Source organism: Haloactinospora alba (assembly GCF_006717075.1).
GTDB lineage: Bacteria > Actinomycetota > Actinomycetes > Streptosporangiales > Streptosporangiaceae > Haloactinospora > Haloactinospora alba.
Window position 1 is genome coordinate 3,297,289 of the sequence record NZ_VFQC01000001.1, and the last position, 56,934, is coordinate 3,354,222.

At 68.7% G+C, this 56,934-nt stretch carries 57 protein-coding genes and 4 tRNA genes; 12 read left to right on the plus strand and 49 right to left on the minus strand.

Features of this window, described 5'->3' with window-relative positions; all coding sequences use genetic code 11:
• Nucleotides 1–126 precede the first annotated feature (126 nt).
• The 30 genes from FHX37_RS14805 to FHX37_RS14950 form a co-directional block, all read right to left on the minus strand.
• Entirely contained in the window at nt 127–312 is a 186-nt protein-coding gene (locus tag FHX37_RS14805; protein WP_141924454.1) for a type Z 30S ribosomal protein S14, read from the minus strand.
• A 13-nt stretch (nt 313–325) separates the two neighbouring features.
• The gene (gene rplE, locus FHX37_RS14810) at nt 326–907 is read right to left on the minus strand and encodes a 50S ribosomal protein L5 (protein ID WP_141924455.1); all 582 of its coding nucleotides are present in this window, start codon (nt 905–907) and stop codon (nt 326–328) included.
• Nucleotides 907–1,212, minus strand: coding sequence for a 50S ribosomal protein L24 (gene rplX, locus FHX37_RS14815; RefSeq protein ID WP_141924456.1), 306 nt, complete (start codon nt 1,210–1,212; stop codon nt 907–909). Before rplX ends, rplE begins: the two co-directional genes overlap by 1 nt.
• 3 nt (nt 1,213–1,215) lie before the next feature.
• Complete coding sequence (gene rplN, locus FHX37_RS14820) at nt 1,216–1,584, minus strand: 50S ribosomal protein L14 (RefSeq protein WP_141924457.1); 369 nt, start codon at nt 1,582–1,584, stop codon at nt 1,216–1,218.
• Nucleotides 1,585–1,686: 102 nt separating this feature from the next.
• Nucleotides 1,687–1,965: a 30S ribosomal protein S17 gene (gene rpsQ / locus FHX37_RS14825; RefSeq protein WP_141924458.1), complete on the minus strand. Its 279-nt coding sequence runs from the start codon at nt 1,963–1,965 to the stop codon at nt 1,687–1,689.
• Nucleotides 1,962–2,216, minus strand: coding sequence for a 50S ribosomal protein L29 (gene rpmC, locus FHX37_RS14830; protein ID WP_141925276.1), 255 nt, complete (start codon nt 2,214–2,216; stop codon nt 1,962–1,964). The genes rpsQ and rpmC overlap by 4 nt, the downstream gene beginning before the upstream one ends.
• Nucleotides 2,216–2,632: a 50S ribosomal protein L16 gene (gene rplP / locus FHX37_RS14835; RefSeq protein WP_141924459.1), complete on the minus strand. Its 417-nt coding sequence runs from the start codon at nt 2,630–2,632 to the stop codon at nt 2,216–2,218. The genes rpmC and rplP overlap by 1 nt, the downstream gene beginning before the upstream one ends.
• Nucleotides 2,633–2,635: 3 nt before the next feature.
• Entirely contained in the window at nt 2,636–3,484 is an 849-nt protein-coding gene (gene rpsC / locus FHX37_RS14840) for a 30S ribosomal protein S3 (protein WP_141924460.1), read from the minus strand.
• The gene (gene rplV, locus FHX37_RS14845) at nt 3,484–3,861 is read right to left on the minus strand and encodes a 50S ribosomal protein L22 (RefSeq protein WP_141924461.1); all 378 of its coding nucleotides are present in this window, start codon (nt 3,859–3,861) and stop codon (nt 3,484–3,486) included. Before rplV ends, rpsC begins: the two co-directional genes overlap by 1 nt.
• A 71-nt stretch (nt 3,862–3,932) precedes the next feature.
• A complete protein-coding gene (rpsS, locus tag FHX37_RS14850) occupies nt 3,933–4,211 on the minus strand; it encodes a 30S ribosomal protein S19 (RefSeq protein ID WP_141924462.1) in 279 nt (92 codons plus the stop codon).
• 12 nt (nt 4,212–4,223) lie between these two features.
• Nucleotides 4,224–5,057: a 50S ribosomal protein L2 gene (rplB, locus tag FHX37_RS14855; RefSeq protein WP_141924463.1), complete on the minus strand. Its 834-nt coding sequence runs from the start codon at nt 5,055–5,057 to the stop codon at nt 4,224–4,226.
• Between the two features lie 56 nt (nt 5,058–5,113).
• Complete coding sequence (gene rplW, locus FHX37_RS14860; protein ID WP_141924464.1) at nt 5,114–5,404, minus strand: 50S ribosomal protein L23; 291 nt, start codon at nt 5,402–5,404, stop codon at nt 5,114–5,116.
• Nucleotides 5,401–6,072, minus strand: a complete 672-nt coding sequence (gene rplD / locus FHX37_RS14865; protein WP_141924465.1) for a 50S ribosomal protein L4 — start codon at nt 6,070–6,072, stop codon at nt 5,401–5,403. Before rplD ends, rplW begins: the two co-directional genes overlap by 4 nt.
• 3 nt (nt 6,073–6,075) lie before the next feature.
• Entirely contained in the window at nt 6,076–6,729 is a 654-nt protein-coding gene (rplC, locus tag FHX37_RS14870; protein WP_141924466.1) for a 50S ribosomal protein L3, read from the minus strand.
• 13 nt (nt 6,730–6,742) lie between these two features.
• Nucleotides 6,743–7,051 (minus strand): 30S ribosomal protein S10, encoded by a 309-nt coding sequence (gene rpsJ / locus FHX37_RS14875; protein ID WP_141925277.1) that lies wholly within the window; start codon nt 7,049–7,051, stop codon nt 6,743–6,745.
• 250 nt (nt 7,052–7,301) lie between these two features.
• Nucleotides 7,302–8,495, minus strand: coding sequence for an elongation factor Tu (gene tuf, locus FHX37_RS14880; RefSeq protein ID WP_141924467.1), 1,194 nt, complete (start codon nt 8,493–8,495; stop codon nt 7,302–7,304).
• 51 nt (nt 8,496–8,546) lie between these two features.
• Nucleotides 8,547–10,655 carry an elongation factor G gene (fusA, locus tag FHX37_RS14885; RefSeq protein ID WP_141924468.1) on the minus strand — a complete coding sequence of 703 codons (2,109 nt, stop codon included), beginning with the start codon at nt 10,653–10,655 and terminating at the stop codon, nt 8,547–8,549.
• 46 nt (nt 10,656–10,701) lie between these two features.
• The gene (gene rpsG, locus FHX37_RS14890) at nt 10,702–11,172 is read right to left on the minus strand and encodes a 30S ribosomal protein S7 (protein WP_141924469.1); all 471 of its coding nucleotides are present in this window, start codon (nt 11,170–11,172) and stop codon (nt 10,702–10,704) included.
• Between the two features lie 2 nt (nt 11,173–11,174).
• The gene (gene rpsL / locus FHX37_RS14895; RefSeq protein WP_141924470.1) at nt 11,175–11,549 is read right to left on the minus strand and encodes a 30S ribosomal protein S12; all 375 of its coding nucleotides are present in this window, start codon (nt 11,547–11,549) and stop codon (nt 11,175–11,177) included.
• A gap of 482 nt (nt 11,550–12,031) precedes the next feature.
• Nucleotides 12,032–14,305 carry a hypothetical protein gene (locus FHX37_RS14900; RefSeq protein WP_141924471.1) on the minus strand — a complete coding sequence of 758 codons (2,274 nt, stop codon included), beginning with the start codon at nt 14,303–14,305 and terminating at the stop codon, nt 12,032–12,034.
• Between the two features lie 158 nt (nt 14,306–14,463).
• Nucleotides 14,464–18,339, minus strand: coding sequence for a DNA-directed RNA polymerase subunit beta' (locus FHX37_RS14905; protein ID WP_141924472.1), 3,876 nt, complete (start codon nt 18,337–18,339; stop codon nt 14,464–14,466).
• A gap of 34 nt (nt 18,340–18,373) precedes the next feature.
• A complete protein-coding gene (rpoB, locus tag FHX37_RS14910) occupies nt 18,374–21,841 on the minus strand; it encodes a DNA-directed RNA polymerase subunit beta (RefSeq protein ID WP_141924473.1) in 3,468 nt (1,155 codons plus the stop codon).
• Nucleotides 21,842–22,388: 547 nt separating this feature from the next.
• Nucleotides 22,389–22,778, minus strand: a complete 390-nt coding sequence (gene rplL / locus FHX37_RS14915; protein WP_141924474.1) for a 50S ribosomal protein L7/L12 — start codon at nt 22,776–22,778, stop codon at nt 22,389–22,391.
• 96 nt (nt 22,779–22,874) lie between these two features.
• Entirely contained in the window at nt 22,875–23,405 is a 531-nt protein-coding gene (gene rplJ / locus FHX37_RS14920; protein ID WP_141924475.1) for a 50S ribosomal protein L10, read from the minus strand.
• 458 nt (nt 23,406–23,863) lie between these two features.
• Nucleotides 23,864–24,637: a hypothetical protein gene (locus FHX37_RS14925; protein WP_141924476.1), complete on the minus strand. Its 774-nt coding sequence runs from the start codon at nt 24,635–24,637 to the stop codon at nt 23,864–23,866.
• 255 nt (nt 24,638–24,892) lie between these two features.
• On the minus strand, nt 24,893–25,600 hold the full coding sequence (gene rplA, locus FHX37_RS14930) for a 50S ribosomal protein L1 (protein WP_141924477.1): 708 nt from the start codon (nt 25,598–25,600) through the stop codon (nt 24,893–24,895).
• A 78-nt stretch (nt 25,601–25,678) separates the two neighbouring features.
• Nucleotides 25,679–26,107, minus strand: coding sequence for a 50S ribosomal protein L11 (rplK, locus tag FHX37_RS14935; RefSeq protein WP_141924478.1), 429 nt, complete (start codon nt 26,105–26,107; stop codon nt 25,679–25,681).
• A 329-nt stretch (nt 26,108–26,436) separates the two neighbouring features.
• Nucleotides 26,437–27,222, minus strand: coding sequence for a transcription termination/antitermination protein NusG (gene nusG, locus FHX37_RS14940; protein WP_141924479.1), 786 nt, complete (start codon nt 27,220–27,222; stop codon nt 26,437–26,439).
• A gap of 134 nt (nt 27,223–27,356) precedes the next feature.
• Nucleotides 27,357–27,638, minus strand: coding sequence for a preprotein translocase subunit SecE (gene secE / locus FHX37_RS14945; RefSeq protein WP_141924480.1), 282 nt, complete (start codon nt 27,636–27,638; stop codon nt 27,357–27,359).
• A gap of 112 nt (nt 27,639–27,750) precedes the next feature.
• Nucleotides 27,751–27,823, minus strand: a tRNA-Trp gene (locus FHX37_RS14950).
• A 193-nt stretch (nt 27,824–28,016) separates the two neighbouring features.
• Between FHX37_RS14950 and FHX37_RS14955 the strand changes: the two genes are divergently transcribed.
• The gene (locus FHX37_RS14955) at nt 28,017–29,225 is read left to right on the plus strand and encodes a pyridoxal phosphate-dependent aminotransferase (RefSeq protein ID WP_141924481.1); all 1,209 of its coding nucleotides are present in this window, start codon (nt 28,017–28,019) and stop codon (nt 29,223–29,225) included.
• A 168-nt stretch (nt 29,226–29,393) separates the two neighbouring features.
• Nucleotides 29,394–30,419: an adenosine deaminase gene (locus FHX37_RS14960; RefSeq protein WP_141924482.1), complete on the plus strand. Its 1,026-nt coding sequence runs from the start codon at nt 29,394–29,396 to the stop codon at nt 30,417–30,419.
• Between the two features lie 90 nt (nt 30,420–30,509).
• On the opposite strand, the gene FHX37_RS14965 is transcribed toward FHX37_RS14960, so the two are convergent.
• The 16 genes from FHX37_RS14965 to FHX37_RS15035 form a co-directional block, all read right to left on the minus strand.
• Nucleotides 30,510–31,100: a TMEM165/GDT1 family protein gene (locus FHX37_RS14965; RefSeq protein WP_141924483.1), complete on the minus strand. Its 591-nt coding sequence runs from the start codon at nt 31,098–31,100 to the stop codon at nt 30,510–30,512.
• A gap of 328 nt (nt 31,101–31,428) precedes the next feature.
• Complete coding sequence (locus FHX37_RS14970) at nt 31,429–32,451, minus strand: UDP-N-acetylmuramate dehydrogenase (RefSeq protein ID WP_246062407.1); 1,023 nt, start codon at nt 32,449–32,451, stop codon at nt 31,429–31,431.
• A gap of 151 nt (nt 32,452–32,602) precedes the next feature.
• A complete protein-coding gene (locus FHX37_RS14975; protein WP_141924485.1) occupies nt 32,603–33,031 on the minus strand; it encodes a MaoC family dehydratase in 429 nt (142 codons plus the stop codon).
• Complete coding sequence (locus tag FHX37_RS14980; protein ID WP_141924486.1) at nt 33,028–33,504, minus strand: MaoC family dehydratase N-terminal domain-containing protein; 477 nt, start codon at nt 33,502–33,504, stop codon at nt 33,028–33,030. The genes FHX37_RS14975 and FHX37_RS14980 overlap by 4 nt, the downstream gene beginning before the upstream one ends.
• 143 nt (nt 33,505–33,647) lie before the next feature.
• Nucleotides 33,648–33,812, minus strand: a complete 165-nt coding sequence (gene rpmG, locus FHX37_RS14985; RefSeq protein ID WP_141924487.1) for a 50S ribosomal protein L33 — start codon at nt 33,810–33,812, stop codon at nt 33,648–33,650.
• An 86-nt stretch (nt 33,813–33,898) separates the two neighbouring features.
• A tRNA-Met gene (locus tag FHX37_RS14990) sits at nt 33,899–33,970 on the minus strand.
• Nucleotides 33,971–34,080: 110 nt separating this feature from the next.
• Nucleotides 34,081–34,152, minus strand: a tRNA-Thr gene (locus FHX37_RS14995).
• A 110-nt stretch (nt 34,153–34,262) separates the two neighbouring features.
• A complete protein-coding gene (locus FHX37_RS15000; RefSeq protein WP_394344499.1) occupies nt 34,263–36,371 on the minus strand; it encodes an AAA family ATPase in 2,109 nt (702 codons plus the stop codon).
• Between the two features lie 263 nt (nt 36,372–36,634).
• Nucleotides 36,635–41,227 (minus strand): TIGR02680 family protein, encoded by a 4,593-nt coding sequence (locus FHX37_RS15005; RefSeq protein WP_141924489.1) that lies wholly within the window; start codon nt 41,225–41,227, stop codon nt 36,635–36,637.
• The gene (locus tag FHX37_RS22920) at nt 41,224–41,391 is read right to left on the minus strand and encodes a hypothetical protein (protein WP_170181593.1); all 168 of its coding nucleotides are present in this window, start codon (nt 41,389–41,391) and stop codon (nt 41,224–41,226) included. The genes FHX37_RS15005 and FHX37_RS22920 overlap by 4 nt, the downstream gene beginning before the upstream one ends.
• Nucleotides 41,388–42,596 (minus strand): TIGR02678 family protein, encoded by a 1,209-nt coding sequence (locus FHX37_RS15010; protein WP_170181594.1) that lies wholly within the window; start codon nt 42,594–42,596, stop codon nt 41,388–41,390. Before FHX37_RS15010 ends, FHX37_RS22920 begins: the two co-directional genes overlap by 4 nt.
• A gap of 81 nt (nt 42,597–42,677) precedes the next feature.
• Nucleotides 42,678–43,397 (minus strand): DUF2397 family protein, encoded by a 720-nt coding sequence (locus FHX37_RS15015; protein WP_246062299.1) that lies wholly within the window; start codon nt 43,395–43,397, stop codon nt 42,678–42,680.
• Between the two features lie 236 nt (nt 43,398–43,633).
• Entirely contained in the window at nt 43,634–43,906 is a 273-nt protein-coding gene (locus FHX37_RS15020) for a hypothetical protein (RefSeq protein ID WP_141924492.1), read from the minus strand.
• Between the two features lie 14 nt (nt 43,907–43,920).
• The gene (locus tag FHX37_RS15025; protein WP_141924493.1) at nt 43,921–44,172 is read right to left on the minus strand and encodes a hypothetical protein; all 252 of its coding nucleotides are present in this window, start codon (nt 44,170–44,172) and stop codon (nt 43,921–43,923) included.
• A 51-nt stretch (nt 44,173–44,223) separates the two neighbouring features.
• Nucleotides 44,224–44,472 carry a hypothetical protein gene (locus tag FHX37_RS15030; RefSeq protein ID WP_141924494.1) on the minus strand — a complete coding sequence of 83 codons (249 nt, stop codon included), beginning with the start codon at nt 44,470–44,472 and terminating at the stop codon, nt 44,224–44,226.
• Nucleotides 44,473–44,523: 51 nt separating this feature from the next.
• Nucleotides 44,524–44,772: a hypothetical protein gene (locus FHX37_RS15035; protein ID WP_141924495.1), complete on the minus strand. Its 249-nt coding sequence runs from the start codon at nt 44,770–44,772 to the stop codon at nt 44,524–44,526.
• Nucleotides 44,773–45,258: 486 nt separating this feature from the next.
• Between FHX37_RS15035 and FHX37_RS23650 the strand changes: the two genes are divergently transcribed.
• The 3 genes from FHX37_RS23650 (at nt 45,259) to FHX37_RS23655 (ending at nt 47,869) form a co-directional block, all read left to right on the plus strand.
• Complete coding sequence (locus FHX37_RS23650) at nt 45,259–45,861, plus strand: restriction endonuclease (RefSeq protein WP_246062300.1); 603 nt, start codon at nt 45,259–45,261, stop codon at nt 45,859–45,861.
• Nucleotides 45,862–45,894: 33 nt separating this feature from the next.
• Nucleotides 45,895–46,482 carry a TIGR03086 family metal-binding protein gene (locus tag FHX37_RS15045; protein WP_141924496.1) on the plus strand — a complete coding sequence of 196 codons (588 nt, stop codon included), beginning with the start codon at nt 45,895–45,897 and terminating at the stop codon, nt 46,480–46,482.
• 103 nt (nt 46,483–46,585) lie between these two features.
• On the plus strand, nt 46,586–47,869 hold the full coding sequence (locus FHX37_RS23655) for a pentapeptide repeat-containing protein (protein WP_141924497.1): 1,284 nt from the start codon (nt 46,586–46,588) through the stop codon (nt 47,867–47,869).
• A gap of 48 nt (nt 47,870–47,917) precedes the next feature.
• Here FHX37_RS23655 and FHX37_RS15055 read toward each other — a convergent pair whose 3' ends face one another.
• On the minus strand, nt 47,918–49,000 hold the full coding sequence (locus tag FHX37_RS15055; protein WP_141924498.1) for an FAD-dependent oxidoreductase: 1,083 nt from the start codon (nt 48,998–49,000) through the stop codon (nt 47,918–47,920).
• A gap of 98 nt (nt 49,001–49,098) precedes the next feature.
• On the opposite strand from FHX37_RS15055, the gene FHX37_RS15060 reads away from it, so the two are divergent.
• A complete protein-coding gene (locus FHX37_RS15060; protein WP_211351840.1) occupies nt 49,099–49,557 on the plus strand; it encodes a MarR family winged helix-turn-helix transcriptional regulator in 459 nt (152 codons plus the stop codon).
• 242 nt (nt 49,558–49,799) lie between these two features.
• Here the strand turns inward: FHX37_RS15060 and FHX37_RS15065 are convergent.
• Nucleotides 49,800–49,881: transfer RNA gene (locus tag FHX37_RS15065), tRNA-Tyr, on the minus strand.
• Nucleotides 49,882–50,132: 251 nt separating this feature from the next.
• On the opposite strand from FHX37_RS15065, the gene FHX37_RS15070 reads away from it, so the two are divergent.
• Nucleotides 50,133–50,630, plus strand: a complete 498-nt coding sequence (locus tag FHX37_RS15070; protein WP_141924500.1) for a YajQ family cyclic di-GMP-binding protein — start codon at nt 50,133–50,135, stop codon at nt 50,628–50,630.
• A gap of 33 nt (nt 50,631–50,663) precedes the next feature.
• On the opposite strand, the gene FHX37_RS15075 is transcribed toward FHX37_RS15070, so the two are convergent.
• Nucleotides 50,664–51,527 (minus strand): M48 family metalloprotease, encoded by an 864-nt coding sequence (locus tag FHX37_RS15075; RefSeq protein ID WP_141924501.1) that lies wholly within the window; start codon nt 51,525–51,527, stop codon nt 50,664–50,666.
• Nucleotides 51,528–51,755: 228 nt separating this feature from the next.
• Here FHX37_RS15075 and FHX37_RS24120 point away from each other — a divergent pair, with 228 nt between their 5' ends.
• From FHX37_RS24120 to FHX37_RS15095, 5 genes are all read left to right on the plus strand, one after another.
• Nucleotides 51,756–51,893, plus strand: coding sequence for a putative leader peptide (locus FHX37_RS24120; RefSeq protein ID WP_394344500.1), 138 nt, complete (start codon nt 51,756–51,758; stop codon nt 51,891–51,893).
• Between the two features lie 213 nt (nt 51,894–52,106).
• The gene (locus FHX37_RS15080; RefSeq protein ID WP_141924502.1) at nt 52,107–53,960 is read left to right on the plus strand and encodes a 2-oxoacid:acceptor oxidoreductase subunit alpha; all 1,854 of its coding nucleotides are present in this window, start codon (nt 52,107–52,109) and stop codon (nt 53,958–53,960) included.
• Nucleotides 53,961–54,027: 67 nt separating this feature from the next.
• The gene (locus FHX37_RS15085; RefSeq protein WP_141925279.1) at nt 54,028–55,014 is read left to right on the plus strand and encodes a 2-oxoacid:ferredoxin oxidoreductase subunit beta; all 987 of its coding nucleotides are present in this window, start codon (nt 54,028–54,030) and stop codon (nt 55,012–55,014) included.
• Between the two features lie 132 nt (nt 55,015–55,146).
• Nucleotides 55,147–55,875 (plus strand): phosphatase PAP2 family protein, encoded by a 729-nt coding sequence (locus FHX37_RS15090; protein WP_141924503.1) that lies wholly within the window; start codon nt 55,147–55,149, stop codon nt 55,873–55,875.
• 68 nt (nt 55,876–55,943) lie between these two features.
• Complete coding sequence (locus FHX37_RS15095; RefSeq protein ID WP_141924504.1) at nt 55,944–56,606, plus strand: NAD(P)H-binding protein; 663 nt, start codon at nt 55,944–55,946, stop codon at nt 56,604–56,606.
• Nucleotides 56,607–56,934: the final 328 nt, after the last annotated feature.

Here is a 56,934-nt window from a genome sequence, read left to right on the forward strand (position 1 = left end):
AGCGTGGTCATGGGCACTGGCCACAGGCACAGTGCCCGGTTGGTTCATTTGTCCTCTGCGACGGTGCCCTACCGCCCCGCGAGACGCCGACCTGACTCAACGAGGTCGCTCTCGCCCGGCCGGTGGTTACCAGCTCGACTTGGTAATCCCCGGAAGCTCGCCGCGGTGCGCCATGTCGCGGAAGCAGATCCTGCACAGACCGAACTTCCGGAACACGGCACGCGAACGCCCGCACCGCGAGCACCGAGTATACGCGCGAACGGAGAACTTCTGTTTCCGGTTCGCCTTGGCGATCAGTGCTTTCTTAGCCATCCCTCGTCGTCCCTCAAGCTTCCTTGAACGGGAAACCGAGCCGCCTGAGCAGACTCCGGCCCTCATCGTCAGTGGCCGCCGTGGTCACGACCGTGATGTCCATCCCACGCTGCCGGTCGATGTTGTCCGGATTGATCTCGTGGAACATCACCTGCTCGGTCAACCCGAAGGTGTAATTGCCGTTCCCGTCGAACTGCTTGGGCGACAGTCCGCGGAAGTCACGAATCCGCGGCAGCGCCAGGGAAAGCAGGCGGTCCAGGAACTCCCACATCCGGTCCCCGCGCAGCGTGGCACTCACACCGATCGGCATGCCCTCGCGCACCTTGAACTGGGCGACGGACTTCTTCGCCCGGTTCACCTTGGGCTTCTGCCCGGTGATGGCGGCGAGGTCGGCGGAGGCTCCCTGGACCAGTTTCGCGTCCCGGGCGGCCTCACCGATCCCCATGTTGACCACGATCTTCGTCAGACCGGGCACCTGCATGATATTGCCGATCTCGAACTCCTCGCGGAGCCCGGGGACAATCTCGGAACGGTACTTCTCTTTCAGGCGCGGCATTGCCGGCGCTTCGGTCCCAGTGTCAGCAGTAACCGTCATCAGATGTCCTTACCGGTGTGGCGGGAGATCCGAACCTTGGTTCCGTCCTCCTCGAAGCGGTAACCGACACGAACCGGCTTGCCGCCCTCCATCAGGGCGACGTTGCTGACGTGGATCGGCGCCTCCTTCGTGATGACCTCACCCTGCTGGCCGCCCGCCGGATTCGCCTTCTTGTGCTTCTTGATGAGGTTGACGCCCTCGACGACGACACGCTGCTCCTTAGGAAGGGCCCGCAGAACCTTCCCGGTAGCACCCTTGTCCTTGCCGGCGATGACGACGACCTCGTCCTCCTTTTTGACCTTCATCGCCTACAGCACCTCCGGCGCTAGCGAGATAATGCGCATGTACCTCTTGTCCCGCAGCTCGCGGCCGACCGGGCCGAAGATGCGAGTGCCCCGCGGGTCCCCACCGTCCTTGATGAGTACGGCGGCGTTCTCATCGAAGCGGATGTAGGAGCCGTCGGGCCGGCGGCGCTCCTTTTTGGTGCGCACGACAACGGCCTTGACGACATCGCCCCTCTTCACGCCGGCAGCGGGAAGGGCGTCCTTCACCGTCGCCACGATCCTGTCGCCGATGCCCGCGTAGCGCCGACCCGAACCGCCGAGGACACGAACGGCCAGGATCTCCTTGGCCCCCGTGTTGTCGGCGACCTTGAGTCGCGACTCCTGCTGAATCACGTCTGCTCCTGATGTGTGTGCGCGAGATCCCTCCCGCGCTGCTAGGTGGTCACACCCCCACGGGCGGCCGATCGATACCGCGACCGACCGCCGACCAGGGGTCTACTTAGCCTTCTCCAGGATCTCCACGACGCGCCAGCGCTTGGTCGCCGACATCGGGCGGGTCTCCATCAGGCGAACCCGGTCGCCGATGTTGCAGACCTCCGCCTCGTCGTGGGCCTTGTACTTCGTGGTGCGGCGAATGACCTTGCCATACAGCGGGTGCTTGGCGCGGTCCTCCACCTCGACAACGACAGTCTTCTGCATCTTGTCGCTGACAACTATGCCCTCGCGCACCTTGCGGTAGTTACGCGTGGCACTCTGCACGTTGGTCTCGCTCATTCAGCCGCTTCCTTCGTCTTCTCAGCCGACTCACCGGTCAGCGGCATGATGCCGAGCTCGTGCTCCCGCATAACCGTGTAGATCCGTGCGATCTCACGCTTAACGGTGCGCAGCCGACTGTGATTGTCCAACTGCCCGGTAGCGGCCTGGAAGCGGAGGTTGAACAGCTCTTCCTTCGCCTCTTTGAGCTTGGAGATCAGGTCCTCTTGGGACTGTGCCCGAAGCTCACTGGCGGTCAGGGACTTCGCCATCACGCCTCCACTTCGCGCTTCACGAACTTGCACTTCATCGGGAGCTTGTGCATCGCAAGCCGCATGGCCTCCTTGGCCACCGGTTCCTGTACACCCGACAGCTCGAACATCACGCGTCCAGGCTTGACCGGGGCGACCCACCACTCCGGGGAGCCCTTACCGGAGCCCATACGGGTCTCGGCGGGCTTCTTGGTCATGGGGCGGTCCGGGAAGATGTTGATCCAGACCTTGCCGCCACGGCGGATGTGCCGCGTCATAGCGATACGCGCGGACTCGATCTGCCGGTTGGTGACATATCCGGCTTCCAGCGCCTGGATGCCGAACTCACCGAAGTTAACCTTCGTACCGCCTTTGGCGCGACCACTGATATCCGGGTGGTGCTGCTTACGGTACTTCACCTTACGGGGAATCAGCATTGGTCAGCTCCCCTCGTTCCCGGACTTCTCAGTGTCGTTCGACGCCTCTGCCGAGGCGCCGGACTTGGTTCCGGCCTGCTGGTTCTGGCCGCCCTGCTGGCCGCCGCCACCACCGCCGCCGCGACGCCGACGCTGGCCCCGCTCCCGACGCTGCTGCTGGCCACCGCCGTTACCGGAGCCGCCCGGAGCGCGCTGCGCGGCCTGCTGGGCCTCACGCTCCTCCCGGGTCGCCGGGGCGTCGCCCTTGTAGACCCAGACCTTCACACCGATACGGCCGAACGTCGTACGGGCCTCGAAGAAGCCGTAGTCGATGTCGGCGCGCAGGGTGTGCAGCGGCACACGGCCTTCGCGGTAGAACTCGGAGCGCGACATCTCGGCGCCGCCGAGGCGTCCGCTGCACTGGATGCGGACTCCCTTGGCGCCGCTCTTCGACGCACTCTGCATTGCCTTACGCATCGCCCGGCGGAACGCGACCCGGCTCGCAAGCTGTTCCGCGACCCCCTGAGCGACGAGCTGAGCGTCGGTCTCCGGGTTCTTGACCTCGAGGATGTTGAGCTGCACCTGCTTCTGGGTCAGCTTCTCCAGGTCACCACGGATGCGGTCGGCCTCAGAGCCGCGACGACCGATGACGATGCCCGGCCGGGCGGTGTGGATGTCGACCCGAACGCGCTCACGGGTGCGCTCGATCTCCACCTTGGAGATACCGGCGCGCTCCATGCCGCGGTTCAGCATCCGGCGGATGGCGACGTCTTCCTTGACGTAATCCTTGTACAGCTTGTCGGCGTACCAACGGCTCTTGAAGTCCGTGGTGACACCGAGCCGGAACCCGTGCGGGTTGATCTTCTGCCCCACTATCGGGTCCTTTCCTTCGTCTTGGCTGACGAGGCGCCCGCGGCCGCGCGCGGCTCGACGACCACCGTGATGTGGCTCGTCCGCTTGGTGACCCGGAAAGCGCGGCCGAAGCCCCGCGGCCGGATCCGCTTCAGAGTGGGCCCCTCGTCCACCCAAGCGCGGCCGACCACCAGCGTCTCGCGGTCCAACTTGTCGTTGTGCTCGGCATTGGCGATGGCGCTCGCGAGCACCTTGCCCACCGGCTCGCTCGCTGCCTGGGGCGCGAACCGGAGCACCGCCTGTGCCTCGTCAGCGGGCAACCCGCGAATAAGGTCCACCACCCGGCGGGCCTTTCGGGGCGTAACACGGATGAACCGTGCCTGTGCCCTCGTTCCCATCGCTTTTCCCTCGCTCACGGAAATCACCCCCACCACCGTGGGGAGAACGGTTCTTTACTGCGGTGCAACCGCTAACGGCGGCTACGGCGGTCTTCCTTGACGTGGCTCCGGAAGGTGCGCGGCGGCGCGAACTCCCCGAGCTTGTGGCCGACCATCGCCTCGGAGATGAAGACCGGGATGTGCTTACGGCCGTCGTGGACGGCGATCGTGTGCCCGATCATCTCCGGAGTCACCATGGAACGCCGCGACCACGTCTTGATGACGTTCTTGGTGCCCTTCTCGTTCTGTGCCTCCACCTTCTTCACCAGGTGGTGGTCCACGAACGGGCCCTTCTTCAGGCTACGTGGCATCGGACGTGCTCCTTACCGCTTCTTCTTGCCGCGCCGACGCACGATGAGCCGGTCACTGTCCTTGTTCGGCTTGCGGGTGCGCCCCTCGGGCTTACCCCAGGGACTGACCGGATGCCGGCCACCGGAGCTGCGGCCCTCACCACCACCGAGCGGGTGGTCGATCGGGTTCATGGCCACACCGCGCACCTCGGGACGCTTGCCCTTCCAGCGCTTACGGCCGGCCTTGCCCCAGGAGATGTTGGACTGCTCGGCGTTGCCGACCTGCCCAACGGTCGCCCGGCAGGTGACCTCGACCTGACGCATCTCCCCGGAGGGCATGCGCAGCGTGGCGTAGGCGCCTTCCTTGGCCAGCAGCTGGATCTGGGAACCGGCGGACCGGCCCAGCTTCGCTCCGCCGCCCGGCTTGAGCTCCACGGCGTGGACGAACGTACCCGTGGGGATGTTCCGCAGCGGCAGGCAGTTGCCCGCCTTGATGTCCGAGCCGGGACCGTTCTCCACGTGGTTGCCCTGCTTCAGGCCGGCCGGGGCGAGGATGTAGCGCTTCTCCCCGTCCACGTAGTGCAGCAGCGCGATCCGGGCCGTACGGTTCGGGTCGTACTCGATGTGGGCGACCTTGGCCGGAATCCCGTCCTTGTCGTGCCGGCGGAAGTCGATCACGCGGTAGGCGCGCTTGTGACCGCCGCCCTGGTGGCGGGTCGTGATCCGGCCGTGGCCGTTACGCCCGCCCTTCTTCTTCAGCGGACGCACCAGGGACTTTTCCGGCTGCGAGCGGGTGATCTCAGCGAAGTCGCTCCCGCTGGAGCCGCGACGACCCGGTGTCGTCGGCTTGTGTCTACGAATGCCCATCTTCTTCGCGCATTCCTTTACGTGTCGCTTGCGTTGCAGCGGTCAGCGGAACCCGATCAGAAACCGAAGATGTCGATCTGGTCCCCGTCACGCACACTCACGATCGCCCGCTTGGTGTCGGGACGCTTCCCGTAACCGGAGCGGGTGCGCTTGCGCTTGCCCTGACGGTTGATCGTGTTCACACGATCGACCTTCACGTCGAAAATCTTCTCGATCGCGATCTTGATCTGCGTCTTGTTGACATGCGGCCGGACCAGGAACGTGTACTCGTTCCGGTCCATCAGCCCATAGCTCTTCTCGGAAATCACCGGTTCGATGATGATGTCCCGAGGGTCGGGGATCTTCACTGGTCCTCCTCCTGAGACGTCGCACTCCGGGAGGCGCCGGCCACGTTGGCCAGGAACTCCTCGTAGCCGCGCTCGGTGAAGACCACGTCGTCGGAGTACAGGACGTCGTAGGTGTTCACCTGTCCCCCGGTGATGATGTGGACCTCGGGCAGGTTGCGCAGTGCGAGGCGGTTGTGCCCGTCCGCCTGGCCGAGGACGACCAGCACCTTGTTCGACTCCGTGACGCTCCGCAGGGTCCGCTGCGCGGTCTGGGTGCGCTTGCTCGCCGTGTCCTCGGGGAGGAACTCGCTCAGGACGTGCACCCGTCCCTTGCGGGCCCGGTCCGAGAGGGCACCGCGCAGCGCGGCGGCCTTCATCTTCTTCGGAGTCCGCTGGCTGTAGTCACGCGGCTGCGGCCCGTGCACCGTGCCGCCGCCGACGAACTGCGGGGCCCGGGTGGAGCCCTGCCGCGCGCGCCCCGTCCCCTTCTGGCGGTAGGGCTTCTTCCCACCGCCGCGGACGTCGCCGCGGGTCTTGGTCGCGTGCGTTCCCTGCCGGGACGCGGCCTGCTGCGCGGTGACGACCTGGTGCATCAGCGGGATGTTCACCTGCTGATCGAAGACCGCCTCCGGAAGCTCAACGTTGCGTCCCGTGCTCCCGTCGGGATTCTTGACCTCGATCGTGGCCATGGCTTACTTGCCCTCCCCCTTCACAGCGGTACGGACGAGCACCAGCCCGCCGTTGGGGCCCGGCACCGCACCCTTGACCAGGACGAGGCCCTTGTCCGCATCCACGGACTGCACCGTCAGGTTCTGCACGGTCTTGCGTTTGTTGCCCATCCGGCCCGGCATCTTGCGGCCCTTGAACACGTGCCCGGGCGTGGCGGCGCCGCCGATGGCACCCGGCGTGCGGTGCGTGCGGTGCGTGCCGTGCGTGGCACCCATGCCGCCGAAACCGTGCCGCTTCATCCCACCGGCGAAGCCCTTGCCCTTGGTCTTGCCGCTGACGTCCACCTTCTCGCCGGCCTCAAAGGCGGCGGCGGTGAGTTCGTCACCGAGCTGGTACTCAGTGGCGTCGGAGGTACGTACCTCGACGTAGTTCCGACGCGGGGTGAGCCCGTGCTTGCGCAGGTAGTCACCCAGCGGTTTGTTCACCTTGCGCGGGTTGATGTTCCCGTAGCCGAGTTGGACGGCGGAGTAGCCGTCGGTCTCCGGAGTCCGGACGCGAGTTACGACGCACGGACCGGCCTTCAGGACGGTAACGGGCACGATCCTGCCCGACTCGTCGAAGACCTGGGTCATGCCGAGCTTCTCGCCCAGTACTCCCGTGATCTGTTTGGTGGCCATGTCTGTGCGTCCCTTAAAGCTTGATCTCGATGTCGACGCCGGCCGGAAGATCGAGCCGCATAAGCGAATCGACGGTCTTCGGCGTCGGGTCGATGATGTCGATCAGCCGCTTGTGCGTGCGCATCTCGAAGTGCTCCCGCGAGTCCTTGTCCTTGTGCGGGGAGCGGATTACGCAGTAAACGTTCTTCTCCGTCGGCAACGGCACCGGGCCAGCGATCTGTGCGCCGGTCCGCGTCACGGTCTCGACGATCTTTCGAGCCGAGCTGTCGATGACCTCGTGGTCATAGGCCTTGAGCCGAATGCGGATCTTTTGTCCCGCCATGGTGGCCTTTTCGTCCTTCGCTTCAGTGTCCGTAGAGGCGCGGTACCAGTTGACCGGCCCTGCTGCCCCGCAGGGGCGCCCTCGTCGTTCTGCGGCTCTATTCACCTGAGAAATTGCTGCAGGGGGCGTCCCCTGAAGTGCATCACCGCTACAGAGCCCGATGACGTCGTTCATGGTGCGGCGGCCGAGCCGACCAGTGGCCCGGCCGCCGCATACGAGGGGCGGCCCGGTACACGCACCGCCCCGACTGCTACTTGATGATCTTGGTGACGCGACCGGCGCCCACGGTCCGGCCACCCTCGCGGATGGCGAACTTGAGGCCCTCCTCCATGGCGACCGGCTGGATCAGCTGGACGCTCATCTCGGTGTTGTCGCCGGGCATGACCATCTCGGTGCCTTCCGGCAGCGTGACCACGCCGGTGACGTCCGTGGTGCGGAAGTAGAACTGGGGCCGGTAGTTGTTGAAGAACGGCGTGTGCCGTCCGCCCTCGTCCTTGGACAGGATGACGACCTGGGCCTGGAACTCCGTGTGCGGAGTGGTGCTGCCCGGCTTGGTGACAACCTGGCCGCGCTCCACGTCCTCACGCTTGACGCCACGGAGCAGCAGGCCGACGTTGTCGCCGGCCTCGCCGTAGTCGAGGATCTTGCGGAACATCTCGACGCCGGTGACCGTGGTGGACTGCTTGTCCTCCTTGATCCCGACGATCTCGACCGGGTCCTGGGTCTTGACCTGGCCCCGCTCCACGCGGCCGGTGACCACGGTCCCGCGGCCGGTGATCGAGAAGACGTCCTCGATCGGCATCAGGAAGGGCTGGTCGACGGGCCGCTGCGGCTCCGGGATCTTCTCGTCCGCGGACTTCATGAGGTCCAGGACGGCCTGGGTCCACTGCTCCTCGCCCTCCAGCGCCTTGAGCGCGGAGACGCGGGTGATCGGGACGTCGTCGCCCGGGAACTCGTACTCGGTGAGCAGCTCCCGGATCTCCAGCTCGACCAGGTCGAAGATCTCGTCGTCGTCCACCATGTCGGCCTTGTTCAGCGCGACAACGATGTAGGGGACGCCGACCTGGCGGGCGAGGAGGACGTGCTCCTTGGTCTGCGGCATGGGGCCGTCAGTGGCGGCGACCACCAGAATGGCGCCGTCCATCTGGGCCGCGCCGGTGATCATGTTCTTCACGTAGTCGGCGTGCCCGGGGCAGTCCACGTGCGCGTAGTGGCGCTCCTGGGTCTCGTACTCGACGTGCGCGACGGAGATCGTGATGCCACGTTCCTTCTCCTCCGGCGCGTTGTCGATGTCCTCGAACGGCGTGAACGGATTGAGCTCCGGGTACGCCTCGTGCAGAACCTTGGTGATCGCCGCGGTAAGCGTGGTCTTCCCGTGGTCAATGTGACCGATGGTGCCTACGTTGACGTGCGGCTTGGTCCGCTCGAACTTGGCCTTCGCCACTGGATTACTCCTAGACGTACGAGTTGCTAGCTGGTTGGTTACGTGTCGCGGTTATTCGCCGCGGGCCTTCGCCACAATCTCTTGGGCGACAGCGGACGGGACCTCCGCGTAGGAGTCGAACACCATCGTGTACTGGGCTCGACCCTGCGTACGGCTGCGCAGGTCTCCCACGTAGCCGAACATCTCCGATAGGGGCACCTGGGCCTTGATGACCCGGCTGCCGGCGCGTTCCTCCATCGACTGGACCTGGCCCCGCCGGGCGTTGAGGTCGCCGATCACGTCGCCCATGTAGTCCTCGGGCGTGGTGACCTCGACCGCCATGACCGGCTCCAGCAGGACCGGCTTCGCCTGGGGCACCGCCTCCTTGAAGGCCATGGAACCGGCGACCTTGAACGCCATCTCCGAGGAGTCGACGCTGTGGTACTGGCCGTCCTGCAGCGACACCTTGATGCCGACAAGCGGATACCCGGCGAGGATACCGAATTCCGCGGCCTCCTGGCAGCCCGCGTCCACCGAGGGGATGTACTCCTTGGGGATGCGGCCGCCAGTGATGTTGTTGACGAACTCGTAACCGGCGCTGTCATCCTCGCCCGCGAGCGGCTCCACATCGATGATGACGCGCCCGAACTGTCCGGAGCCACCCGTCTGCTTCTTGTGGGTGTACTCGACATTCTGGACCTTCTTGCGAATGGTCTCCCGGTAAGCCACCTGCGGCTTGCCGATGTTCGCCTCAACCTTGAACTCGTCCCGCATGCGGTTGACGAGTACCTCCAGGTGCAGCTCGCCCATGCCCGAGACCACGGTCTGACCGGTCTCCTCGTCGCTGGAGACCTGGAAGGTCGGGTCCTCGTCGGCGAGCCGCTGGATCGCCTGGGAGAGCTTGTCCTGGTCACTCTTCGTCTTCGGCTCGATCGCCACCTGGATCACGGGCGCCGGGAAGGAGAGCGACTCCAGCATGATGGGGTTGGTCGCGTCCGACAGGGTCTCCCCCGTCGTGGTGTCCTTCAGCCCCATCACGCCGACGATGTCGCCGGCTCCGACCCGTTGGATCTCCTCGCGCTTGTTGGAGTGGATCCGGTAGATCTTACCGATGCGCTCCTTGCGCCCCTTGGCGCTGTTGAGCACCTGTGTTCCGGTCTCCAGCACGCCGGAGTAGACCCGGATGTAGGTCAGCTTGCCAAGGTGCTGGTCGGTCTCGATCTTGTACACCAGGGCGGAGAAGGGCTCCTCCTCGCTCGGCTTGCGGCTGAGCTCGGTCGCCTTCTCGCTGTCCTTGGGGTCGAACCCGTTGACCGCGTCGATGTCCAGCGGCGAGGGCAGGTAGGCGGTCACCGCGTCGAGCAGGGGCTGCACGCCCTTGTTCTTGAACGCCGTGCCGCACAGCACCGGAACAGCGGTACCGGCGATGGTCGCCCGCCGGATGGCCGGGACGAGTTGCTCCACCGTGGGCACTTCGCCCTCCAGGTAGAGCTCCATGATCTCCTCGTCGGCCTCGGCCAGGATCTCGATGAGCTTGTCGTGCCCCTCGCGCGCCGCCTCGGCGTGCGACTCCGGGATGGGGATCGTGTCGTACATCTCGCCCTTGGCGGCCTCGTCGCTCCAGACGTAGGCCTGCATGCGGACGAGGTCGATCACGCCCTTGAAGTCGGACTCGGCGCCGATGGGCAACTGGATCGGCAGAGGGTTCGCGTCCAGCTGCTCCGAGAACATGTCCACGCAGCGCTGGAACTCGGCCCCCACCTTGTCCATCTTGTTGATGAAACAGATACGCGGAACGCCGTAGCGGTCCGCCTGACGCCACACCTGCTCGGACTGCGGCTCGACCCCTTCCTTGGCGTCGAACACCGCGATCGCGCCATCGAGCACCCGGAGAGCGCGCTCCACCTCGACCGTGAAGTCCACGTGGCCGGGCGTGTCGATGATGTTGAGGGTGTAGTCATCCCAGTGCGTCGTGGTCGCAGCGGACGTGATGGTGATCCCGCGCGACTGCTCCTCCTTCATCCAGTCCATGGTGGCCGCGCCGTCATGGACCTCACCGAGTTTGTAGTTCACCCCGGTGTAGAAAAGGATCCGCTCAGTCGTCGTGGTCTTACCCGCGTCGATGTGCGCCATGATCCCGATGTTGCGGACCTTGGCAAGGTCAAGAGCAGTGGTAGCCATGTGGCTCGTCTTCTCTCGGTCTCTCGTATCGATTCGGCCGCGGGGGTTACCAGCGGTAGTGGGCGAACGCCCGGTTCGACTCCGCCATCTTGTGCGTGTCCTCACGGCGCTTCACGCTGGCGCCGAGGCCGTTGCTGGCGTCGACCAGCTCGTTCATGAGGCGCTCGGTCATCGACTTCTCCCGGCGCTTCCGGGAGTAGGTGACCAGCCACCGCAGAGCCAGCGTGGTACTGCGCGAGGAGCGGACCTCGACCGGCACCTGGTACGTGGCACCGCCCACGCGCCGGCTACGCACCTCGAGGGAGGGCTTCACGTTGTCCAGGCCGCGCTTGAGCACCACGAGCGGCTCCTGGCCGGTCTTCTCCCGGGCGCCCTCGAGCGCACCGTAGACGATGCTCTGTGCCTTGGAACGCTTCCCGTCCAACAGCACCTTGTTGATCAGCGCGGTAACGAGCGGCGATCCGTAGACCGGATCGGTGATGAGCTGGCGCTTCGGCGCCGGACCCTTGCGCGGCATGGTTACTTCTTCTCCTTCTTAGCGCCGTAACGGCTACGCGCCTGCTTGCGGTTACGGACGCCCTGAGTGTCGAGTGAACCGCGGACGATCCGGTAACGGACACCCGGCAGGTCCTTCACACGGCCTCCCCGCACGAGCACGATGGAGTGCTCCTGCAGGTTGTGCCCGATGCCGGGAATGTAGGCCGTGATCTCGGTGCCACTGCTCAGCTTCACACGGGCGACCTTGCGCAGCGCGGAGTTCGGCTTCTTCGGCGTCGTGGTGTAGACACGCGTGCACACCCCACGACGCTGCGGACTCCCCTTGAGCGCCGGAGTCCTGTTCTTCGCGACCTTGTCCTGTCGGCCCTTGCGGACCAGCTGCTGGATAGTGGGCACCGCGTCTCCGTCTTCCTCGTGACCTACGCCGGTTCTGTTCGCCTGTCGCTATTGACCTGCTGGCTTTCCCTCCCCGACCCGCCCCCGAACCCGGGCGTGTCGCGGCCTACCTCACGCTTGGTGCGTTCGTGGACGCCGCGACATGGCGGCTAATTGTCATGGGAGGAAGCACCACGCGCTGCTCTGTGATCCGCCGCCAGCGGTCCGTCTTCGAGCGCGCGTGCGACCCGTCGACTCACGGGCACGAAGTTCGAGCGTACCGAACGGACAACACGCCGTCAAAACGGCGGTCATCGTTCCCGTCCGCCGGCTTCGTAGCCTCGTACTGCCGTAGGTCATTCCCAGTATATGACCTACTGGGAATGCTCGCGCCGTTTCCGGTACAGAGTTCGGGCCGGGGTGCGACGGGCGCCCCGTTCGCTCCCCGGCCCGGTGGTAGTGGGACCCGCGCGGCGGGTCGGCGACGGCGTCCGGCCGGTAGGTCACCCCGTGAGGAGCACACCGAGCACGGCGACGACCTCCACCACGAACAGGGCGATCCCCGCCCACGCCATGGCGACCCCCGCCGTGACCAGCTTCACTCCCTCGAGCTCACCGCCGGACTCGGCGATACTGGTCCGGGCCTTCGGGGCGGTGAGCAACAGCACCACCGCCGCGGACGCCACCCCGATGACCGGGACGAGGGAAAGCACACCGAGCCACACCGTACTCAGCGCTCCCGGATCCGTCTCCGGCCAGTAGTCGATGTTGTCGTAGCCGGGATAGGGGTCCACGTCGGCGGCGGCGTCGGCCGACCTCTCGTCGAAGTCCGGGAACTCCCCCTCCGGGATCGGCGCGGAACGGCTCGGCTCGACCGACGGCTCCTGTTCGCCGGCACCGGCTTCCCCCTCCGGCGGAGGGGTCTCCCGGAAGGCACCGCCGTTCCACTCCTCCTCCGGAGGACCGGAGCGGGCACCAGCCGGGCCGTAGGCAACGTCCTCGGGGTACGGCCGCGGCCACGCCCCGGAGCGGGCGTCCTCGGGAGGCCCCCCTCCGGCGAGCGGGTCCGTGCCCTCGTCCTGGGGCACCGCCGGCATCGCCTGGGTTCCCGTACCCGAATCGGAGGCCGTACCGCTGTCCGGCTCGGGCTCCGGGGGCTGGCCGGTACCCGCGCCGTACCACGTGTCCGTCCCGGCTCCGGCGCTGGCCCCTATGTCGTACCACCCGCCGGAGCCGAGCGGATCCGCGTCGTAGGAGGGAGCCTGGGGACCGCCGGCCCGGCCGTGGCCGTCAGCGAGCGGGTCCGCGCCCCCGTCCTGCGGCACCGCTCCTTCCGCCGGGGCCGTCCCGGCGGCGAACCCGGAGTCGAATCCGGTCGTGCCGCCCTCCGCCGACCAGCCGCCGGTCTCGTGGCCCGCCGGCGCGTCCGGCGCGGCACCGCGCCGCTCCTCGGCGCGGATACCCGCCTGTCGGACGCTGTCGGGAAGCTGCGGGTCCTCCCGGCTGAAGGCCCAGGTGTTTCCGCTGCCCGTTCCGAGCTGTCCACCCGGGTCGACGCCGCTGGTGCCGGCGCCCGTGTGCGGTCCGGCGGCGCTCTCCTCACCCGCCGCGGAACCGCTCCACTGCTCCCAACGCGCCGCGGCCTGGTCGTCCTCGGCGAAGGCTCCCGGGTACGACGGGCGGGAGAGCTCGTCGTCGTAGCCGTCGGCGGAACGCGCCGCGTCGTTGACGGGGCCCGCCCAACCGGAGCTCGTGTTCTCCCCGGTGGGGAACCCCTGGGATGAGGCGGTTGAACGGTGGTCACCGTGGGACGTGGCCCACGGTTGGGCAGGAGCGGCGCCCCAGCCGTACCCGGCGTCGTACCCGGAACCCCCGCCGTGGGAGAGGTCCTCCGGTGGCCCGGCCGCCGACGTGTCGTACCACTGCCCGGTCGGATACGTCCGAGGGGCTTGGGTGGGGGGAACGGTGTACTCCCCGCCCCAACCGCCGCCTGGGGGATCGCCTTCCGGGCTCCTCTCCCCACCGGTGTGGTCGCTCGGCCCCGGGTGGGAGCTCGGGTCCCCGGCGGCCCTCCCCTCACTGACCGGCGACAGCGGGTCGCTGTACCACTCGCCGCTCCGGGCGGATCCGCCGAAGGGAGCCGACTGCTGCGGCTCGGGCTCCGGGACGCGGTAGACGCTCTCGGCGCCCCCGCTCTCCGCTGGCGGTGTGGCGTCGCCGCCGAGAGGGGGCGCCGTCTCGTAACCGGCTCCGGGGCCGGAAGCGGAGGGGTCCTCCTGTCCGCCAGGGGCCGCCCCGACGTCGTGGGAAACCGTGGGGATCTCTCCCGTGGCCGGATCCGCCGGCGGTGTGTAGGGACGGCTCACCGCAGGGGACGGGAATCCCGCGTACGGTGCCGACGGGGACGCGCCGGGCTGCTCCCCCCCAGAGTCCGCCCCCGCGCCGGGACCGGAGGGTGCGGTTCCCAGGCCGTCCAGAGCCGAGGGGTAGGGTTCGGCCATGCCCGGCCGCGTACCGCTCATCCCCGGGTACCCCCCCGTGTCCGGGAAGCCGGCATGGAAACCTCCTGTCGCCCCCGTCTCGTAGGGCTCGTCCCCCGCAGCGGGAGTCGCTTCTGTCGCAGGCGCCCCATCCACCCCGGCCTCGTAGGAGTCCTGGTACTGCGACTGCGAGCGGTGCCGATCGCCGCTCGGTGTGAACCATGAACCCTGCTCCTGCTGGCTGGGTTCGTACTCATCGTGCGGCGACACGTGCCGCTCTCCCCCGTTGTCTGTCACTGCCTTACATCTCCCGACCGCGTGTGGGCGCTAACGTCCCCATTCGAATCCCAGTATGCCGAGTGGCAACGACGAACGGCGGCAGCCCCGCCCCGGAACCGGGGTGGAGCTGCCGCCGCCGCCAACTAATCGGCCGGTTCCACCGGTTGACTCTCAGCTCACCTGCTGTAGGGGCCGAAGTCGTACTCCTCCAGCGGAACGGCTTCGCCCGAGCCCTGGCCGAAGGTGTACTCACTGGGCTCCTCGTAGCCCGACAGGGAGTACATCGATGCCTTCGCCTCCTCGGTCGGCTCCACCTTGACGTTGCGGTACTGCGGAATCCCAGTACCCGCCGGGATGAGCTTACCGATGATGACGTTCTCCTTGAGACCCAGCAGCGGGTCGCTCTTGCCGTGGATGGCGTTCTCCGTGAGAACCCGCGTGGTCTCCTGGAAGGAGGCGGCGGACAGCCACGACTCGGTGGCCAGCGACGCCTTGGTGATCCCCAGCAGCACGGGACGTCCGGACGCGGGCTGACCGCCCTCGGCCACGACCTGGCGGTTGATCGCCTCGAACTTGGGACGCTCGACCATCTCGCCGGGCAGCAGCTCGGTGTCCCCGGACTCGAGGATGTTCACCCGCTTGAGCATCTGCCGCACCACGATCTCGATGTGCTTGTCGTGGATCGAGACACCCTGCGACTTGTAGACCTCCTGCACCCCGGAGACCAGGTACTGCTGGACGGCGCGCGGGCCCTGGATCCGCAGGATCTCGTGCGGGTTGATCGCACCCTGGATCAGCTGCTGGCCGACCGCGACGTGGTCGCCGTCGTTCACCATCAGCTGGGCGCGCATCGGGACCGGGTACGAGATCTCGTCGGAGCCGTCGCTGGGAACCAGGATGATCTTCCGGCTCTTCTCGGTGTCCTCGATGCGGACCTGGCCCTCCAGCTCGCTGATCGGAGCCACACCCTTGGGGATGCGGGCCTCGAACAGCTCCTGGACACGCGGCAGACCGTGCGTGATGTCCTGCCCGGCGGAACCACCCATGTGGAAGGTACGCATGGTGAGCTGCGTACCGGGCTCACCGATGGACTGCGCCGCGATGATCCCGATCGCCTCACCCACGTCCACGGGCTTGCCGCTGGCCATGGAGCGGCCGTAGCACGTGGAGCACACGCCGATCCTGGCCTCGCAGGTGAGCGAGCTCCGCACCCGCACCTGCGTGACCCCGTGGGAGACCAGCCGGTCGATGAGCTCCTCCGAGAGGTCGCTCAGCGCCGGGGCGACCATCGTGCCGTCCACCACGACGTCCTCGGCGATGTTCCGGCCGAAGCCGGTGTTCTCGACGTTGTGCTTGCGCACGACGGTGCCGTTGGGAGTCTCCTCCCCGATCTCGTGCACGAGGGACCGGTCGGTTCCGCAGTCGGACTCGCGCACGATGACGTCCTGGGAGACGTCAACCAGCCGCCGGGTGAGGTAGCCGGAGTCGGCGGTCCGCAGGGCGGTGTCGGCCAGACCCTTGCGCTGACCGTGCGTGGAGATGAAGTACTCCAGCACGGAGAGGCCCTCCCGGTAGGAGGACTTGATCGGGCGCGGGATGGTGTCGCCCTTGGTGTTGGACACCAGGCCGCGGATCCCGGCGATCTGGCGGATCTGCATCATGTTCCCGCGGGCGCCGGAGTCGACCATCATCCACACCGGGTTGTCGGCGGGGAACTGGTCCTCCACCTCCTCGGAGACCTCGTTCGTGGCCTTCGTCCAGATCTCGGTGAGTTCCTGGCGCCGCTCGTCGTCGGTGATCAGACCGCGGTCGAACTCCCGCTGGATCTTGTCGGCCTGCCTCTCGTAGGCGTCCAGCTTCTCCTGCTTCTGCGGCGGCGGCACCACGTCGTCGATGCCCACCGTCAGCCCGGAGCGGGTCGCCCAGTGGTAACCGGCGTCCTTCAGCGCGTCCAGCGTCGTGGCGACGTGCACCTTGGGGTACCCCTCGGCCAGCTCGTTCACCAGAGCGGACATCTGCTTCTTGCCCACCTGGTAGTTGACGAAGGGGTAGTCCGCCGGCATGGACTCGTTGAACAGGTAACGCCCGAGCGTGGTCTCCAGCACGTAGGGACCGCCCGGCTCGTGGCCCTCCGGCGGGGTCCAGTCGCGCGGCGGCTGAACGTCGCCCTCGACCCGTATCCGGATACGCGCCTGGAGGTCGAGCTTCCCGAGGTCGTAGGCCATGATGGCCTCGGCCGGCGAACGGTACAGCTTGCCCTCGCCGAGCGCGTTCTCCTGCTCGGTCGTCAGGTAGTACAGACCGATGATCATGTCCTGGGTCGGAATGGTCACCGGCTTGCCGTCCGACGGCTTGAGGATGTTGTTGGTGGCCAGCATCAGCAGCCGCGCCTCGGCCTGGGCCTCGGCGGACAGCGGCAGGTGCACCGCCATCTGGTCACCGTCGAAGTCCGCGTTGAACGCGGTACACACCAGCGGGTGGATCTGGATGGCCTTGCCCTCGACCAGCTGCGGCTCGAAGGCCTGGATTCCCAGCCGGTGCAGGGTGGGAGCGCGGTTCAGCATCACCGGGTGCTCGGTGATGACCTCCTCGAGGACGTCCCACACCACCGGGCGGGAGCGTTCCACCATCCGCTTGGCGCTCTTGATGTTCTGCGCGTGGTTCAGGTCCACCAGGCGCTTCATCACGAACGGCTTGAACAGCTCCAGGGCCATCTGCTTCGGCAGACCGCACTGGTGCAGTTTCAGCTGCGGACCGACGACGATCACCGAACGGCCCGAGTAGTCCACACGCTTGCCCAGCAGGTTCTGCCGGAACCGGCCCTGCTTACCCTTGAGCATGTCCGACAGCGACTTCAGCGGACGGTTCCCCGGCCCGGTGACCGGGCGCCCGCGACGGCCGTTGTCGAACAGCGCGTCGACCGCCTCCTGCAGCATCCGCTTCTCGTTGTTCACGATGATCTCGGGAGCGCCGAGGTCCAGCAGACGCTTGAGGCGATTGTTCCGGTTGATGACCCGGCGGTACAGGTCGTTCAGGTCGGACGTGGCGAAACGCCCCCCGTCCAGCTGCACCATGGGCCGCAGGTCCGGCGGGATCACCGGGATGCAGTCCAGCACCATGCCCATGGGGCTGTTGCGGGTGTTCAGGAACGCGGAGACCACCTTGAGCCGCTTGAGCGCGCGGGCCTTCTTCTGGCCCTTGCCGCTGCGGATGATCTCGCGCAGCCGCTCGGCCTCGGCGTGCAGGTCGAAGTTGGACAGCCGCTCCTGGATCGCCTGGGCGCCCATGCCGCCCCGGAAGTACTTCCCGAACCGGTCCCGCATCTCGCGGTAGAGCATCTCGTCGCCCTCGAGGTCCTGCACCTTGAGGGTCTTGAACCGGTTCCAGACCTCTTCCAGGCGGTCGATCTCGCGCTGGGTGCGCTCCCGGATCTGGCGCATCTCGCGCTCCGCGGTCTCCCGCACCTTGCGGCGGGCGTCGCCCTTGGAGCCCTGCTCCTCCATCTCGGCGAGATCGTTCTCCAGCTTGCGGTGCCGCTCCTCGATCGAGGAGTCGCGCCGCTGCTCGAGGTGCTGACGCTCCACGGAGATGTGCGCCTCGAGGGACTGCATGTCGCGGTCCCGGGCCTCGGTGTCCACCCAGGTGACCATGTACGCCGCGAAGTAGATGATCTTTTCCAGATCCTTCGGGGCGAGGTCGAGCAGGTAGCCCAGCCGACTCGGCACTCCCTTGAAGTACCAGATGTGGGTTACCGGCGCGGCGAGCTCGAGGTGGCCCATGCGTTCCCGTCGCACCTTGGCCCGCGTGACCTCGACCCCGCAGCGCTCGCAGATGATGCCCTTGAAACGGACCCGCTTGTACTTACCGCAGTAGCACTCCCAGTCCCGGGTGGGGCCGAAGATCTTCTCGCAGAAGAGCCCGTCCTTTTCCGGCTTGAGGGTGCGGTAGTTGATTGTCTCCGGCTTCTTGACCTCACCGTGCGACCACTGACGGACCTCGTCGGCAGTCGCGAGGCCAATACGCAGCTCGTCGAAGAAGTTGACGTCGAGCACTTAATTCGTCCCCTGCTCTTGAAGATCGCGGAAGTTAGACCTCTTCGACACTGCTCGGCTCCCGCCGACCAAGGTCGATTCCCAGTTCCTCCGCTGCACGGAAGACGTCCTCATCCGTGTCGCGCATTTCGATGGACATACCGTCGCTGGACAGCACCTCCACGTTCAGACAAAGCGACTGCATCTCCTTGATGAGCACCTTGAAGGACTCGGGGATACCCGGCTCGGGGATGTTCTCGCCCTTGACGATCGCCTCGTAGACCTTGACCCGGCCCAGCACGTCGTCGGACTTGATCGTCAACAGCTCCTGCAGCGCGTAGGCGGCGCCGTAGGCCTCGAGCGCCCAGACCTCCATCTCACCGAAGCGCTGGCCACCGAACTGCGCCTTACCACCCAGCGGCTGCTGGGTGATCATCGAGTACGGGCCGGTGGAACGCGCGTGGATCTTGTCGTCCACCAGGTGGTGCAGTTTCAGGAAGTAGGTGTAGCCCACCGCGATCGGCTCGTCGAACGGCTCACCGGTGCGGCCGTCGTAGAGCGTCGCCTTGCCGTTGTGGTCGATGATCGTGTCGCCGTCCTCGTTGGGACGGACCGCCGACATCAGACCGCCGACTTCCTTCTCCCGCGTCCCGTCGAAGACAGGGGTGGAGACGTTCGTTCCGGGCGAGGCCTCCTCCGCGCCGATGGCGCGCAGGGCCTCCTTCCACCCGGCGTCGTCGCCCTCGACCTTCCAACCACTCTTGGCGACCCAGCCGAGGTGGCTCTCCAACACCTGGCCCACGTTCATCCGGCTGGGCACACCCAGCGGGTTGAGCACGATGTCGATGGGAGTGCCGTCCTCCATGAACGGCATGTCCTCCTGCGGCAGGATCTTGGCGATGACGCCCTTGTTCCCGTGCCGACCGGCGAGCTTGTCCCCGTCGGTGATCTTGCGCTTCTGGGCCACGTAGACGCGGACCAGCTCGTTCACACCGGGCGGGAGCTCGTCGCCGTCCTCGCGGTTGAACACGCGGACGCCGATCACCTTGCCGGTCTCGCCGTGCGGCACCTTCAGCGAGGTGTCCCGGACCTCCCGGGCCTTCTCCCCGAAGATGGCGCGCAGCAGCCGCTCCTCCGGCGTGAGCTCGGTCTCGCCCTTGGGCGTGACCTTGCCGACGAGGATGTCCCCGTCGATGACCTCGGCACCGATCCGGACGATACCGCGGTCGTCGAGGTCGGAGAGAACCTCCTCGCTGACGTTGGGGATCTCCCGTGTGATCTCCTCCGGGCCCAGCTTGGTGTCGCGGGCGTCGACCTCGTGCTCCTCGATGTGGATCGAGGAGAGGACGTCGTCCTGGACCATGCGCTGGGAGAGGACGATGGCGTCCTCGTAGTTGTGCCCCTCCCAGGACATGTAGGCGACCAGCAGGTTCTTGCCCAGCGCCATCTCACCGGCGTCGGTGGAGGGTCCGTCCGCGAGCACCGAGCCTTCCTCGACCCGCTGTCCCTCGTCCACGAGGGCGCGGTGGTTGAAGCACGTGCCCTGGTTGCTGCGGATGAACTTGCCCAGACGCTGGGTCTGGCGCGTGCCGTCGTCGTGCAGGATCGTGATGTAGTCGGCGGTGACCTCCTCCACGACGCCGGGCCCCTCGGCCAGTACCACCTCGCCCGCGTCGGTGGCGGCGCGGTACTCGATGCCGGTGCCGACGTACGGCGCCTCGGCCTGCAGCAGCGGCACCGCCTGGCGCTGCATGTTGGAGCCCATGAGCGCGCGGTTGGCGTCGTCGTGCTCCAGGAAGGGGATCATCGAGGTCGCGACCGAGACCATCTGGCGCGGCGAGACGTCCATGTACTCGACCTCGTCCGCGGACACGGCCTCGAACTCGTCACCCTTGTGGCGGACCAGCACGCGCTCCTCGGCGAAGACCCCGTTCTCGTCGAGGGGTGTGTTCGCCTGAGCGATGACGTAGCGGTCCTCCTCGTCGGCCGTGAGGTAGACGACCTCGTCGGTCGGTGTCCTGTCCCGGACCCTGCGGTAGGGCGTCTCGACGAACCCGAAGGAGTTGATCCGGCCGTAGCCGGCGAGCGAACCGATCAGGCCGATGTTGGGCCCTTCCGGTGTCTCGATCGGACACATCCGGCCGTAGTGCGAGGGGTGGACGTCGCGTACCTCGAAGCCGGCGCGCTCCCGGGAGAGACCGCCCGGGCCCAGGGCCGAGAGACGCCGCTTGTGCGTCAGCCCCGCCAGCGGGTTGGTCTGGTCCATGAACTGGGAGAGCTGGCTGGTGCCGAAGAACTCCTTGATGGAGGCGACCACCGGCCGGATGTTGATCAGGGTCTGGGGCGTGATCGCCTCGACGTCCTGGGTGGTCATCCGCTCCCGTACGACGCGCTCCATCCGGGCCAGACCGAGCCGGACCTGGTTCTGGATGAGCTCGCCCACGGTACGCAGCCGGCGGTTACCGAAGTGGTCGATGTCGTCGACCTCGATCGGGAGCTTGCCCTCGGAGGTCTCCAGCTCCTCCTCTCCGGAGTGCAGCCGGACGAGGTACTCGACGGTCGCGACGATGTCCTCTTCGGTGAGCGTGCCCTGGGAGAACTCGGTCTCCAGGCCCAGTTTCTTGTTGACCTTGTAGCGGCCGACCTTGGCGAGGTCGTAGCGCTTGGGGTTGAAGTAGAGGTTCTCCAGCAGCGCCTGGGCCGACTCCTTTGTGGGGGGCTCCCCCGGACGCAGCTTGCGGTAGATGTCCAGCAGTGCGTCGTCCGTGCCCGCGGTGGGGTCCTTCTCCAGGGTGTTGCGGATGGACTCGTACTGGCCGAAGCGCTCCAGGATCTGGTCCGTGGTCCACCCCAGCGCCTTCAGCAGTACGGTGACACCCTGCTTGCGTTTGCGGTCGATACGGACACCGACGAAATCGCGTTTGTCGATCTCGAACTCGAGCCAGGCACCGCGGGACGGGATGACCTTGCAGCCGTAGAGGTCCTTGTCCGAGCTCTTGTCGACCTGACGGTCGAAGTAGACACCCGGGGAACGGACCAGCTGCGAGACGACGACACGCTCGGTGCCGTTGATGATGAAGGTGCCCTTCGAGGTCATGAGCGGGAAGTCGCCCATGAACACGGTCTGGCTCTTGATCTCGCCAGTGTCGTTGTTGATGAACTCCGCTGTGACAAACATCGGCGCGGAGTACGTCATGTCCTTGTCCCGGCACTCCACTTCGGAGTACTTGGGAGGCTCGAACCGATGGTCGCGGAACGAGAGCGACATCGTGCCCGAGAAGTCCTCGATGGGACTGATCTCCTCGAAGATCTCTTCGAGGCCGGACTGCTCCGGGACGTCCTTGCGACCCGCGTTGCGAGATGTCTCTACCCGGGCTCCCCACTTCTCGTTGCCCAGCAGCCAGTCGAACGACTCGGTCTGCAGGGCGAGGAGGTCGGGAACCTCGAGTGGTTCGGGAATGCGAGCGAAAGAAACGCGGTTCGGACCAAGGGCGTTAGCGGAGGCGTTGCGCGAGGCTGCCAACAGGGGTCCTTCCGAAGGCTTGTGGCGGTTAATGCGCGCGCACGCCGGACGATCCCGTGAATCTATAAAAGAGACCTACCGGCAACGTGGAATTTCAACTGGAGTACTGGGGCACGTGCGGTGACCACCAGCCTCTGCGAGCTAGGCACAACGCACGGCAACCGGTACAAGGATCGTCAAAGGGCAGCGCAAAAGGGCAGTGTAGCCGAATACTACACCGCTGTCCAACACGCATTCCCACAGCCCGTCACAACACCCTGCAGCATCGCCCCCACACGCGAATCCGTCAAGCCCAGGTCCCATCGATCGCGCCCCCGGGCAACCGTGAGAGGAAACACAGCACACCGGGAGTGTGAGGCCCTGTTACCCCGGGAAGAACAACCCATTCCGCTCCGATGCCAGTCGACTCCCAGCCGGGCCGGGTGTGTGACGAACGCCCTACGCACCGCCGTTCGGGCACCGCCCTCACGCGCGGGCGCGTCCACGTGAAACACGACCGGGCGGCCGCTCCGCGGGGCGGCCGCCCGGTAGAGAACCCCCGACGGAGCTACTTGAGCTCGACGGTGGCGCCAGCGCCCTCGAGCGTGGTCTTCGCCTTCTCGGCGTTCTCCTTGGAGGCGCCCTCGAGCAGCGGCTTCGGAGCGTTGTCCACCAGCTCCTTGGCCTCCTTCAGGCCGAGGTCCGCGATGCCCCGGACCTCCTTGATGACCTGGATCTTCTTGTCGCCGGCGGAGGAGAGGATGACGTCGAACTCGTCCTTCTCCTCCTCTTCCTCGGCGGCACCGCCGCCAGCGGCGGGCGCGGCGGCCATCACCGGCGCCGGGGCGGAGGCCTCGACGTCGAACTTCTCCTCGAACAGCTTCACGAACTCGGACAGCTCAAGGAGGGTCATCTCCTCGAACGCGCTGAGCAGCTCTTCGTTGCTGAGCTTCGCCATGGTTGCGGTCTCTCCTTCTGTCACAGCACGCGCGTGCGGCCACGCCGTGCCGAGCGGGATACCGGCGCAGGCGCGCCGGCGAGGGTCGTCGGTGTCTTAGGCGGCTTCCGCCTCCGACCGCTTGTCCTGCAGCGCCTGAGCGAGACGTGCGGTCTTGGTCGGTAGCGCCTGGAACAGCCGGGCGGTCTCGCCTTGTTTGGCCTTGAACGCGCCGGCCAGCTTCCCCAGTAGAACTTCGCGGGACTCGAGATCGGCCATCTTGGTGACGTCCTCGGGCGACATCGCCTTACCGTCGATGACACCGCCCTTGATCACCAGCCGCGGGTTTGCCTTCGAGAAGTCACGCAGGCCCTTGGCGGCCTCGACAACGTCCCCACGGACGAAGGCGATGGCGCAGGGGCCTTCGAAGAGGTCAAGGACTTGCTCACCAAGACCGGCCTCTTTGACGGCGATCCTGCTCAGCGTGTTCTTGACGATACGAAAACGCGCGGTCTGGCCGAGGCTGCGACGCAGTTCAGCCAACTGCGACACAGAGAGCCCCCGGTATTCGGTCAGCACGGCGCCCTGCGAGCCCAGGAATTCGTCCTTGAGCTCCGCGACGGCGGCTGCCTTATCCGGCCTCGCCATGGGACTCCTTCCAACAGTGAACGCCGGCGGATCCCAAGGGGCCACGCGAACGAGCCCGGCAGGCAGAAAAAAAGCCCCGGCGCAGGCGCGCGGGGCGGGCGCGACCCGTTGGGAGCGGGGTCAGCGCACATCACATCGCACCTACGCAGGCCGCCCATTCGCATGGGACCTTGGGTCACCCGTCGGGTGACGACCGGCGGTCTTCGGTAGTAACCATCCTACCCGGGGCAACGGGGTGCTCGAGACGCCGCGGGCGCTCGGCCACCCCGTCGGCACCGGTGCGGGGTCCGGACCCCTGGGTCCTGTTTTCGGACGCTGTTCGTCGCGAGCGGCGTCTCCGGTGCCGCCCGGCAAGGCCGGTCAGGGAGGCGGAGCGGATCCTCCGCCGACCGACGGGAACGCCGCCGGGCGGTGTCCTGGGGCGGCGCGCAGCAGGACAAGCGTCCGAAAAACAGGACCTAGTAGCTCGGAGTCTCCAGGCCCCCCATCATGTCCTCCATCGAGCCGATCTCGTCCTCGCTGGGGTAGTCGATCTCGACGCCCTGGTTGAACTCGTCGAACGTCATGCTCGTGTCGAAGCTCGAGCCGTCCGTGCTGTTCACCTTGCGGGGGAAGCCGTCGTCATCGATCCACACCTCGAAGTCGATGCTGTCGATGTTGTTCTCCTCGTAGTACTGCTTGCTGGCGTCCTTGAGGTCCCCCTCCTCGAGCTCGGCGAGGGCCTCCTCGACGGTGTAGCTGCCGGAGTACTTCGTGGTCTCCGTCCCCTCGACGGTCTCGGAGCCCTCCTCGGTGACGTCCTCGGCCGCGAGCATCATCTCCACCTCGGCGGCCGGGTTCTGCGCCTCCAGGTCCATCTCCGAGCCCAGTCCGTCGCTCTCTCCGACACGCAGCCACTCCGGACCGGAGGAGGGGGCCATCTCCCCCATACCCGAGCCGGCCTCCATGAGCATCTCGTCGCCGCGCATCAGCATGGTCGACTCGGTCCCCTGGTACTCCGTCAGCATCTTGATCGTCGGCTCGGGCTCGGCGGTGTACTCCATCTCCATGTCCCCGACGCCGCCCTCGGAGAACGACATGGTGGCGGTGTAGCTGTCGACCTCCGCCGTCTGCTCGGCCATGTTGCTCACGATCTCGACCGGAGTCTGTCCCAGGCCCGGGACGAGCCCGCAGCCGGAAGCGAACACGGCGATTCCGGCACCCGCAGCGATACCGGTGGTCCTTCTCAACATAGGTAAACAACTCCCCACTTCGTCGCCAGCCGCACCCGGCCGGAACGGGTTATCCGGGGCATACGACGCAGGGTCCGGCGCCGCGGTTCCCGCCGCCGGACGTCCGAACCGGAGAACGGGCGTGTGCCCCGAGCGCGGGGACCAGCCGCGCCCGGACTGTCCGCCCCCGGAGAGCGCGCACGGCAGCACCGCGCATGACAGCGCCCCGGCCCGGAGGGAACCGGACCGGGGCGCGCTGCCGCGTACCCGTCGCCGTCAGGCAGCGGCGACGCTGGGACGCGTGATGCTCGGGTCGACCGGGATACCCGGGCCCATGGTGGTGGTCATCGAGGCCCGCTTGAGGTAACGGCCCTTCGAGGCGGAGGGCTTGATCCGCAGCACCTCGTCCAGGGCGGCGCCGTAGTTCTCGACCAGCATCTGGTCGTCGAACGACAGCTTCCCGATGACGAAGTGCAGGTTCGAGTTCCGGTCCACACGGAACTCGATCTTTCCGCCCTTGATGTCGTTCACGGCCTTGGTGACGTCCGCGGTGACGGTCCCGGTCTTCGGGTTCGGCATCATGCCGCGCGGGCCCAGGATCCGGCCGAGGCGCCCGACCTTGCCCATGAGGTCCGGAGTGGCGACAACCGCGTCGAAGTCCAGGAACCCGGCCTGGACCTGCTCGACGAGCTCGTCGTCGCCGACGTAGTCAGCGCCGGCGGCACGCGCCTGCTCGGCACGGTCCCCGGTGGCGAAGACCAGGACCCGGGCGGTCTTGCCGGTGCCGTGCGGGAGGTTGACGGTGCCGCGCACCATCTGGTCGGCCTTGCGCGGGTCGACGCCCAGACGCAGGGCGACCTCGATGGTCGCGTCGAACTTGGCGGGGCTGGTGCGCTTGGCCAGCTGTACCGCTTCCGCCGGGCTGTACAGCCGGCTGCGGTCGACGAGCTGACTCGCGTTGCGGTGATTCTTGCTGCGCTTCACGTGAATCTCCTGTGAGACGTGTGGTGTGTCGGGCCAGCGCCTGGCCCTGCCACGGCTACCGGTTGCTGCGCCGGCTGGTTACGTGACCTTGATCCCCATGGAACGGGCGGTTCCCCGGACGATCTTCTCGGCGGTCTCGATGTCGTCCGTGTTGAGGTCGGGCAGCTTCGTCTGCGCGATCTCCCGGACCTGGTCGCTGGAGACCGAACCGGCGTCGGCACGCCTCGGGGTGGTCGAGCCCTTGTCCAGGCCGGCCGCCTTCAGGATCAGCTTCGGCGCCGGCGGCGTCTTGGTGACGAACGTGAAGGACCGGTCTTCGTAGATGGTGATCTCGACCGGGATCACACTGCCGCGCTGGGCTTCCGTCGCTTCGTTGTACTGCTTGCAGAAGTCCATGATGTTGACGCCGTGCGGACCGAGGGCCGTACCCACGGGCGGGGCCGGCGTCGCCTGTCCGGCGGGCAACTGGACTTTTACCAGCGCAGCAATCTTCTTCTTCGGAGGCATGTCGGGTCCTTTGCCTGATCTGCTGGATATTGCGGGTCCCGTCGCGCGGCGACAGCCGCGCCACACTCCACGAGGGCGCGTCAGTCGGCCCGCCCGGCAACGCGCGAGAGTGCCCTCTCACACGCACCGCCCCGTTCCTGGCGTCACTCCACCACGCTTCCGCCGGGACCCGGGCGGAAGGCACGGGCGCGTCCCACGGCATCGGGACACGGTGGGGTCACTGTACGGGCCGACCCACCAATTCTACGCACCCCTCGCGGGGAACACGTCCGCCGGCACCCGTACGGCACCCACCGGCCGACGGGCGTCCGGCGTCACGCGACGGCGGATCAAATCTTGGAGACCTGGTTGAAACCGAGCTCCACCGGGGTCTCGCGCCCGAAGATCGAGACGAGCACCTTCAGCTTCTGGGTGTCGGAGTTGATCTCGCTCACGGTCGCCGGCAGCGTCGCGAACGGACCCTCCATCACAGTGACGGACTCGCCCACCTGGTAGGCGACGTCGCTGCGGGCCTCGCTCTTCTCCTGGACCGGCTGTTCGGCCTCCTCCTCCCCCTCGGGGGCGAGGAGGTTGGCGACCTCCTGGACGCTCAACGGAGCCGGGTTGTTGGACAGTCCGACGAAACCGGTCACACCCGGCGTGTTGCGGATGGCGGCCCAGGACTCGTCGGTGAGTTCCATACGCACCAGGACGTAGCCCGGCAGCACCTTCTCCGTGACCTGCTGACGCTTACCGCTCTTGACCTCGGTGACCTCGTGCATGGGCACCTCGACCTGGAAGATGTACTCCTCCATGTTGAGCGACTGGGTGCGACTCTCGACGTTCGTCTTCACCCGGTTCTCGTAGCCGGAGTAGGTGTGCACCACGTACCAGTCGCCGGGAAGCAGCCGGAGCTCCATCTTGAACTCCTCGGCGGGGCTCAGGCCGGGAGACTGGCTCGCACCGGACTCCTGCTCCTCAGTGTCACCGGCCCCCGCATCCTCGGCGCCGGACGTCTCGGCCCCGGCCGTATCGGCAGCGTCCGCCTGCTCGGCTCGCTGACCGGTCTCGTCCTCCGGCGACTGCTCCCGCTCCTCGCCGGGGAAATCGCCAGAGTTCAATGGGGACTCGGACACGGCTGCTCTTTCTTTCGTCGGTTACGCGCTCACGAGCCGGTGCCGTGCTCGCCAGCACTGGTACCGGTCCCTGCCAGCTTACGTTCTCACAGAAGGCGGTGGGACCATGTCGGGCGCGAAACCGCGGCGTGCCGCTACTGCGGTAGCCCCTGCATTCCCGGCGCGTTCTCGCCTCCGCCGTCGAACTGTCCGTACAGCCATGTGACACCCTCCCCGAAACCGAAGTCGAGCAGGTACACATAGCCGACCATGATGACGACGAACACGATGACGACGATCGTGTAGGTGACGAGCTCGCGCCGCGTCGGCCAGCGAACCTTCCGCAGCTCTCCGACGACCTGCTTACTGAACGTCACCGGACCAGTGCGACGCTGGGGACCCTTCTCCGGCGTCGCGTCGGCGTCGGTCTGTGTCACCTGAGGTCCTTAGGAGTCGACGGTTCGGCTGGCACTTGCCCGGCGGGTCCCCTGGGGGACGTGATCCCCGCCGCTTCTTCGCGATGGCCCACCGCTAAGCCGGAGTCCGTTGCAGGGCAGGAGGGACTCGAACCCCCAACCGCCGGTTTTGGAGACCGGTGCTCTGCCAATTGAGCCACTGCCCTTCGGGTGTCTTCCGACACCGATACTACCCGGAACACTCTAGAGGGTGTACACCGCAGTGCGAAACCGCTCCGCGTTCCGAAGCCTCGGTTAGGGGATTCTAGAGGGTTACGCCGCCGAGCACCAACCCGGGACGGGCGCCCGGCGGCCGAAAAGAGCTGAACACCACTTGTGGCCGCGTGTAAGTATGGGTACATGACTGACCGACCTCGAATCTCGGAACGCATCGGCAACATCGCCGAGTCGGCGACGCTGGCCGTGGACGCCAAGGCCAAGGCGATGAAGGCCCAGGGCCGTCCCGTCATCGGTTTCGGCGCGGGAGAGCCCGACTTCCCCACGCCCGACTACATCGTGGACGCCGCTGCCCAGGCGTGCCGCGATCCCCGTTTCCACCGCTACAGTCCCGCCAGCGGGCTTCCCGAGCTCAAAGAGGCCATCGCCGCCAAAACGCTGCGCGACTCCGGCTACAGCGTCGACCCCAGCCAGGTCCTGGTGACCAACGGCGGCAAGCAGGCCATCTACGAGGCGTTCGCCACCCTGCTCAACCCGGGTGACGAGGTCATCGTCATCGCCCCCTACTGGACCACGTACCCGGAGGCCATCAAACTGGCCGGCGGTGTTCCCTCCTACGTGGTCACCGACGAGTCCACCGGCTACCGGGCCAGCGTCGAACAGTTGGAGGCCGCGCGCACCGACCGCACCACGGTGCTGCTGTTCGTCTCCCCCTCCAACCCGACAGGGTCCGTCTACCCGCCCGAACAGGTCCGCGCCATCGGCGAGTGGGCCCGGGACGCGGGACTGTGGGTCCTCACCGACGAGATCTACGAGCACCTGGTCTACGGCGACGCCCGTGCCGCCTCCATACCGGTCGAGGTTCCCGAGCTGGCCGACAGCACCGTCGTCGTCAACGGGGTGGCCAAGACGTACGCGATGACGGGCTGGCGCGTGGGGTGGGCCATCGGCCCCAGCGACGTCATCAAGGCCGCGGGGAACCTGCAGTCCCACGCCACCTCCAACGTCGCCAACGTGTCCCAGGCCGCGGCGCTCGCGGCGGTGTCCGGCGACCTCAGCGCCGTCGCCGAGATGCGTTCCGCCTTCGACCGCCGGCGCCGGACCATCGTGCGGATGCTCAACGAGATTCCCGGGGTCGTGTGCCCCGAGCCGCAGGGGGCCTTCTACGCCTACCCCTCGGTGCGGGAGCTGCTCGGTACGGAGATCGGCGGCAGGCGCCCCGGGACCACGGCCGAACTCGCCGAGGTGATCCTGGAGCAGGCCGAGGTCGCGGTCGTTCCCGGGGAGGCGTTCGGGACGCCGGGGTACCTGCGGTTGTCCTACGCCCTCGGCGACGCCGACCTCGCCGAAGGGGTGGAGCGCCTCCAGAAACTGCTGAGCGGGGCTCGCTGAGGCTCACCACGGTCGCGGGCCGCCCCCCGTCGCCGGCCAGGCGGCCCGATTTCGCCGAACCCGGACCACAGCTCCGCCGTGGACGGCATACTGGGGCGGAAACGACGCTGTCGCCCGTGAGCACCCCCGGGTCGCAGGGGCACAGGCCCGTTTCCGCATAGGAGGCCGATGGGACGCCCGATCCCCTTGCTACCGAAGGCACACCTGCACCTGCACTTCACCGGTTCCATGCGGCACGCCACGCTGGTGGAACTGGCCGAGCAGCGCGGTATACACCTGCCCCAGGCGCTGGTCCGCGAGTGGCCCCCCACGCTGCGGGCCACGGACGAACGCGGCTGGTTCCGGTTCCAGCGGCTGTACGACACCGCCCGTTCCGTGCTGCAGCAGCCGGAGGACATGTACCGGGTGCTGCGCGAGACCGCGGAGGACGAGCGGGAGGCGGGCTCCGGCTGGTTGGAGATCCAGGTGGACCCGAGCGGCTACGCGTCCCGGTTCGGTGGCCTCACCTCGACCCTGGAGCTCATCCTGCAGGCGGCCCGTGCGGCCGAGCAGGAGACGGGTGTGGGGATCGGCATCATGGTGGCCGCGAACCGGACCAAACACTCCCTGGAGGCCAAGACGCTGGCCCGTCTGGCGTCCCAGTACGCGCGGCACGGGGTGACCGCCTTCGGTCTCAGCAACGACGAACGCCGCGGCCGGGCGCTGGACTTCGAGGGGGCGTTCCGGATCGCCCAGCGCGCCGGACTGCTGTCGGCTCCGCACGGCGGGGAGCTCCAGGGACCGCGCAGCGTGCGCGAGTGTCTGGACGAGCTCGCCGCCGACCGGATCGGCCACGGCATCCGCGCCGTCGAGGACCCCCACCTGCTGGAGCGGATCGCCACCCAGCGGGTCACGCTGGAGGTGTGCCCGAGCTCCAACGTGAGTCTGGGGGTGGTTCCCGACGTGGAGCAGGTACCGCTGCGCCGGTTGTTCGACGCGGGCGTGCCGGTGGCGCTCGGCACGGACGATCCGCTGCTGTTCGGCCCCCGCCTGGGTGAGCAGTACGAGAACGCCCGCTGGGTTTTCGGGTTCTCCGACGCGGAGCTCGCCGAGTTGGCGCGGATGTCCATCCGCGGCTCCACCGCTCCCGAGGCTGTGCGCAAGGAGCTCCTGTCCGGCGTGGAGGACTGGTTGGCGCTTCCGGCCGAGGGCTAGGTCCTGTTCTTCGGACGCTCGTCCTGCTGCGCGGCGTCCCGGCGCCGTCGGTGACAGGCCGCTCGCACGGCCGCGCCACCACGGCGGCCGTCAGGCGGCGAGCTGGGCCACTCCCCGGAACACCATCACGCCTCCCGCGAGGAGGAACAGTCCCGCGGCGCAGTTCTGGATGGCACGCTGCGGCAGTTTCTTGCCCAGCAGCGCGCCCAACCCGATGGCGATCGCGTCGGCGAGTACCATCCCGACCGTCGAACCGATCCAGACGGGAAGCCAGCCGTACTGGGCACCCACGGTGACGGTCGCCAGCATCGTCTTGTCCCCCAGCTCGGCGACGAAGAACACGACGGCGACGGTGAGCAGGCCGGAACGGATGCGGCGGGAGGCGGCGCGCTCCTCGTCCCGCTCGGTCAGCTCGTCGCCGTAGAAGGTCCACACCCCGAAGCCCAGGAACGCGAGGCCGCAGAGGAGGGTCACCCAGTCGGTCGGGATCGCCAGGTTGAGCACCTCGGCGATGAGGACGCTGAAACCGTGCACCGCCACGGTCGCGGCCGTGATGCCGAGCAGCACCGTGGCCACCCGGTAACGGGTCGCCAGGGACATGGCCACGAGCTGGGTCTTGTCCCCCATTTCCGCGGCGAAAATGGCACCGGTACTGACTCCCAGCGCTGTGAGGATTCCCAAGGGCCCGCCATTCCTTTCGGATCGGGCCGGGCAAAAGCACGGTCGGCGGACATCAGAGGCTTTCGACCCGGCGCGTTGCTACCGGACCGAAGGTCTCGTCCGCCGGAATCCTCGCCGGCTCGTGCGACCGGGCCGCTCAGCGGGCCAGTGTGTCGACCGCACGCATCGGGACTACTCCCCTTCGACGGGAATAAGCGTAACAAAAAATCCCATTATGGCAATTAATTGTCCAGACAAAAACAACAGAACGGCACAGGGAATAAAAAAGTTCGGCGCGCCTGAAAAAACAATTCAGCTTCCCTGTCCACGCGCGGTGGCCGGGTGGCGGCTACAGCTCGACCCCCACCAGGATCGGCTCGTTCACCAACCACACCCCGAACGCGTCGAACACGCCCGCGCGCACCTCCCGCGCCAGCTCGATGAGGTCGGCGGTCGCGCCGTCGGCGGGACTGGTCAGTGCCAGGGAGTGCTTGGTGGAGATCCGCGCGGCGTCGCTGCCGTAGCCCTTGGCGAAACCGGCCCGGTCGATCAACCACGCCGCCGAGAGTTTCGTCCCCCCGTTCCCGTCCGGGTGGGCCGGAAGCTCCACGTCCGGTCCCAGCAGTTCGGCGGCGCGTGCCGCGACACGCTCGGCCTGCTCCGGCGCGAGCACGGGGTTGGTGAAGAAGGAGCCGGCACTGCGTGTGTCGGGGTCGGCGGCGTCCAGCACCATGCCCTTGCCCCTGCGCAGCTCCAGCACGCTCGCGCGGGCGTCGGACAGGGGCACGCGCCCGCCCGCCTCGGTCCCGAGCGCGCGGGCGACCTCCCCGTAGCGCACCGGGCTGCTGCGGGCCGAGCGGGTGAGTTCGAACACGACCTCGCAGACGGCGTAGCGGTCGCTGCCCTTGAACACGCTGTTGCGGTACGTGAACCCGCACTCCGCGTTGGTCATGGTGCGGCGCTCGCCGAGACGGCGGTCGTAGACCACCACCTCGGCCACGGTCTGGCTGACCTCCTGCCCGTAGGCGCCCACGTTCTGGATGGGGGTCGACCCCACCCGGCCGGGAATGCCGGACAGGAACTCGAGCCCGCTCAGCCCCTCGGCGACGCTCCACGCGACGAACGGGTCCCACTCCACACCGGCGCTGGCACGCACCCGGACCCGGCCGGATCCCGCGTCCTCGACGGTGGTGCTGCCGGAGTTGACGTAGATCACGGTTCCGGGCACGCCCGCGTCGGCCACCACCAGGTTGCTTCCGCCGCCGAGCATCAGCAGCGGCTCACCGGCCGCGTCCGCGGCCGCCACGGCGGAGACCAGATCCCGGGTGTCCCCGACGGTGACGAACCTCTCGGGCGGCCCGCCGAGCCGCAGCGTGGTGTAGTCGGCGAGGGGCGGGGGCGCCCCGTCGCCGCGGGGGTCGCTGTCACGGGTGTGCGGGGACGGATGTGCTGCGGACACAGCTGCCTCTACTGGACGGAGGAGTGGCCTCGCGGCCCGGGCGGGGGTTTCCCCGTCCGAAGCGTCAGGCCAACCGGACGACGGCGGTGGAACGGGCGAGGACCTTCACCCCGTTGGAGCGGGCGGTGAGCGCTATCACGACCGTGTTGTCGTCGCGCTTCTCCTTGACGACACCGCTCACTTCGACGCTGGCGCCGGTGTCGTCGTCGGGAACCACGACGGGTGCGGAGAACCGCACCGAGTACTCCACGAGCGCCCCGGGGTCGCCGACCCAGTCGGTGACGATCCGGCCCGCCTGGGCCATGGTGAGCATGCCGTGCGCGATCACGTCCGGAAGGCCCACGCTCTTGGCGACCCGCTCGTTCCAGTGGATCTCGTTGAAGTCACCGGACGCGCCGGCGTAGCGGACCAGGTCGAGACGCCGCACCGGGTACGTCTGCTCGGGCAGCTCGGTTCCGACCTCGACATCCGCGTAACGGACGGTGGCAGTCATTCCCCGCCTCCCCGCTCCTCGTCGTTCTCGGCGCCGCCGCGCACCACGAGCTTGTTCACGGCGGTCACCACGTGCTCCCTGTCCGGGGTGGTGATCTCGGTCTCCAGCGTCAGCATCTCGTTCCCGGCCAGCGCCTTGATCTCGGAGATCCGGGTGAGCGAGGTGAGCACGTCGCCGGCGTGCAGCGGACGGCTGTAGGAGAAGCTCTGGTCGCTGTGGACCACCATGGAGAAGTCCAGCCGCAGCTCGGGGTCGACGATGGCCTGCCGCGCCCCCTCCATGCCCAGGATGGTGGGGAACGTCGGCGGCGCGATGACATCGGGGTAGCCGGCGTCCCGTGCGGTGTCGGTGTCGGTGTACATCGGGTTGGGATCCTGGATCGCCTCGGCGAACTCCCGGATCTTGCCGCGGGTCACCTCGTAGGGTTCCGCGCTGGGGTACTCCCGACCGACGAAATCACGGTTCATCGCCATGCCGTCACTCTCCCGCCGTACCCGTCCTGGCGGTTTCCGCCAGGAAATGTCACACACATCTGGCCCAGTGAGCTGTCCTGCTCACTGGGCCCGATACGTTTGAACAGTCTCTCCGCCCCGCGGGCGGAGCGCCCACCGGAACGTCAGCGGGTCTCGCGGTGCTCGGTGTGCTGCCCGCACTTGGGGCAGTACTTCCTCAGCGAGAGACGGTCGGGGTTGTTCCGACGGTTCTTACGCGTGATGTAGTTACGGTCCTTGCACTCCTGGCAAGCCAGGGTGATCTTCGGCCGCACATCTGTGACAGCCACGTCGGAGTGCCTTTCTCGCTGGAAATCTATGGGCAAACACTAAAACGACCCGCGTGTCCCCGACGGTGTGTGGGGCGCGCAGGCAGTAGCGGAGGCCGGATTCGAACCGACGACACAACGATTATGAGCCGTTTGCTCTGCCACTGAGCTACTCCGCCACGGCTCGCAATCCGGACTACCGGAACAAGGTACCGGATTCCGACCAGACCGGCGACAGCTGTGTCTGCCGGTCACCACCTGAGTGGAACCAACCCTCACCAAGTGGTAGAGCCCCTTTACGGATTCGAACCGTAGGCCTTCTCCTTACCATGGAGATGCTCTGCCTCTGAGCTAAAGGGGCAACGTACGGTGTTTGGCCGCTGTTCCCGGCCCCTCCGTCCGCGTCGGTAACGACTATACACGCCCCCATGGGGGGTCTGCCAACTCGGAGCCGGGACAGGCTCGGAGCGCTCACTCCGTCGCCAGCCAGACGTTGGACATCGCGTCCCGGTTGATCGTGCGGAGGGTCGCCGGAAGCCCCAACCGCCGCAGCGCGTCCGGCAGCCGCGTGTCATGGGTGAACACGACGAGCTGGCGGTGCTGCCCCACCTCGGCGAGCACACTCGCCAGCCCCTCGACGGTCTCCGTGTCCATGGCCTGGACCGGGTCGTCCAGCACGAGGAAACCGAACGGGTTCCCGTGCACGAGCGTGCGCGGCAGGCAGATGGACAGGGCCAGCGCCTGGAACTCGCCCTGGCTCAGCAGACCCGGCGCGTTGCCGCCCCCGTCCACACCGTCGACGTTGACGTCCACCGCGACCCGCCGCTGCGCGCCGCGACCGACCAGACGCAGCTCCTCGAGGTCGATGTGACGTTCCTGACGCAGCAGGTGCCAGACGTGTTCGGCCTGCGCCGCCAACGGGCGCAGCCGTTCGGACCGGACCTCCCTGGCCACCGCCGTGAGCCACTGCAGACCCCGCTCGGCCGGGGCCAGCATCTCGTTCACGCGCACGGCCGCGCGAGCGTCCGAGACCCACGCGGAGAGCCGTTCGGCGAGTTCCGCCCACCCGTCGGTGGGCTCCTCCAACTGCCGCGCCGCCGACTTCCGCGCGGCGAGGGCGGCGGAACGCAGCCGCCGCCCCACGTTCTCGATGTGGTCGGCGAGTTCCCGGAGGTCGGTGATCCCACCACCGGCCTCCCACTCCGCCCACACCTGGCCGAGCTCACTGTCGGCGGGCAGCCACGTCGGCATGGGGGCCATCAGGAAACGGGCCTGGTCCCGGGCCTTCTCGGCGCGCTCGTAGGCGGAGGAGGCGTTCGCCGCCACGGGCTCCAGCGCCTCGATCTCGGCTCTCGCGCGCGCCGCCCACTCCGCGCCGAGCGCGCCCTCCGCGCCGCAGGTGGGGCAGTCGCTGTCCGAGGGGTGGCGCCGGTGGTGCTCCAGCGCCTGTTCCAGCAGCTGGGTGACTCCCCGCGCCCGATCGCCCTTGGTCCCCTCGGCCATGGCGAGCTCCATCGCGGCACCGCGCAGTTCGCTGACCACCTCGGTCATGAGCGCCCGTTCGGGAACGGACAACCGCCGCAACCGGCGCAGCACCGTCTGCTTGTTCGGGTCCGCCGGACCATCGTCCGAGGCGAGCGCGGCCAGGCTGTCCAGGTCGGGCGGCCCCGACGACAGCAGCGTCACCGCCTGCTCGGCGCGGGGGTCCGCGCTCTCGCGGAGCTGTTCGACGAGGCGGTCGCGTTCCCGGCCGGGACGGTCGCGTTGCTTCGTGAGGTTGTGGCACGTCTTGGCCAGCCGCCGCTCGGCCTCGGCGAGGTCGCGCACCCCGAGCAGTTCCGTGATCGTGTCGTACAGTTCCGCCGCGCGTCCCGTGACGGCCCGGCCGAGTTCGTCGTAGGACAGGAACGGCCGGTACCGGGCGAGAGCCTGCTCCCACCCCAGGTCACGCAACGACCCGACCGCTCCGGAGGGGAAGCTCACCTCCCCGCGGGCGGACCGCACGCTTTCCCCGCTCCAGGTGCGGGTGACCCTGGTGGGCCGCGTCTCCCCCGACTGGTGCACCTCGACCGTGATCTCGGTGTGGTCGGCGAAGTGCAGGTTGCGCCACCCGTCCCGCCACGCGGTCGGCATGGCGTCCCACCGCAGGTTCCGCCCGGTGAGAGCGGCCTCGGCCGCCTCGGCGAAACTGGACTTCCCCGAGCCGTTGCGTCCCACGATCACGGTCAGGCCGGGCCCCGGGGGGAATTCCAGTGTCGCCGGGGGTCCGATGCCGCGGAAGCCCTGCACCCGTACCTGGCTGAGGTAGCTGTGCCCCTCGGGATGGACGGTGTCGGGGGAGAGCGTCCGGGCGTCACCGCCCGCGTCCAACCCGCTCGTGTCGGGGGTGCCGCCGCGCACCAGCGTGTCCAGGGAGCTGTCCCCGTCCAGGGCTGCACGCACCCACTGCCGGGCGAGGGGATCGAGCGGGGCCTCGGCCAGCCGCGCCAGGGCCTCTTGCAGCGCCCCGGCCCCACCGCTCTCCCCTTCCGGTTCCGTCTCGGAGGAGGCACCAGGGACCGTTGTCACCGTCGTCACCACACCACGTCTCGTTGTTGACGTTGCCTTGGCAGGCTAGCGTCCGTTCGATGGGCGCCCGTCCCACCACGCTGCGCCCCAGCACCGCCCGGCCGCGTTCCCGTCAGTCGGCAGGGGATCCGCTCCGCCCCCTCCCCGGCCGTGCCGGCGCAGCGCCGGACGCACCGCCCGTCGCGAACAGCGTCCACCGGACCGACCCTAGAACAGGACGCGCCAGCTCCGACATCCTCCCAGCCGCCACGGGGGCCGCTACCGGATGGGCTCCCCTACACCCCCACGAGGCGGCGCCTGCTGCCGTCCCAGGTGAAGTGCAACGTGGCGATGCCGGGTGTGGTGGGATCCCGCAGGCACTCGTATATGTGCAGGCTCGGAACGTTGGAGAAGCATCCCCAGACGCGTTCGGAGGTCAGCACGAAGTCCAGATCCAACTCCACGAGCAGCCCGAGCAGGCGCCCGTGGGTGGGCTCGTCGACCTTGGCGAACGCGTCGTCGAGCAGGATCAGACGCGGCGCTTCCGGCGCCTGGGCGGCGAGCGAGTCGAACTGCGCCGCCGCGGCGGCGAACAGCACCAGGTAGGCCACGACCCGCTGTTCTCCCTGGCTGAGCGCCGTCCGGTGGCTGAGCTTGCGTTCCCGCTCCGGACGGGCGGCGTCCGTGACGTAGACGGTGAAGGCGAACCACGACCGGTAGTCCAGGGCGGTACGCAGTTGGGCACCGGAGGTGGCCGCCGGGTCCATCCGGCGGATCGCCTCGATACAACGCCGCAGCGCGTCGCGCAGCCGCGTCGTTTCCACTCTGGTGCGCTGCTCGGGAGACCGGGCCAGCAGGGGCACCACAGCCTGGATGTCCTCGTCCGCGTCGGGAGCCAGACGCCAGTCCAGCCGCACCCCCAGCCCCTGGGAGGTGGTGACCTCGCCCAGGACCCGGTTCATCGTGGCGACGAGCTGCTTCGCCTCCTCGATCTGTTGGGACAGGTGCGCGGCGAGCTCCCCGAGGAGGTGGCGTTCGAACGCCTCCTCCTCCCGCAGGAGGGCGGTCTCGTCCGCGTGGGCTATGGCGCGGTCCACGTGGGCGGCGTAGGCGGTGACGTCGTGCGCGCCGTCGTCGTCGTGCACGATGACACGTTTGATCCCGTTGACCTCGGTGAGTTCGGTGCGCGCCCCGGCGGCCCCGTCCCCGGCGAGGGCGGTGTGCAGCTCCTCGCGGCGGCGCAGGAGCTCGCTGCTGTCCACACTGGCCTCGCCGGTCGTTGCGGTGCCCTCCTCCGGGTGCTCCTCCGCCCGGGGGGTGAGCTCGCTCTCCAGTGCCGACAGCACGGTGTCCACGGCCCGTACCCGACTGTCGAGGGTGGCGTCCTCGGCGTCGATGCCGGCCCCGTTCTCGGAAAGGGGCTCCTCGATCCCGGTGATACCGGCGGCCTCCAACAGGGCGGGGTCGGGGCTTCCGGAGGTGTCGTGCAGTGTCCGGACCAGCCGCTCCCCGACGGCGAGCGCGCGCCGGGCCTGTTCGGCGCGTTCGGACACGGCGGTGTCCAGCCGGGTTTCGGCGGCCACCCGGTCGTCCCGGGCCCGCTGCGCGTCGCGTTCCAGCTCGGGAAGGCGGTCGTCGGCCCCGCCCATCCGCCCGCGCACCTGCTCCACGGCGGTGGCGACCTGTTCCGGGGCGGCGTTGCGCGCGCGGTCGGTGAGCTCGGTCTCCCGACGCACACTGATCATGTCCCCGATCGCCGCTGTGCGGGCGTCCTCGGCGATGGCGCGTTCACCGCGCGCCCGTTCCCACTCCTCGCTGTGCTGCCGGTACTCCTCCAACAGTACGGCCAGCGACTCCAACGCGCGTTTCGCCGCCGCGATCCGGATCCGCAGCTTCTCCGCGGCGGTGGCGGTCGCCGCGAGCCCCGCGGCGTCGGTGGGCATACTGTTGTCCTGTGCGGCCCGCGCGACCCGCGCGCGCAGTTCCAGGACGGTGGCGCGTTCCCGTTCGGCCGCCTCGCGGGCCGCGGTGTGCTCGCGCTGCTTCTCGGCCAGCCAGGAACGGGCGTTGTCCAGCGCTGCCCACGCCGACACCAGGTCCGACGGGTCCGGGATGTCGCGGGAGATGTCCACCAGCCTGGCGTACTGGCGTTCTATGTCACCGCGCCGCTCCTCGGCCTCGGCCAGCAGGGCCTCGGCTATGGCGATACGCCGGTCGACGTTGGCCACGTACCGGTCCCGGGCCTCGGTGCGGGCCTGCTCGCCGATGTACTCGGCGACGGTCTTGTGGTGGATCCCCGAGGCGACGCCGAGCCGCCACCGGCCGTCCAACGAGACGGCGCCCGCGGTGGAGGAGCCCCCTCCGACGGGCACGGTCTCCCGCCGGTGCTTGGGCTCGGCCGACTCCTCCTCGGTGGCGTCCGGCGGGTCCAGCAGAGCGACGGACTCCAGCAGCGTGGAGATGGTCTCGTGCGGGAGCTCCTCCGTGGGGACGGGGACGAGCACGTCGGACAGGTTCCTGCCGGGTGCCGCTCGCGCGGGAGCGAGCAGCAGGTCACCGGTCGTGTCCTCGGTGACTGTCGCCCCTGCGGAGATCCGGCCCGCCAGCAGGCCGCTGGCCTCCAGCGCCGCTTCCAGGCCGGCCCGTTCCTCGGTGGTGAGCTCCGGGGCGAAGTCCACCGCGAGGTAGAGGGCGACCCCCGTTCCGTTCTCGTGGTTGTCCGGCGCCCATGCAGGCCGGGGCGGGGCGATGTGCTCGGACGTGCGGTTCTCGGACAGCTCCTCGAGTTCGGCGGAGAGTTCGCGTTCCTCACCGACGGCGGTGTCCCGCAGGGTGCACAGTTCGGTGAGCAGCGGGTCCACGATGGCCCGGGCGTGCTGCTGCACACCGTGGGGTGTGTCCGTGTCCAGGACACGCATGGTGTCGTCGAGCGGGAGCTCGATGCGCTCCTCGATCCTGTCCAGTTCGGCGGAGAGGTCGCTCTGGGGGGCCGCCTCGCGCAAGCTCGCGCTCCACTCCCGTACACGTGACGCGTAGTCCACGCTGGCCGCGCTGACCGCCTCGGCAGCGTCCCTCTCCCGCGCCTGGGCGCTCTCGAGCGCGCCTTCCGCGACCTCGGCCTCGCCGAGCAGAGCCGCCTCCCGCCGCTCGGCCGCGGCCTGCTCGGTGGCCTGCTCGGCCAGCTCCGCTGCTGTACGGGAGCGTTCGGCGGCGTTGGTGTCCGTACGCGCCAGGCAGTCGTGGAGCTCGGCCAACCGGCCGCGGAGGTCGGCGACGTCGATACCCGCCACGGGGGCGCGTTCGACGGCCTGTTCCACCCCCTCCAGGTCCACCTGGGTGACGCTCTCCCGTGCGGCGAGGGTGACCGGCAGCGGTTGCGGGACCTCCCCCAGTCCGGAGGCGTCGATCCCGCACTCCCCGGCGGCCTGGCGCAGTTCGGCGTGTACGTGCCGGAACTCCGCTATGTGGCGGTCGATGGCGCTGATGTCGGCGGCGAGCCGCTTCTGGGCGTGCTCCTCCGTCGTGAGTGCGTACTCGGCGGCCTTCCACGCGGCTTCGGCGGACCGGATGTAGGCGTTGACGGCGGCGGAGCGCGCCTGGTGCTCGTCGCCGGTCGCCGGGGCCGTGGTCTGGCTTCCGGCGGAGAGGGTGGCGGCGTCCGAGGCGGCGGTGTCCCGGGTGCGGCGGAGCCGGTCCCGTTCCTCCTGCACGGAGCTCTCGGAGGCGATGAGCCGGTCGAGTTCGGACTCGAGGCGTCCGACCTCGGCGTCCCGCCCGTGGTAGGCGTCCACCTGTTCGCGCACCTCACGCGCCCGTTCCCGCAGGACGGTGCGCAGGTAGGCGCGGTAGTCGCTGAGGAAGGCGCCGACCTGTTCCCGGGCGGAGCGCAACGCTGCCAGCCGGGTGCGGGCGTCCTCGAGGTCGGAGACGTTGCGTGCGACCTGGTCGAGCACCGCCTCGTCCATGGGGGGCAGCGCCTCGGCCAGGACGGCGACGAGCTCTCCCGCTTCCAGTCGCTCCCCGATCGTGGGGCGGCGCAGCCGGTAGAGGAGGTGGATGAGGTTGCGGTACCGGACCGGGTCGTCGATCCCGAACAGTTCCCGCATCACCCGGTTCCGGTAGGCCAGGGCGGAGTCGTAGCAGTTCCCGTCGCCGAGGGTCGCGCGCAACCGGTCGATCGGCATGGGACGCCCGTCGGAGACGAGTTCCACGTCGACCCCGACCCTGCGGTCCGTGACGAAGAACACGCTGCGCGCGTCGGCGCCGGGTGTCGCGGTGACGGCAGCGCCGACCGTGACCCACTGGTCCCCGTCCTCACCGGAGCGCACGAACTCGACCCACAGGTAGCCGAGCGCGGAGGTCTCCGTGGCGGTTTCCTCCGCGTCGTCCCCGTCCGCGGAACCGTCGGTGGCTTCGGTGGCGGTGCGGCCCTCGAGCATGAGCCAGCGCAGGCTGGTGCGGCTGGTCCCGGTGGTGTCGAGGCGGCGGGCGTCCCCGTCGAGCAGGAACGGGAGGAGCATCTCCAGAGCCTTGGACTTGCCGGTCCCGTTCCGGCCGCGGAGGAGGAGCCGCCCGTCGGAGAACTGGAAGACGTGGTCGTCGTACTGCCACACGTTCTGGATACCGGCCCGGTTGAGCCGGTAACGGGGGTGGGGGTTCGCGGTGGCGGCCACCTCGAGCGGGGCGGTGTCGGCCAGATCCGCCGTGTCCCCTCCGGCACGCGCGGCCGTCGCGGGCGGGGCGTCGTCCTGACCGTCCTCTGGGACCGTCTCGGTTCCGTCCTCTGGGAGCGTCGTGGTTCCGGCGGTCCCGGTCGCCGGTTCGTGGTCACTGCCCGCGGTGACGGGAGTCGACGGGTCCGCGCCCTCTGCCGCGTTCGCGTCGGTCATAGACCGTCCTCCGCTCCGTGCCGTTCCGTGCCGTCGTACCGGTCGCTACCGGTGATCGGGGGGTGCAGGGGATGGTGCCATTCTCCCGGATCCGGGGCGCCTCCCGACAACGGTTCCTCCGGCCGGTGGACGACACCGTTGCCGCGCTCCCTCTCCCGGCTCACTCGGGTTCCTCCGTTCCGGGGCTCGGTGGTCGGCCACCGTAACGGGCGGCGGCGGGACGCAGGCACCACCCCTCGTGGGGCCCAGCCGCGGCATCCCCGGTCCGTGCCGCCAGGCCGCACGTGTGCAGCAGGTCCAGTACCTGGTTCGTGGTCTCCCCGGGGTCGGGAACGTGCTGGGCGGCGGTGCGCGCCCATCCCCGTTGCTCCCCGCCCTCCGGGTCGGTGACCGCGGCGAGTTCCTGTTCCATCACCTCGGGGGGAACCGGCAGCGCATCGGTCGGGCCGCGTTCCGGGGCGAGCCGCGCGACCAGGCGTTCCAGGAGCACAAGCGCGGCGTGGCCGGTCGGGTCGGCGTTGGGGAAGACCGCGGCGCTCTCCCCACCGGTCTCACCCGGCAGCACCAGGGCCACGCCCTCGGCCCGGATCTCCGCGTCGCAGCCCAGCAGCTCCCCCAGCTCGGACACGGCTCGCCACTGGTGGCGGGCGAGCCGGGCGCGCTGGCGGTCGGAGAGGTCGGCGCGGTACACCACCGCGGTCTCGGCCAGCATGCGGCGTAGTTCCGTCTCACCGGCCGCGTCGTCGACCGGGTCGTCGTCGGCCATCGCCCCGAGGAAGACGGCGGGCTCCGAGGTGGAGGTCGGAGGGTGGGCCATCGCGTCGCGGGCGATGGCGGCGTGGACGCCGAGTTCCGCCTGTGCGGTTCCGTCGGTGACGTAGGCGGACAGCGCGCTGCCGTCCACGGTGACCGCCCCCCACCAGGCGAGGTGGCGCAGCGCGGCCACGAGAGCGCCGCGTTCCCCCCTGCGCGTGTCCGGGTCGAGGTCGACGCCCGCTTCCGAGGCGGCCGCGCGCACCTGGGCGGCGAGCTGCGCCACCGTGATCCGGGGCGGGGCCTCCACGAGGACGGCGAGGCACAACGCGAGACAGGTGTAGGTGCGCGGTGTGAACGGGACACCGCTCGCGCGGCGGGGCGGTTGGGAGACGGGGCGGACCAGTCCGGCTTTCGCCAGTCTCGCGTGGTCCTCGGCGACGGTCAGCTCGTAGCCCAGTGTCCGGTGGAAGCGCTGGATCAACCAGTCGGAGTGCGAGCGGATGAGGGCGAACTCCTCCGGAGCGCGCCGCGCGGCGATGAGTGGACGGGCGAGGAGGCACCTGGCTGCGGTCTGGCGTTCCCCGGTGAGGGCGTTGTCCGTACTGGACGCCACGGGAGCCGTCACCTCCTGGGTCGTTGTCTGTGGTGCGGGTTGTCGTGCTCGCCGTTGTCCGCTGGGACCGTCGGGAAGGGGTTACGCCTGGCGGGCCGGCCAGAGGTCGGTGTCCGGTGTCTCGGGCGGGTTCCTCTCCGCCGGGGTGTCGGAGTCGAACTCGGCCGGGTGGAACGCGTACGTGGTGGCGCGCAGGCGGAGTCCTTCCAGGGTGAGATCCCCACCGGAAGAACGCAATGTGAGGGAGGCCGTCGGACAACGCTGGGCGTGCAGCCGGATTCCCAGCTCGAGGTCACCCGCCGAGACGGGGCCGCGGGTGGCGTCCTCGGACCCCAGCGCGGCCGTGAGGAGTTCCATCACGACCTGCGAGGCGAGCCCGGAGAGGTGGACACTGGCGTCCTCACCCGTCGGTTCGCGGAGGGCGCGACGGACCTCGTGGGCAGCCGAACGGCGCCAGTGGGCCGAGGCCTCCGCCTCGTCACGCAGGCGGGCGCGCTGGTGGGTGTGGTCCTGCACCGGCGCGACGGGCAGGGCGCTGGTGGCGCGGGAGTCGGCGGTGTGCGCCCGGGGAGCGTTCCACCAGCTCGTCGTCGCGGCGGTCGAGCCGCCGCTCAGGCTGCCGAGGTGCCGGGCGCCGTAGGTGGTGAACGCGGCCGTGAATATGTCGTGTGCCGTGGCGGCGTCGGCGTCGTCGAACCAACGCGCCAGCTGCAGCAGTGCAGCACGGCCGTGGCGGGGGGCGGGGCGGTCCGCGCCGCCGCCCGGTGCTTGTGTCGTCTGCTGGTCCGCTGAGTCACCCACAATTCAGCAGACTAAGGACCGTGGGCGACCGCAGCGCCCACCGCGGTCGGTCGCGGGCGGCACGGCACGGGACCAGGGGGCCGGTGAGCTGCGAACTCATACGTACTGTGATTTTCGTGCGCGGTCGCCTCGCGCGGCGGGGAGCACTTCCCCGGGCCCCGGCACGACAGTGCGGGTGGGCGGCGGCGCCCGTACGGACACCGCTGCCCACCCGCTAGGACCTGGCTCGGCCTCCGCTACTCCGGGATCGCGTCGTAGGCGTCCTGGGAGTCGAGGTTGGCCACAGCCGGGCCGTTGGTGCAGTCGCCCGTCTTCTGCGGCGAGCCGAGCGGGACGCTGGCACCGAGCACACCGACGTTGGCGTTGCACACCTCGATCGGTAGCACCTGCAGGTTCTGATTGAACTGCTGGTCACCGCCGTGGTCCGACGCCTGCGCGGGTCCGGCCATCAGGACGGCACCCATCGCCGCCCCGGCGACGGCACCAGCCATGCACAGTCTGCGCAGCATGGTGGCATCGCTTCCTAGTCGACGTTGGCGCCGACCGGGCCGTTGGTGCAGTCGCCCGTGGTCTGCGGCGACAGGATCGGCACGGCGAAGCCGATGGCGGCGCCGACGTTGGCGTTGCACACCTGAGCGGGAACACCCTGCAGGTTCTGGTTGTACTGCTGGTCACCACCGTGGTGTCCACCCGACGCATGCGCAGGAGCGGCCATCAGGACGGCACCCATCGCCGCCCCGGCGACGGCACCGGTGATCGCGAGTTTCCGCAGCATCGCTTCCCTTTCCGAAAAAAACGAATGTGTGTGAGGTCGGATATCCGTCGACTAGTCGACGTTCGCGGTCCGCGGGCCGTTGGTGCAGTCGCCCGTGGTCTGCGGCGACAGGACCGGCACAGCGGCACCGAGCACACCGACGTTGGCGTTGCACACCTGAACGGGAACACCCTGCAGGTTCTGGTTGTACTGCTGGTCACCACCGTGGTGTCCACCCGACGCATGCGCAGGAGCGGCCATCAGGACGGCACCCATCGCCGCCCCGGCGACGGCACCGGTGATCGCGAGTTTCCGCAGCATCGCTTCCCTTTCCGAAAAAAACGAATGTGTGTGAGGTCGGATATCCGTCGACTAGTCGACGTTCGCGGTCCGCGGGCCGTTGGTGCAGTCGCCCGTGGTCTGCGGCGACAGGACCGGCACAGCGGCACCGAGCACACCGACGTTGGCGTTGCACACCTGAACGGGAACGACCTGCAGGTTCTGGTTGAATTGCTGGTCACCGCCGTGGTGTCCACCCGACGCATGCGCAGGAGCGGCCATCAGGACGGCGCTCATCGCCGCCCCGGCGACGAAACCAGCAGCAGTCAGCTTCTTCAGCATGATTCTCCCGAAAATTCAAGCGAGATGATTGGGAAAGGGCGCGAGCATGCGCCCGATGATTGCGGTGGACTTGGACAATCATCGACCGGGAGAACGGGTTATGTCAACGCCAAAATCAAGAAATCAGGATGCCCGTTTCGTCCGATGAAATATGAATAGACCGGGAATATCCAACGCCCCACCAGGGACTTTGGGCAATTTTTTCCAATCATTTTCCCTCCGCTGTTCCAGAGAGAGGGGTGCCGGAACACCGTGCGCGGCGGCCGGAACCGTTCGCTCCCCCGCCGGCTCCGAATCCCCCACGCAACCGCCCCCATTGCGGACATGCTTTAACCCGCCAGGCGACATTGGCCGGGAAACGCCGCTACCGACCCGCCGCACCGGGACAGCAAACGGACAAATCTCCCCTTTTTGCCCCCCGCCCCCGATGGAGCGCGCGTTGCGGCCGACAATTGGGAAAACCATCCCCTTCCGGAAAGAGCACCCGTGACCCTTCCACTGACGGACCGCCTCCGGCGCACCGCTGGCATCACCGCCGGCGCGGCGTTCCTCCTCGCCGCAGCGATCGAGCAGGGCGCCACCAGTTCCCCGTGGTTCTGGATCATCGGCGTTCCCGTGGTGCTGGCGACCCTCGCCGGAGCGGTGCTGTGGCTGCGCCGCCGCTGGGAAACCTGGCGACTGCGCCGTGTCGTTGCCCGCACGGACCTCACGACCATCGACACAATGTCCGGTACCCGGTTCGAACACCGCGTCGCCGACCTGATGCGCCACACCGGCTACCGGAATGTCGCCGTGGTCGGTCAGCGCGGCGACGGTGGTGTCGACATCCGGGCGGAGACACCGGACGGCCGACCGTGCGCCGTCCAGTGCAAGCGGCTGCGAAAACCCGTCCCACCGAACGAGATCCGCGCCTTCCAGGGTGTGCTGGCCCATACCCACAGCGGATACCTTGGGTTGTTCGTCGCTTCCCAGGGGTTCACCGCAGCGGCGGAACGGGAGGCGGGAGACAGCATGACCCTGGTGGGCCGGGAGGAGCTCGCCCTGTGGATAGCTGGGTACCAGCAACCACACCTTCCCCCCGCTACATGAACGTCCGCGCCACAGAGCGAAGGAGGCCGCCCCATGGAACCGACGCCGGACCTCACACCGGCGGCCAACCGCATGAAGGCGCTCATCGACGGAACCCCCTCCGGCCGGTTGCCCGATCCCACCCCGTGCGCTGGCTACTCCGTCGGAGACCTTCTCATCCACGTGATGCAGCTCTCCGCCGCTTTCCGGAACGCCGCCGACCACACCGCCACCGTGGCGGACGGACCGGCACCGGAACCGTCAGAGGCGAACCTGCCCACCAACTGGCGGGCGCACCTGGAACAGCGGCTCGACGACCTCGCGGCCGCCTGGGCCATCCCACAGGCGTGGGAGGGGGACACCGCGGCCGGGGGTCTGGAGCTTCCCGCTCCGCAGGCGGGTGTGATCGCGCTGAACGAGCTGGTGCTGCACGGTTGGGACCTCGCCCGGGCGACCGGACAGCCCTACGAGTGCGATCCGGAAAGCGCCGAGGCGTGCTTCGCGTTCGTCTCCCGGGTTCCCACCGACGACCCGCAGGCCCGCGCCGGGCTCTTCGGTCCGGTGGTGGACGTTCCGAAGGACGCGCCCCTGTTCGACCGGCTTCTCGGCCTCAGCGGGCGCGACCCCTCGTGGGGCCGGTGAGCGCCCTGTCCCGGAGCACCCCACGCCACCACTGGTTGTCACCTGATACCCCCGACCGGAGCGGGTTGCGTTCCGTGAGAGTCCCACTCCTACGGTGAACGTCATGGCTGACTCCCCCAGGCCTTCCACTGCCGGTCCGCGGCGGGGGAGGATCGCATCGCCCCGGTGGGCACGCAAGGGACGTCGTGCACTGACCCGGCTCCCGGAGTTGGGGCGCCTGATCGGAGTGGCCTGGGCCCTCGTGATCACCGCAGTGGCAGCGATAAGCGCCGGAGCGTGGTGGTTCCTCGGCTCCCCGCCACTGCGCGCACCCGCCGAACTCACCGCCCGGGATCTGAACGCGATCACCACACGGGCCTTCGCCGTGGTGGCCGGCCTGGTCGGAACCGCGTTGTTGGTGATCTCGTACCGAAAACAGCGCACCGCCGAGTTCGGGGAGGACCGTGAGAGAACCCGGCTCTTCAACGAGCGTTTCACGGCCGCGTACACGGAGCTGGGAAGCGAGCACGCCGCGGTCCGGCTGGGCGCGGTCCACGCTCTGGCTCACCTGGCCGACGACGCCCCGACACGGGAGCTGCGCCAGATGTGCATCGACGTGCTGTGCGCCTACCTGCGCATGCCCCACACTCCCGCTCCCGACGAACCGTCCGACGGTGCCACCGAGGAGCAGCGCTGTGAGCGTCAGAGACGTCAACTGGAATTCGCCTCCCTCCGTGAGGTGCGCCACACCATCATCCGCACCATCGCGGCCCGCCTGCGCGAGGATGCACATGTGTCCTGGCAGGGCCACGACTTCGACTTCACCGGCGTCGTCTTCGACGGCGGCGACTTCTCCGAAGCCCGCTTCTCCGGCGGCCTGGTGAACTTCCGCGACGCCACCTTCTCCGGAGGCACGGTCAGCTTCCGTGACGTCCTCGTCACCATGGGAACGGTCAACTTCAGCGGCGCTGCCTTCACCGGAGGGACAGTGGACTTCCGCTACGCCGCCTTCGCCGGGGGGACAGCACGCTTCAGCGCTGCTCAATTCGCCGGCGGCACGGTGGACTTCGGCGATTCTGCCCTTTCCGGCGGCACCGTGGACTTCACCCGCTCCGCCTTTTCCCGCGGAACGGTGAACTTCGGTTTCGCTCGCTTCCTCAACGGCACGATGGACTTCGGTGAGGTGACCTTCACCGGCGGCCTGGTGGACTTCCGTTACGCCGCCTTCGCCGGCGACACGGTGAACTTCCGTGGTGTCGTCCTCGCCGGCGGCACCGTGGACTTCGGTACGGCCAAAGGACCGTGCCCGGGGGGATTGCTGGATGCGGTGGCGGCCGGGGAGCCGGGAACGGCCGTGCTGCCGCGGGGGTGGGAAGACGCTGCGGGTGAGGCACCCGGCACGGAGTAACGATACGGATCAGATGTCCCTGTACGTCTCTCTCGTCCGGCCACGTGGTCACTCGGTACGCAGCAGTTCGGTGTAGGGCCCCAGCCGCATGTGCGTCCCCTTGAGCCGGGAGGTGGTCTCGGCACCCAGCACACCCGTGTCGGGCGTGTAGGAGGCCCCGCCCGTGGGGCCCAGCGGAAGGACGATGCTCGGCGGCGCGGGGTCGTAGGTGTCCAACCTGTCCCCGCCGAGGATCAGCGTGCGGATGTTGGCCGCGGCCACCGCGGCGTGCTGTTCGGCCGCCTTCGCCTTCTTGCTCTCCGCGATCGCGGTGAGGTCACCGACAGCGAACACGTGGTCGTGGCCGGGCAGCCGCAGTTCAGCGGTAACGTCGACGTGCCCGGTCGGCCGCCGGGCGGCCGCCAGATCGCCGGCGACGTAGTCACTGTTCGGTGCGGCCCCGAAACAGCGGAACCAGATGTCCGCGGTGACCTCCCGTCCCGAGTGGGTCGTGGCGGTGAACGTTTCGGCCTCTCCCGCCTCCGAGGGCGGCCCTTCACGCAGCGAGGTACCCACAAGCAGCTCCACTCCCAGCTCACCGAGCTGCCGGCGCAGTTCGGCGCGGAACTCCGCGGGAAGGTCCCCGGAGACGATGTCCTCGGCCGGGTCGACGACCGTCACGGTCTTGTCGGCCCACACGGCCTTGATCTCACCGGCGAGTTCGAGGCCGACCGGTCCCCCGCCGAGCAGGAGGACGCTCCCGGCACCGGACAACGCCTCGCGCGTGGCCCGGATCCTCGCTCTCGCGGCCGTGCTGTCGTCAGTGCCGACCTTCGCGGGGAAGGGGTAGGTCGACCCGGTCGCGAGGATCATGTAGTCCGCGTCGATCCGTTCCCCCGAGGCGAGCGTGACGCCCGCGGCGTCCGCGCGGACCACCCCCTCGTGGACCACTCGGCCGCGGTCGAGCAGCCGGTCGTAGGAGAGGAAGATCCGATCGGTCCAGGCGGGGTCAGCAAGGCCACGTAGCGCGGCGACGTTGTGGACGAATGTGTCCCGAGGGTCGACGAGGACCACGTCGGCCACGTCATCCAGCGCCCTCGCCGCCGTAATACCGCCGTACCCACCGCCGACGACAACCACGGTCGCGGTCATAACCATCCTTAGTTCGTAATACCAAATATTGGCTTCACGAACTAAATTAGTTCGCAGTGCCAACGGAGGTCAAATACACTGCGCGGAAAGGAGGCGTTGTGACGGAGACACCCCCGGGGAGAAGGCTCGCCGAGAGCCTGGTGCGACTGACGCATCTCGTGGAGCACGTGTTCGCGGAGACCGGCCGGCGTTACGACATCACTCCGCAGCAGGCCCAGCTTCTCTGTGTCCTCCACCACACCCAGCTCGGCATGACGGAACTGAGCCGGTCCCTGCACCTGGAGAAATCCAGCCTCACCGGGCTCGTGAACCGCGTCGAGCGCCGCGGGCTGGCCGTCCGCAGGCGCGACTCCCACGACCGGCGGGAATGCCGGGTCGCGTTGACCGAGCAGGGCTCCCGGATCGCCGTCGACTTCCACGAGGAGGTGTCCGGGCGGCTGGAGGAACTCGTCGGTGACCTGGCACCCGAGGAGAGCGGGCAGCTCACCTCGGTCATCGCCCGGGTCCTCGCCGGGGCCGAGACCGAACCCGGCCGCGAGGGGCGTCCCGATTCCTGAGTGAGCGTCCGCGTGCCGCTGTCGGCCCGCGCCGGATGCGTCGCGGGTCAGGGCCGCCGCCCCGGCGCACGGCCGGGAACGCGTTCAGCACGGTCCCAAACGTTCCGTCCAAGGGCCACTAAAGCTTCGACACGCATTCGGCACAGACAGCCGTTCGCGGCCGGACGGTCCCGGACATGGCCGGACGCACGAGAACGGCCCCTGACCGAGGATCCTCCCGGTCAGGGGCCGTTCCCTGCGAGTGCCAGGTCAAGGATTCGAACCTTGGAAGGCAGTGCCGGCGGTTTTACAGACCGCTCCCTTTGGCCGCTCGGGCAACCTGGCTGGGGTGCGCGGGCTTCTCGCCGCGGCGCGTAAGCAATCCTAGCGGAGATCCGGGCCAGATACGAAATCACTGCCTCACCGCCCGTCGGCGCCCGCGTGGCGGGGACCGGAACGTCGCTGGAACAGCACCGGGAACACCCGGTTAGGCTCGGGTTCTGCTGCGTCCGGATGGTGCGCGCAGCCACCGGACGCACCGGAAACAAGCCCTCGGGCCGACAGGCCCGGTGACCGTCGCAGATGTGGGAGCCTACGTGGCCGCTGAATCCAGTTTCGACGTCGTGTCCAAACTTGACCGCCAGGAAGTCGACAATGCGCTGAACCAGGCAGCCAAGGAGCTCTCCCAGCGCTTCGACTTCCGGGGCACCGGTGCCACCATCGCGTGGTCCGGTGAGCAGGGAGTCGAGATCAAGGCGAACACGGACGAGCGTGTCAACGCCGCTGTGGAGGTGTTCAAGGAGAAGCTGATCAAGCGCGGCGTGTCGCTGAAAGTCCTCGACCCGGCGGACGAACCGACCACTTCCGGCAAGGAGTGCCGCCTGCCCATCTCCCTCAAGGAGGGGATCTCCAGCGAGGACGGCAAGAAGATCGCCAAGATCATCCGCGACGAGGGGCCGAAGGGCGTCAAAGCCCAGGTGCAGGGTGACGAGCTGCGGGTCACCTCCAAGAAGAAGGACGACCTGCAGGCGGTGATGAACCTGCTGCGGGAGAAGGACCTCGACGTCCCGCTCCAGTTCGTCAACTACCGGTAGAGCGCCCGGCCGGGCGCTGCCGCCGCTTCCCGGTCAGTGTGTCCCCCACCGGTCGGCCATCCGCTGTAGGCGGCGGATGCGGTCGCCCGTGGGGGGATGTGCCGCGAACAGCTTGCTCATGCCGCGCAGCGGAAACGGGTGGGCGATCATCAGGTGTCCGGCCGTGAGCAGGCGCCGTTCGGTGGGCAGGGGGTGGGTGCGTGTTCCCACCTCGATCCTGCGGAGCGCGTTGGCGAGCCCGAGCGGGTCCCCGGTCAGCTGCGCGGCCGCCCGGTCCGCGCGGTACTCGCGGTTCCGGCTGACACCGAGCTGGATCACGAGGGCCGCCGCCGGGCCGAGGACGAGGAACAGCAGGCCGCCGAGCAGGCTCGGGACGTCCTCGTCCTCCGAGTCACCCAGTGGCAGCAGCAGGGCCAGCGCTGTCATGGACGTGATGATCGCCGCCAGCATGGCCGCGACCGAGCACACGAGCGTGTCCCTGCTGCGGATGTGGGAGAGCTCGTGCGCCAGAACCCCGCGCAGCTCCCGCTGGGACAGGTGGCGCAGCAGACCGGTGGTGCAGCACAGCGCGGAACCACGGGGGCTGCCGCCGGTGGCGAAGGCGTTGGGGGCGGGAGTGGGTGACAGGTACAGCCTGGGCATCGGCTGGCGGGCCGCGGTGGCGAGTTCCCGCACGATCCGGTACAGGTCCGGCTGTTCGATCTCGCTGACGGGGCGTGCCCGCATGGCACGCAGCGCCATCGAGTCGCCGAAGAAGTAGACCAGCCCGTTGACGCCGACAGCGACGACGATGCCGAGCTGCAGCCCCTGGGCCCCGCCGCAGCCCCAGCAGACGAGGGCGACCAGCACCGAGAGGCTGGCGAGAAGGCCGACGGCGCGGATCGTGTTGCGCTGCACGATGTCTCCCAGCCCCCTTCGGTCGTGTTCGTCGCGGCGTACCCGACGGGAAAACGTACGACTTCGGGGCGCGCGTTCCCACCGCAGGGCGAGGAAGTTCACGTTCGTCAGCCGCGAGGCCGGCGGGGCGCCCGCCCCGGCGCGCCCCGAACATCCCGACCGCGCGCGGCGTGTGAGTTCCACCACCCACAGCCCTCTTCGGTGGAGGAACGCCCTACAGTGTTGAGCGTGGCTGTCAATACTGCGATCGCGTCGCCGGGAGCTCTGCTCGTGGCCCGGCGGCATGTGGACTTGCTGCGGATCGCCAGCGCGTTGTGTCGCCGGCTCCCCGGCGTGCCTGGCGAACGCGGAACGCGACGGTTCTGACGCGTCCGACGACCACGGACGCAGTGTTAGGACCACCCGCGACGTTCACCGTCGTCCGCGGGTTCGTAGGCTGGCACATAGGTCCCCGCTCACGTTCACAGATCCCGCCGCGTTTCCAGCGACCGGCCGGTTCCTAAGCTGGTCGGCGGGATCCGAGGCAAGCCAAGCCGCCGTGCTCCCCACGGCGGCTTACCTAGGAGGTCGGCGATCTCAGTGACCAAACAGGTCGAACAGGTCGATCGTGTCATCATCCGGTTCGCGGGAGATTCCGGCGACGGTATGCAGCTGACCGGTGACCGGTTTACTCAGGAAACAGCGTCGTTCGGCAACGACCTATCGACTCTGCCGAATTTCCCGGCGGAGATCCGCGCCCCCGCGGGGACCCTTCCAGGCGTCTCCAGCTTCCAGTTGCACTTCGCCGATCACGACATCATGACACCGGGCGATGCCCCCAACGTCCTGGTCGCCATGAACCCGGCGGCGCTGAAAGCCAACCTGGAGGACGTGCCGAAGGGCGCCACCATCATCGTCAACACGGACGAGTTCACCAAGCGCAGCCTGGCGAAGGTCCAGTACGAACAGAACCCGTTGGACGACGGGACGCTGGACGAGTTCAAGGTGAGCCGGGTCCCGTTGACGTCCATGACGGTCAAGGCGGTCGAGGAGTTCGACGTCTCCAAGAAGGAGGCGCAGCGCGCCAAGAACATGTTCGCGCTGGGGCTGCTCTCCTGGATGTACAACCGGCCGACGGAGGGAACGCGCAGTTTCCTGGAGTCCAAGTTCGCCGGGAAACCCGAGATCCTGAACGCGAACCTGGCCGCGTTCAACGCCGGGTGGAACTTCGGGGAGACGACCGAGGACTTCGCCGTCTCCTACGAGATCAAACCGGCCCGTCTCCCGTCGGGGACGTACCGCAACATCACCGGCAACCTCGCGCTGTCGTACGGGTTGCTCGCCGGAACCCAGCTGTCCGGGCTCCCGCTGTTCCTCGGCTCGTACCCGATCACCCCGGCGTCGGACATCCTGCACGAGATGTCCAAGCACAAGCGGTTCGGGGTCCGGACGTTCCAGGCGGAGGACGAGATCGCCGGTGTCGGGGCCGCGCTCGGCGCCTCCTTCGGCGGCTCGCTGGGGGTGAGCACGACCTCGGGGCCGGGGATGGTCCTGAAGGCGGAGACGCTGGGACTCGCGGTCATGACCGAGCTTCCGCTGCTGGTGATCGACGTGCAGCGCGCGGGCCCCAGCACGGGAATGCCCACCAAGACGGAGCAGGCGGACCTGCTGATGTCGATGTTCGGACGCAACGGTGAGTCCCCCATGCCGGTACTCGCGCCGCGGTCCCCCTCGGACTGCTTCGACATCGCGATCGAGGCCACCCGGATCGCCACCAAGTACCGGACCCCGGTCATCGTGCTCTCCGACGGTTACCTGGCCAACGGTTCCGAACCGTGGCGCATCCCGGCCGTGTCCAACCTTCCGGACCTGTCGGTGGACTTCACGACGGAGCCCAACACCGAGGACGGAACGTTCCTGCCGTACCGGCGCGACCCCGAGACCATGTCCCGCCCGTGGGCGGTCCCCGGAACCCAGGGGCTGGAGCACCGCATCGGCGGGATCGAGAAGAGCGACGGGTACGGCAACATCTCCTACAGCCCGGGCAACCACGACCTGATGGTGCGGTCGCGTCAGGGCAAGGTGGACCGGATCGCCAGCGACGTCACACCGGTGGAGGTGGACGACCCATCCGGGGAGGCCGACGTTCTCGTCCTCGGCTGGGGAGGGACCTACGGCTCCATCGGTGCCGCGGTGCGGCGCGCGCGCCGCGCCGGCGAGAAGGTCGCCCAGGCCCACCTGCGCCACCTCAACCCGTTCCCCGAGAACCTCGGCGAGGTGCTGCGCAGCTACGAGCGCGTCATCGTCCCCGAGATCAACCTCGGCCAGCTCGCGCTGCTGCTGCGCGGGAGGTTCCTGGTCGACGTCATCAGCTACACGAAGGTCAGCGGACTGCCGTTCAAGGCGGAGGAGCTGGCGAACGTGATTCAGGAGGTCATCGACCGTGGCGAGTGACAACGGCTCCAACGGACAGCTCCCGGGCGGCCTGGACCTGGTACCGCGCAGCGACGCCCAGTACAAGATGAAGGACTTCAAGTCCGACCAGGAGGTGCGCTGGTGCCCCGGCTGCGGGGACTACGCGATCCTGGCGGCGTTCCAGGGGTTCCTGCCGGAGCTCGGCGTCCCCAAGGAGAACATCGTCATCATCTCCGGGATCGGGTGCTCCTCGCGGTTCCCCTACTACCTGTCCACCTACGGCATGCACTCCATCCACGGCAGGGCGCCGGCGATCGCCACCGGTCTGGCGTCCAGCCGGCCGGACCTGTCGGTGTGGGTGATCACGGGTGACGGCGACGGGCTGTCCATCGGCGGCAACCACCTCATCCACGCGCTGCGGCGCAACGTCAACATCAACGTTCTGCTGTTCAACAACCGCATCTACGGGTTGACGAAGGGCCAGTACTCCCCGACCTCCGAGTCGGGCATGGTCACCAAGTCCTCCCCGATGGGGTCGGTGGACTCGCCGTTCAACCCGGTGTCGCTGGCGCTGGGCGCCGAGGCGGGGTTCGTCGCGCGCACGGTCGACTCCGACCGCAAGCACCTCACCAGTGTGCTCCGCTCCGCGGCCGACCACCCGGGGGCCTCGTTCGTGGAGATCTACCAGAACTGCCCGATCTTCAACGACGACGCGTTCGGCCCGCTGAAGGACTCCGACGAGCGGGACACGCGCCTGCTGCGGCTGGAGCACGGCCAGCCGCTGCGGATCGGGGACGACCGCGGGGTCGTGCTCGGCGAGTACGGGGACCTGAACGTGGCGGACGTGGCCGAGGTGGGTGAGGAGCGCGTGCTGCGGCACGACGCGCACCGGGAGGACAGCGGGTACGCGTTCGCGCTGTCCCGGATGGACTACCCGGAGTTCGCGCACGTTCCCATCGGGGTCTTCCGCGACGTGCAGCGGGACACGTACGACGGCATGATGACGGAACAACTGTCCACGGCCCGCTCCTCCCAGGGGGAGGGTGACCTCGCCGCGCTGCTGGCGAGCGGGGACACCTGGACCGTGGACTGACAGGCAGCCGGCGGACGAGCGCGCGGCCGCGCACGGGACCGGGTTCCGGCGCGGCCGCGCGCTCCCGCAGTGTCGACCGCGGCTCCACCGCCGGTTCGCTCGGTGCGGCCACCGGAACTACCCTGTGCCGCCATGGTTTCGCGCTCCGTCCCCTCCCGAGAACACTGCGGCACCGAACCTCGGCCGTGTGACCCGCTCCCCCGCCAGCGCCGCCCCCTGACCGGTGCCACCCTGGTGGCGACGGTCGCGCTCGTGCTGCTGGGGACACTGGTGGCCGTGGGATGGGGCCCGTTGGTGACGGCGGACCGTGTCGTCGCCGGAGCGCTGTACGGGCTGGTCCACGGATCCGCGGCGGCGCACGGGGTGGAGCTGTGGACGGAGGCGTTCGGCACGTGGACGATGCGGATCGTCGCGCTCGCGACCGCCGCGTGGCTGCTGTTGCGGCGCCGGATCAGCACGGCGGTGTGGGCCGCCGGCACGGTGTTCGCCGCGAACCTCGCCGGTCTGGCGCTGAAGCTGACGGTCGGCCGGCAACGGCCCGCCTTCGACGATCCGATCACGACGGCTGTCGGCCCGTCCTTCCCGTCCGGACACGCGCTCATGGCGGTCACCGGTACGGCCATCCTGCTGTTCGCGGTCCTGCCGCTGCTCCCCTCCCGGCTGCGTCCGGCCGCGTGGGCGGCGGCGCTCGCCGTCACCGTCAGCACGGCGCTGAGTCGCCCGCTGCTGGGGGTGCACTGGTTCAGTGACGTCCTCGCCGGTGCCGCCCTCGGCGTGGCGGTCGTCGCCGGCTCGCTGCTGCTGTGGACGTTCCTGCCCGCGGGTGCGCGCCGGTGGGACCGGCCGGCCTTCCGACCGTGACACCCCACACCGCGCGCCGGTGCCCCAGGCAGCTGTTTCCGGCCGTGTGAGCGCATACCCTACGGGCCATGCGTATCGTTATCGCCGGAGGCCACGGAAAGATCGCCCTGCACCTGGAACGGTTGCTGGCACAGCGCGGGGACACCCCTGTCGGCCTCGTTCGCAACCCGGACCATACCGAGGACGTGCGCGCCACCGGCGCGGAGGCGGAGCTGCTCGACCTGGAGAACGCCACCGTGACCCAGGTCGCGGAGAAACTTATGGGGGCGGACGCGGCCGTGTTCGCCGCCGGGGCGGGTCCGGGCAGTGGAGCGGCCCGCAAGGAGACCGTGGACCGGGACGCGGCGATCCGGATGGCCGACGCCGCCGCCCTGGCCGGGGTGAACCGTTACGTCGTGGTGTCGGCCATCGGGGTGGACGAGGGTCCCGCTCCCGACGCGGAACCGGTGTGGGCCGCCTACGTCGCGGCCAAGCGGGACGCGGACGCCGACATCCGGGGGCGGGAGCTGGACACGGGGTGGACCATCCTGCGCCCGGGGCGGCTCACCGACGACGCGGGCACCGGCAGGGTGCGGCTGGCGCCGCGGGCCGAACGGGGCGAGGTTCCCCGCCAGGACGTCGCGGCCGTCATCGCTGCGCTTCTGGACGAGCCCGCGACGATCGGCCACGTGCTGGACCTCGTCGGGGGCAGCACCCCCGTCGCCGACGCGGTCGCTTCCGTCACGAGCTGAACATTCCGGGGGCGTGTGGCTACACACCTCCGATAACCGGCATTATGGGAAGCCGGAACGGTCCGGCGTTTTCCGCAGCGCTGGGCCCCGCCCGGCGGACACTGTTCGTGACGAGCGGCGCGTCCGGCACCGCACTGGCGAGGCCGGGGGACCAGGGCAACCGGAGCCCCGGCTGAGAGGACGGGAACGCGGCCGGGCGGTCGGGCGTCACGTAGTGGACAAGCGTCCGTCGGACGGGGTCCGGGCCCTGTCTGGGGGTGCGGGCGGTGGACCTCCCCGCTGGGAAGCCGGAGCGGCTTCCGGGGACGATGCGATGACCGGGCACGCC

Coding starts and splice junctions, on each gene's coding strand:
- rpsQ (WP_141924458.1), bottom strand. CDS start 1,965: ATGAGCGAGACCAACGTGCAGAGTGCCACGCGTAACTACCGCAAGGTG.
- FHX37_RS15030 (WP_141924494.1), bottom strand. CDS start 44,472: ATGCTGCGGAAACTCGCGATCACCGGTGCCGTCGCCGGGGCGGCGATG.
- FHX37_RS15005 (WP_141924489.1), bottom strand. CDS start 41,227: ATGACCGACGCGAACGCGGCAGAGGGCGCGGACCCGTCGACTCCCGTC.
- rplE (WP_141924455.1), bottom strand. CDS start 907: ATGACGGTTACTGCTGACACTGGGACCGAAGCGCCGGCAATGCCGCGC.
- FHX37_RS15020 (WP_141924492.1), bottom strand. CDS start 43,906: ATGCTGCGCAGACTGTGCATGGCTGGTGCCGTCGCCGGGGCGGCGATG.
- FHX37_RS15035 (WP_141924495.1), bottom strand. CDS start 44,772: ATGCTGAAGAAGCTGACTGCTGCTGGTTTCGTCGCCGGGGCGGCGATG.
- rplC (WP_141924466.1), bottom strand. CDS start 6,729: ATGGCCACCAAACAGATCACGGGAGTACTGGGCGAGAAGCTCGGCATG.
- FHX37_RS14805 (WP_141924454.1), bottom strand. CDS start 312: ATGGCTAAGAAAGCACTGATCGCCAAGGCGAACCGGAAACAGAAGTTC.
- FHX37_RS23655 (WP_141924497.1), top strand. CDS start 46,586: ATGGCTGACTCCCCCAGGCCTTCCACTGCCGGTCCGCGGCGGGGGAGG.
- fusA (WP_141924468.1), bottom strand. CDS start 10,655: ATGGCTACCACTGCTCTTGACCTTGCCAAGGTCCGCAACATCGGGATC.
- rplJ (WP_141924475.1), bottom strand. CDS start 23,405: ATGGCGAGGCCGGATAAGGCAGCCGCCGTCGCGGAGCTCAAGGACGAA.
- FHX37_RS15045 (WP_141924496.1), top strand. CDS start 45,895: ATGGAACCGACGCCGGACCTCACACCGGCGGCCAACCGCATGAAGGCG.
- FHX37_RS14925 (WP_141924476.1), bottom strand. CDS start 24,637: ATGTTGAGAAGGACCACCGGTATCGCTGCGGGTGCCGGAATCGCCGTG.
- FHX37_RS14955 (WP_141924481.1), top strand. CDS start 28,017: ATGACTGACCGACCTCGAATCTCGGAACGCATCGGCAACATCGCCGAG.
- rpsS (WP_141924462.1), bottom strand. CDS start 4,211: ATGCCACGTAGCCTGAAGAAGGGCCCGTTCGTGGACCACCACCTGGTG.
- rplK (WP_141924478.1), bottom strand. CDS start 26,107: ATGCCTCCGAAGAAGAAGATTGCTGCGCTGGTAAAAGTCCAGTTGCCC.
- rpsJ (WP_141925277.1), bottom strand. CDS start 7,051: ATGGCGGGACAAAAGATCCGCATTCGGCTCAAGGCCTATGACCACGAG.
- rplP (WP_141924459.1), bottom strand. CDS start 2,632: ATGCTGATTCCCCGTAAGGTGAAGTACCGTAAGCAGCACCACCCGGAT.
- FHX37_RS15090 (WP_141924503.1), top strand. CDS start 55,147: ATGGTTTCGCGCTCCGTCCCCTCCCGAGAACACTGCGGCACCGAACCT.
- FHX37_RS15085 (WP_141925279.1), top strand. CDS start 54,028: ATGAAGGACTTCAAGTCCGACCAGGAGGTGCGCTGGTGCCCCGGCTGC.
- FHX37_RS14960 (WP_141924482.1), top strand. CDS start 29,394: ATGGGACGCCCGATCCCCTTGCTACCGAAGGCACACCTGCACCTGCAC.
- FHX37_RS15055 (WP_141924498.1), bottom strand. CDS start 49,000: ATGACCGCGACCGTGGTTGTCGTCGGCGGTGGGTACGGCGGTATTACG.
- rplD (WP_141924465.1), bottom strand. CDS start 6,072: ATGGCCACGATCGAGGTCAAGAATCCCGACGGGAGCACGGGACGCAAC.
- rplV (WP_141924461.1), bottom strand. CDS start 3,861: ATGGGAACGAGGGCACAGGCACGGTTCATCCGTGTTACGCCCCGAAAG.
- rplX (WP_141924456.1), bottom strand. CDS start 1,212: ATGAAGGTCAAAAAGGAGGACGAGGTCGTCGTCATCGCCGGCAAGGAC.
- rpsG (WP_141924469.1), bottom strand. CDS start 11,172: ATGCCGCGCAAGGGTCCGGCGCCGAAGCGCCAGCTCATCACCGATCCG.
- rplB (WP_141924463.1), bottom strand. CDS start 5,057: ATGGGCATTCGTAGACACAAGCCGACGACACCGGGTCGTCGCGGCTCC.
- FHX37_RS15095 (WP_141924504.1), top strand. CDS start 55,944: ATGCGTATCGTTATCGCCGGAGGCCACGGAAAGATCGCCCTGCACCTG.
- FHX37_RS14980 (WP_141924486.1), bottom strand. CDS start 33,504: ATGGCGATGAACCGTGATTTCGTCGGTCGGGAGTACCCCAGCGCGGAA.
- FHX37_RS14975 (WP_141924485.1), bottom strand. CDS start 33,031: ATGACTGCCACCGTCCGTTACGCGGATGTCGAGGTCGGAACCGAGCTG.
- rplL (WP_141924474.1), bottom strand. CDS start 22,778: ATGGCGAAGCTCAGCAACGAAGAGCTGCTCAGCGCGTTCGAGGAGATG.
- FHX37_RS15025 (WP_141924493.1), bottom strand. CDS start 44,172: ATGCTGCGGAAACTCGCGATCACCGGTGCCGTCGCCGGGGCGGCGATG.
- rpmC (WP_141925276.1), bottom strand. CDS start 2,216: ATGGCGAAGTCCCTGACCGCCAGTGAGCTTCGGGCACAGTCCCAAGAG.